We start from the raw sequence: 54,270 nt of genomic DNA on the forward strand, positions 1-54,270 counted from the left end.
AGTCGAGCAGCTCACGACCACACTGCGTGAGGGCCGCGCCCCCAACAAGACGCTCGGGCAGGTCATGCCGCGCTTCACGTCAACGCAGGTCAGCGACCAGGACATCGCCAACCTGCACGCCTACTTCAAGTCCCTGGAATAGGTCCAGTCGGGCCTGCCCTCATGGCTTCGCCGCTTCTCTTGACCACCGCGCCGCTTCCGGCTGGCCCCGACCAGGGCTGGCCGGAGGCGGCGCCCGTTTCTGCGTCAGCCCTCGCCGTGGCGGGCGGTCTGCTCGCGCCTCACGACGGGGGGCCGGCCGCCGACCTGCGGGAGCAGCCGGAACGCTGGGCCCTGCTCCAGGTCATGAGCGGAGCACTACGGCGAGACGTGCCGATGCTGGCCTGGGGCAGCGGGGCCGCGCTGGTAGCCCGGGCACTGGGGGCGCGGGTGCATGCGGGCCGTCCCGACTGGACAGACTGGGCTGAACCACCCACCGGGGCCAGGGTCCACACCTGGGTCAGCCATGCCGGGGACCGCCGTGCCCTGCACTGGGAGGTCGAGCGCGTGACGGCCTGGGCAGGAACCCAGCTCCCGCCCGCGCTGCTGGCAGCCTTCCTGGCACGGCTGGACACCCAGCGCTCGCGCCGCCCAGCCTCACCGCTGGAGGCCGTCGGTGGCGAGGCCGCCCTGCGGGCCGTGCTGTCCGACTTCTACGCCCGCGCGGCACTCGACCCGCTGCTGGGGCCGGTCTTCGCGGCGCATGTGGGCGATTGGCCCGCGCATCTGGACCATGTGACCGCCTTCTGGGTCACGATGCTGGGCGGGACCGGAGCAGACGGCGGTCCAACCTGGCGCGGCAACCTGAACACAGTCCACACCGGGCTGGGCATTCGCGCCGAGCATCTGGCGCGCTGGCTCGTGCTGTTCGGGGAGGCGGCGCACGCGCACCTGCCGACCGAGGCCGCTGAGCTGCTCACGGCCCGCGCCGGGGCGATGGGGGCGCGGCTGGGGGCCGCTGGCCGGCGTTCCTGAAGCCGAACCCGCGCAGGGCGTGCAACCCTCTCCCACCGGGGCGCGTAGTGTGCAGGGTATGGCCCTCAACATTCCCTTCCGCAAGGACGACTCGCTGCCCGGCGGCGTGACCCACCCCACCTGGGTCGTGCTGGACCTGACCGGCGCGTATCCCGAGCGCCAGCCCACGCAGCCCATTCAGGCCCTGCTCAACCGCACCGAGACGGTCGAGGCTCTGGCCGCCCGCGCCGAGAAGCTGCGCCGCGCCGATTGGCTGCACGGCGTCCTCGTGCGCTTCGGCGAGTTCTCGGCCAGCCCGGCGACCGCCCACGCCGTCCGGGGCATCCTGGAGCGGCTCTCGGCCGACAAGCGGGTCGTGGCCTATGTGCCGCAGCTCACCATGACCGCCCTGATCGCGGCGAGCGGCGCGCGTGAGATCGTCGCGCCCGAGTCGGCCGACGTGATGCTCTCAGGCTTCGGGATCGAGCAGACCTTCCTGGGCGCGTTCCTGAAAAAGCACGGCATCGAGTTCGAGAACCTGCGGATCAAGGAATACAAGGCGGCCCTGACCCGGTTTTCGCAGGACCACATGGACGACGCCAACCGCGAGCAGCTTCAGGCCTACGTGGACGGCCTGGAGAGTGCCTGGGCCGCCGACCTCGCCCGCGCGCGCGGCGTGAGCGAGGACGTCGCCCGCGCGTGGCTCGACGACGACCTGACCTCCGCCCAGGCGGCGCTGGAAGCGGGCCTCATCACGAAGGTCGCCTACGAGGACGAGCTCATCGGCCCCGGCACACGGCCGGTCGCGGCGGTGCTCGACCTCCTGATGCCACACAAGCCCGCCAACGCCAAAGCTGGCCGGATTGCCGTCGTCCCGGTAATCGGCAGCATCGTGACCGGCAAGAGCAAGCGCAACCCGCTGCCCCTGCCGCTGGTGGGCGGCCCGATGGCGGGGTCGGACACGGTGGTCGCGTCGCTGCGGCGCGCCAAGGACGACAAGACCACCAAGGCCATCGTCGTGTACGTGAACAGCGGCGGCGGTTCGGCCCTCGCCAGCGACCTGATGTGGCGCGAGATCGCCACGAGCGAGAAGCCGGTGGTCGTCGTGATGGGCGAGTACGCCGCGAGCGGCGGCTACTACCTCGCCACCCACGCACGGCACATCGTGGCCTCGCCGTACACCCTGACCGGCAGTATCGGCGTGGTGACGGGCAAGCCGGTGTTACAGGAATTCAACGCCCGCCAGGGCTTCAAGCCCGAGGGGGTGGGCCGTCCCCGCGCCCTGAAATACAGCGGCGCACGGCCCTTCAGCGCCGAGGAACGTGCCCAGATCGAGCGCGGCATCGAGGAGGTCTACGACCGCTTCACCAGCCGCGTGGCCGAGGGCCGCAAGCTCACTCAGGCGCGCGTGAACGAGATCGGCCGCGGGCGCATCTGGACCGGGCACGACGCCCTGGGTCTGGGTCTGGTCGATGAACTGGGTGACCTGCACACCGGCCTTCAGCGCGCCGCCGAGTTCGCCGGCCTCTCCTACGACGCGCCTGTGTGGAATGCCGCACCCAAAAATAGCGGTCCCTTCCCCGAGTTCGTGCAGGAGGCGGGGCAGGCGGCGTCGCTGGGCGCAGCGCTCGGCGTGTGGCCCTTCGGCCGCGAGCGCGTGCTGACCTGGCTGGACCAGGACATCCGGGTGCGCTGAATTTCTGGGGGCCTGAAGAGAGTCCTTCAGGCCCCCAGCCTCTGCCGTACCGGCAGATACCCTACTGCGCCTCCATCACGGCCACATAGGCGCCGATCTGCCTGCGGATCACGTCCAGGCTGCCCTCCCAGAACTCGGGAGCGTGCAGGTCTATCCCGAAGCGGGCTGCGAGCGTCAAGGGGTCAGCCAGACCGGTCGCCGAGAGCAGGTCGTCGTAGCGGCGCTGGAAGCTGGCCACGTCGCCGGCCTGCCGGGTCTGTTCGTACTGGGCGTACAGCCCCAGCCCGAATAGCAGCCCGAAGGTATAGGGGTAGTTGTAGAAGCCCAGGCTGTAGTAGTGCGGCTTGACGGCCCACATGTAGGGGTGCAGGGTCGCCAGAGCGTCGCCGTAGGTCTCCCGCTGCGCGCCGGTCATGAGGTCACACAGCTCCTGCGGGGTCAGGTCGCGCTCCTCACGCTTCGCGAACACTGCACGCTCGAACAGGAAGCGGCTGTGAATGTCCACGACGACCTGCGCGTGTCCCAGCAGCTGGGTTTCGAGGACGTACAGGCGCTCGGCCCCAGTCGCCGTCTTCAGCGCCGCGTTCTGGATGATCGTCTCGCAGAAGATCGAGGCGGTTTCGGCCAGCGTCATGGGCGTCTCACGTTGCAGGGGCGTGCGCTCCGCCTTGACGAGGTTGTGGTACCCGTGCCCGAGTTCGTGCGCCAGGGTCGAGACGCTGTCGAGGCTGGGGCTATGGTTCATCAGGATACGGCTGGCGTCGCCCGCCCAGCCCATGCAGAACGCCCCGCCCCGCTTGCCGTCGCGCGGCCCGGCATCCACCCAGTCCTCGCGGAAGGCTCGCGCGGCGAAGTCGCCTAGGCGGTCGCTGTAGCCCCGAAACTGCTCCTGCACGAACTCGGCCCCAGCCGCGTAGGTCCATTCGGTCTGCGACTCGCCCAGCGGCGCGAACAGGTCCCACCAGTCGAGCTGCGCCTTGCCCAGCGCCCGCGCCTTGGCTGCGAAGTACCGCCGGAAGTCGGGCAGTGACCGCACGACCGCGCCCTGCATGGCCTCCAGCGTTTCACGGTCGATGCCGTGGGTGACCAGGCTGGGGGCCACCGCGTCGGCGTAGCCCCGGCGGCGGGCCAGGGTGCCCTCCTCGCCCTTGACGCCGTTCAGGGCGGCGGCGCAGACGAGTTCGGCGTCCTGCCACACTCCCAGCTCGGCCTCGTAGGCCCCGCGGCGCACCGCCTCGTCGGGGTCGGTTGCCAGGGCGCGCAGGGCGGTCACGGGCAGCCGCTCGCCCCGGTACTCGCCCGAGAGCTGGCTGGTGTAGTTGCCGTGCAGCTTGCTCCAGCCGCCCGCGCCGCTGGGCCGCAGCCGCGCGGCGAGGTCCTCCTCGGGCGGAGTCATCTGGTGCCGGGCGAGCTCCACACTGCGCCGCAGGAAATACGTGTGGTCGCGGGCCACCGCCGAGGCGGCCAGCAACCGGTCCAGACCCGGGTCGTCCAGGCCGCCCAGCCACGCGGTCAGGCGCGAGCGCAGCGGCCCCAGCGGCAGCGCCAGGGTGGTCAGCTCGCCCATCTTCTGCTGGGCCAGGGCGTCGCGGCTGTCGGTCGAGGTGAAGGCGTTGACATAGACCCGCACTGCCCCCAGCCGCAGCGAGAGGCTGTTCAGACCGTTCAGCACGGTGTCCAGCGCGTCCGGCGTCACCTCGCCGCCCTGGCGTACATTCAGGTGGTCAAAGGCCGCTTCCAGCGCCCCCACGTCCGCACGCAGCCCGGTGAGGTCGGCGGCGAGCTCCGGGGCGTCCAGACCGGAGTACAGATCGTCGGTGCGCCAGCGGGGCATCTCCTGGGCCATAGTCATGCCGGCGAGTGTAGGGCAGGCCCAGGGGGCGGGGGTCAGCAGTTCAGGACGCGGCGGGTTGTCCGGCAGGGCTCAGCGGCTCAGCCAGAAGCCCCACAGCACCGCGCCCAGACTCAGGAGGGCAACCGCGGCGAACAGGGCCGCGACCAAGACCCAGGGCACCTTGCCCTTCACGGCCTCAACTGCGTGTGGCGGGCGCAGCGGGAGCACTGCCCAGCACCAGCACTTCGAGCCGCTCGGCCACGTTCACGAGGTGGTCGCCCAGCCGCTCGAGGTTGCGGGCCATGCGACTGGCGGTCAGGGCGACGTCCACATCCTCCGGGCGCTCGACGAGCCGGGTGAGGCTGGCGCGCTGCATCTGCTCGTACAGGGCGTCCACCTGCTCGAAATCGATGACCATGACCTCGCGGGCCGCCGCCACGTCGCGCTCGGCGAAGGCGTAGGCAAGGCGCTCGACCATTACCGACAGCAGCCGGATCAGGGGGAGCACGTCCTGCAAGGTGGCGCTGCGGGCGCGCGGCGCGAAGGTCTCGAGGTCGCGCGCCACCGAAAAGGCGTAGTCGCCCACCCGCTCCAGGTTGGTCAGGCTCCGGAACACCATGAGGTAGAAGGCGAGGTCGCCGTGCGCGCAGCCGGAAAAGGCCGCCAGGCACGCTTCCTCGATCTCGCGTTCCAGGGCGTCGGTCTCACGCTCCAGCACCTTGGCGCGCGCCCCCAGCCCCGAGAACTCGGCGCGGGCATTGGCGTCACGCACCGCGTCGAGCTGCTCGAGGGTGATGCTCAGCATCCGCAGGAACCGCCCCGTGACAAAGGGGCGGTCGCCCTGCACCTCTGCCGTCGCCAGGTCCGTCATGCCGCTCAATATCTCACCTTCATGTGACGGGGAGGTCAGCGTGGCCTCACCTTAGGATGACCTATGGCTTACAAACTGATCGACTATGGGGGGCAGGGCTTCGTGGTGATGGGCGCGGCCGAATTCCGGCGCTGGCAGGAGCATCTCGAACGCCGCTTCGACGACAGCGGCGACGCCGGGCACGCCCACCTGCACGTGCACGTCGCCGGCGAGGACCGACGCTACCCCGACGTGGACACCTACCTGGCCGAGTTCAAGGTGCGCGACATCACCGAGGCCGACGCGCAGGCTCTCGCCCGGCTGTTTCCGGTCGACCATGACGCCCACGGGGCGTGGTACGGGCAGCACGAGATCTTCCAGCCCTTCGCGGGCAAGTGAACGGCACAGGGTAACGGGCTAAACGCAGGCCGCCCCCGGTCACACGGACCCAGGGGCGGCCTGCGGCTGGAGCTGGGCTCAGCCGAAGCGGCCGGTCACGTACGCTTCGGTGCGCTCGTCACGCGGCGTCTGGAAGATCTGGGCCGTCTGCCCGTGCTCGACGAGGTCGCCGTTCAGGAAAAACGAGGTCGTGTCGCTCACACGCGCGGCCTGGTGCATGTTGTGGGTCACGATGACGATGGTCGTGACCTTCTTCAGGTCGCTCATCAGGTCCTCGATCTTGGCAGTGCTGGCCGGGTCGAGCGCCGAGGTCGGTTCGTCCATGAGCAGGATCTCGGGTTCGACTGCCAGCGCGCGGGCGATGCACAGCCGCTGCTGCTGCCCGCCCGAGAGGCCGGTGGCCGGGGTCTTGAGGCGGTCTTTGACCTCTTCCCACAGGGCGGCCCCGCGCAGCGAGCGCTCGGCGATCTCCATCAGCTTCTTGCCGTCGCGCATCCCCGCGAGCTTGAGACCCGAGACCACGTTGTCGAACACGCTCATGGTCGGAAAGGGATTGGGCTTCTGGAACACCATCCCCACGCGGCGGCGCATGTTCACCGGGTCCACGCCGGGGCTGTAGATGTTCTCGCCGTCGAGCAGGATGGTGCCGGTCACGCGGGCGCCGGGCGTCAGGTCGTGCATCCGGTTGATGGCGCGCAGGAAGGTGGTCTTGCCGCACCCCGAGGGGCCGATCAGGGCATTCACGCTGCCCTGGGTCACGTTGAGGTTAACGTTCTTCACGGCCTGTTTTTCGCCGTAGAAGATGTTTACGTCCTGGGCACTGAGCAGATGGGTCATGGCGTCTCCGTTTATTTGCGGCGCCCGAAGCGCCGGGCGAGCAGGCTGGTGGCGAAGATGAGCAGGATAAGCAGCAGCGCGCCGGCCTTCGCCATGCGCTGGTTCTCGTCGTAGGCGCTCGTGGCGCCGCGGTAGATCTCCAGGGGCAACGCGCTCATGGGCTTGGTCGGGTCCGCGTTCACGAGGTTGTTCCCGAAGGCCGTGAACAGCAGGGGCGCCGCTTCTCCGGCCACACGCGCCAGGGCCAACATGACCCCGGTGATGATGCCCCCGGCGGCGGCGGGCAGCACGATCTTGAGGGTTACGAGCCACTTGGGCAGGCCCAGCGCCAGCCCGGCCTCGCGCACGGTCTGGGGCACGAGCTTGAGGACTTCCTCACTGGTGCGCACCACGATGGGAATCATCAGGAAGCCCAGCGCCAGCGCGCCTGCCAGGCCCGAGAACCCGAAGCGCAGCACGATCAGGCCGTAGGCGACCAGACCCATCACGATGGCCGGAATGCCTGCCAGCACGTCGCTGATCATGCGGATGGAAGGCATCAGGGGGTGGCGTGGGTACTCGGCCAGGAAGATGCCGCCAGCCACGCCCACACCCACGCCGATCACCGAGGCCATCGCCAGCATCTCCAGACTGCCCAGGATGGCGTTCAGGAGCCCGCCGCCCGTCTCGCCTTCGGGAGCCGGCACCTTGGTGAAGAAGTCGAGGTTCATGGCGCCCAGACCTTCCCGCAGCAGGTACGCGAAGATCAGGATGAGGGGCGCGACTACGATCAAGGTGGCGAGCAGGATCAGGCCGCCCATAAACATGTTGCGGGCGCGGCGGGCCGGCGAGAGGCCAACTCTGCGGCTCGCCGTCAGGGTGCTGACCCCCATCACTGGATCCCCTTGGGCGTCAGCCGGGCGATGATCAACCGGGCGACGTAGTTCACGACCACACTCAGGAAGAACAGGGTCAGGCCCAGGGTCACGACGCTGGAGCGGTGCAGCAGTTCCTGCGCGTCCCCGAACTGATTGGCGATGACCGAGGCCATCGTCGAGGCGTTACCCCAGATGCTGCGGATCACGTCCTGGCTGTCGCCGATGACCATCGCCACGGCGAGCGTCTCGCCCAGGGCCCGGCCCAGCGCCAGGATGACGCCGCCCATGATGCCCGCGCGGGCGTAGGGCAAAATCGCGCGCGAGATGACTTCCCACTTCGTCGCCCCCAGGGCGTACATCGCCTCGCGCTGTTCGGCGGGCACCAGCCGGATCACGTCGCGCGCCACGCTGGCGGTGTAGGGGAGGATCATGACGGTCAGGATGATGACGGCCAGCGCCAGGCCGCGTCCCGCGCCGCTGTTGGGCACGAAGAAGCACTGCAGCGTGGTGTGGTTGTCGGCCCACAACGCGGCGCACTTGGTGTAGAGCGCCAGACGCTCGGGGTACTCGGGGCTGAAGAAGGTGGTCTGCCAGCGGGCCAGGACAGGCGCGATGACGAACAGCGCCCACAGGCCGTACACGACGCTGGGCACGGCGGCGAGCAGCTCGATAAGGTAGCCGACCGGATCGGCCAGCCACTTGGGCGCGTACTCCGACACGAACAGGGCGCTGGCGATGGCCAGGGGCACGCTGATCACGAGCGCGACGAGGCTGGTGATCAGCGTGCCGGCGATCATGGCGGCCGCGCCGTACTGCCCGCTCACCGGGTTCCAGGTGCGCTGGGTGAAGAACTCTACCCCAATACGCGACAGGGCCGGCCAGGACTCGCGGCCGAGCTGATAGATGCTCAGCACGAACACGAGGACGATCACGGCGGCGAGCAGCAAGATGACCCACTCGAACGTCCGGTCGCTGCTACTCGACAGGCGGGCGGGGGTGGACGGTCTTCGGACTGGTTCAATCATGGTGTCATGACCCTCCGGGTCGGGTTCCTCACAGTTCACCGGGCGAACGTCAGCACACGGTCAGCCGCGGGGCAGGAGAACGGAAAACGGGCGGCCCCACCTCGGAGGCCGCCCAGTGGACGTTCGGAATTGGTGTGCGCTCAGGTGGGGGGAGGCCGGCAGACGCCTGATTTCGGCGCTGCGGCCTGCCCACACTGCGGAGCCTGGGGGAAGGCTTCCCCCGCGGCCTCAGAGCTTCTTGCCGCCGTAGGTCATCGAGTTGATGATGGTCTTGGCCTTGTTGGCGACCGCCGAGGGCAGCTTGGCGTAGTCGAGGGGCTCGTTGTACCCCTGGCCGGTCGTAACCATCCAGGTCAGCATCTTCTGGAGGGCTTCGCCCTGGGCTTCGGTACGGGTACCGTACTTCTGGTCCTGGTAGAAGATGACGTAGGTAAAGCTGGCGATGGGGTAGGCGTCGGCGTTGGCGCTGTTGGTCAGGCTGACGCGGGTGTCGGCCGGGATGACCACGCCGTTGGCAGCCAGGGCGGCGGGGCCGTTGTCGGCCAGCACGAACTTGCCGGCGCGGTTCTTCACGCTGCCGAAGGGCAGCTTGTTCTGCTTGGCGTACACCAGTTCGACGTAGCCGATGGCGCCGGGGGTGCTCTTGACCACGCCCGCCACGCCGTCGTTGCCCTTGGCGCCGGTGCCGACCGGCCACGACAGGCTGTTGCCCACGCCGACCTTGGTCTTCCACTCGCTGCTGACCTTGCTCAGGTAGTCCGAGAACACGTAGGTCGTGCCCGAGCCGTCGCTGCGGCGCGCCACCGTGATGGGCAGGGGGGGAATGGTCACGCCGGGGTTGAGCTTGGCGATGGCGGCGTCGTTCCAGGTCTTGATCTTGCCGAGGTAGATGTTGGCGAGGGTGGGACCGTCGAACTTCAGGGCCGTGGTCACGCCGGGCAGGTTGTAGGCGGGCACCACGGCGCCGATGGCCGTAGGTACGTGCAGCAGCTTGGCGGGCGCAGCCTTCATCGACTCGTCGCTCATGGGATTATCGCTGCCCGCGAAGTCCACGGTGCGCTCGGTGATCTGCTTCTGGCCAGCGCCGCTGCCCACCGACTGGTAGTTCACGTTGACGCCCTGCGCCGACTTGTACTCGGCGAACATCTTGCTGTACAGCGGGTAGGGGAAGCTCGCACCCGCGCCGGTCAGACTGCTCTGTGCCGAAGCGGTGCCGACCGTCGTGACGAGGGCCAGGCTCAGGAGGAAGCTCTTCTTCATGGCTGACAGAATGGGGGCCGTGTGTCAGCCCGGCGTCACTGCCGTGTCAGGGAATGGTCAGCGCCGGAAGGGCACCTGGGGTGCGGCATACCGGAATTTAGGTCGGCTTAACCTTTCGGGCCGCTTTCCTGGCAACATGGTCAGGTGAACGACCCCCAGACTGCCTCCCCTGGTGCGCCGCCGCCCGCCCTGCGCCTGCGCGCCATCACCAAGCGCTTTCCGGGCGTGGTCGCCAACGACTCGGTGGACCTGACCGTCCACGCGGGCGAGGTGCTGGCCCTGCTGGGCGAGAACGGCGCGGGCAAGAGCACCCTGATCTCGATCCTGTACGGCCTGTACCAGCCCGACGAGGGTACGGTCGAACTCGCGGGCCAGCCGGTCCGCATCGGCAGCCCGGCGCAGGCACGCCAGCTGGGCATCGGGCTGGTGCCGCAGCACCCGCTTCTGGTCTCGCGCCACACCGTCGCCGAGAATCTGGCGCTGGGCGGGGGTGCGGGCCTCTTTCCGGCGCGGGGCGTGGCCGGGCGCATCCGCGAGTTGTCGGCGCGCTACGGGCTGGAGGTGGACCCCGGCGCGCGTGTGGCCGACCTCTCGCCCGGCGAGAAGCAGCGGGTGGAGATCGTGCGGGCACTGCTGGGCGGGGCGCGGGTCCTGATTCTGGACGAGCCGACCTCGGTCCTGACCCCGCAGGAGGCCGAAGGGCTGTTCCGGGTGATGCGCGAACTCAGGGCCGACGGTCGCAGCCTCATCTTCATCTCTCACAAGCTCGGCGAGGTGCTGGCGGTCGCCGACCGCGTGACCGTACTGCGACGGGGCAAGGTGGTGGGCGGCGTCCCCACGGCCAGGGCCACCCGCGAGAGCCTCGCGGAACTCATGGTGGGCCGCAGCGTGGACTTCACGCGTAAGCGCGGCGCGGCGCCCGGCGAGCCGGAGACCCTGCTGAGCGTGCGCGACCTGCGCGCCGGCGGCTCGCGCGGCCTGCCTGCCCTGCGCGGGGTGAGTTTCGAGCTGCGCCGGGGCGAGGTGCTGGGCGTGGCAGGCATCGCGGGCAACGGCCAGAGCGAACTCGTCGAGGTGCTCGCGGGCCTGCATCCGGCAACCGGCGAGGCCGTGCTCGACGGCCAGCCTCTGAGCGGCGGCGCCGACGAGCGCTTTCGCCGGGGCGTGGCGCACATTCCCGAGGACCGCATCCACAGTGGCACGGTCCCGAGCATGACGGTCGCCGACAACCTCGCCCTGCGCGCCTATGACCGCGCGCCCCTCGCCCGCGGGCTGGCCCGCGACCTGGGCGCAGTGGACGCGGCCGCGCGCCGCGACGTGGAGGCCTACAACGTCGCCACGCCCGGCATCCACACCCAGAGCCGGCTGCTGAGCGGCGGCAACATCCAGAAGCTGATCCTAGCGCGCGAACTGGCCGGGTCGCCCAAGCTGATCCTGGCGGTGCACCCGACCTACGGGCTGGACATCGGCGCGACCGACCAGGTCCACCGCGCCCTGCTGGAACGCACCGCCTCGGGCGCGGGCGTGCTGCTCGTCAGCGAGGACCTCGACGAACTGCTCAGCCTGTCCGACCGCGTGGCGGTGATGGTCGGCGGCCTGTTGCAGGGCCCCTTTCCGGTGGCGGAGGTCACGCGCGAGTCGCTGGGCCTGCTGATGGGCGGCGCGCACCCGCACAGCCTGCCGGGCGCGGCACAGGGTGAAGTGGCCACCGGAGGTCTGGCGTGAGGTTCGTGCCGCTTTCCTCTCCCCCACCGGGCCGCGCGGCCCTCGTCACGCTGGCGTCGGTCGCCGTGGCGCTGGCCCTGTGCGCGCTGATCTTCGTGTTCTACGGCGTCTCGCCCGCCGAGGTCTACTCGACCATGCTGCGCGGCACGCTGGCCGACCCCACCGGTCTGGCCGAGGTCGGGCGGCGCACCATTCCGCTGCTGCTGGTCGGGGCGGGGCTGTCGCTGGCCTTCCGGGCACAGTTCTTCAACATCGGCGCCGAGGGCCAGCTACTGCTGGGGGCCGTGTTCGCGGCGGGCACGGCGCTGTTCGTGCCGCTGCCAGGGCCGCTCATGCTGCCGGCCGTGTTCGTGATGGGCTTTCTCGGCGGCGGGCTGTGGGCCTTGATCGCCGCGTGGCTGCGCCGCCTGAACGTCAACGAGATCCTCTCCACCCTGATGCTCAACTACATCGCCGTGGCGGTCGTGACCTACCTGATCGCCGGCCCCTGGAAGGGCAAGGACGTGCGCGGCTACATCTACACCGATACCTTCCCGGGGGCCGCCAACCTGCCGGTACTGGGCGGCACCCAGGTCCACTGGCCCACGCTGGCGCTGGGCGTGGTGCTGGCGCTGGGGCTGCAGTGGCTGCTGTCGCGCTCGACGTTCGGCTACGCGCTGCGTGTGGTCGGTGAGAACCCCGGCGCGGCGCGCTACGCGGGCCTGAGCACGGCGCGGATCGTGACCGTGGTCGCGCTGCTCACCGGCGGGCTGGCCGGCCTGGCCGGCGCGGGCGAGGTGGCGGGCATTCACCACCGCCTGCTCGAAGCGGGCCAGATCAGCCTGGGCTACGGCTTCACGGCCGTGATCGTGGCGTGGCTGGCGCGCGGCAACCCGGCCCTGTGCCTGATCACCGCGCCGGTGATGGCCATCATCCTGGCGGGGGGCGACCTGCTCAAGATCGACCTGAACATGCCCTTCCGGGTGGTGGACGTGTTCTCGGGCGTCATCCTGCTGTGCCTGATCGCCTCGGAGGTCTTCGTGCGCCACCGCGTGCAGTGGAGCCGGGCGTGAGGGACTTTTTCTTTTCGGAGGTCGTGCGTGGATAACGTCTTTGTCGAAGCCCTGGTGCGGGCGCTGGCCGTCGGCACGCCGCTGCTGCTCGCCTGTCTGGGCGCCGTGATCAACGAGCGCGCGGGCATCGTGAATCTGGGTGTCGAGGGCATGATGGCCGTCGGAGCACTGGCCGCCTTCGCAGTCGCCTCGGCCTCGCCAGACGCGAACCTATGGCTGGCCGTGGGCGCGGCGATGCTGGCGGGCGCGGCCCTCTCGGCGCTCCATGCGTTTGCCACGGTCACCCTGCGCGCCAACCAGTTCGTCAGTGGGCTGGCCCTGGCCCTGCTGGGCACCGGGGCGGCGGGCCTGCTCGGCAAGCGCTACGAGGGCCTGCCCCTGTTCAACAAGGTGCCCGACTGGACGCTGGGCGGCCTGACGATCAGCCCGTTCACAGTTCCGGCGCTGCTCCTGGCCCTGGGGCTGGCCTTCTTCCTGAACTCGACCCGGCCGGGCCTGACCCTGCGCTCGGTGGGCGAGAACCCGGCGGCGGCCGACGTGCTGGGCGTGAACGTGGGCCTGATCCGGGTGCTGGCCGTGCTGGCCGGGGGCGCTCTGGCGGGGCTGGCCGGCGCCTTCCTGGCGCTGTCGTACCGCGCGTCCTGGGCCGACAACATGACGGCGGGCCTGGGCTGGATCGCAGTCGCGCTCGTCATCTTCGTGGGCTGGCGGCCACTGCGGGCAGTGTGGGGTTCGCTGTTTTTCGGCGTGCTGTACTACCTCCAGTTCCGGCTTCAGGGCAACAGCCCGGTGCCGCCCGAGGTCTTCAGCGCCATGCCGTTCGTGCTCGTGCTCGTGGTTCTCGCCGTCGCGGGACGGCGCGGGCAGCAGGGTGACGCGCCCGCCGCGCTGGGCATCCCCTACCTGCGCGGCGAGCGTTAGGCGACAGGCGGCGCAAAACAGGGTCTTCCAGGTCGCCAGCACTGGATTTTCCGGCCGATTGTCCAGATTCGGCAGGGCAATCGGCCAAAAATAAAGCTAGACTTGATCCAGAACTCATCTTCACGATCCCGGAGAAGCCATGAAGAAACTGCTGATGAATACGATGTCCCTCTCGCTGGTGCTGCTGAGCACCGCCGTCAGTCCCGCCGCGCAGGCGCAGGGGACGGCCGGCGGCAAGCTCAAGGCCTGTTTCATCTATGTTGGGCCGGTGGGCGACATCGGCTGGAGCTACGCACACGACGTGGCCCGCAAGAACGCCGAGAAGGCGCTGCCCTGGCTGGAGACCAAGTACGTCGAGAGCGTGCCCGAGGGCCAGGCGACCCCGGTCATCGACCGCCTCGTCAAGGACAACTGCCAAGTCATCTTCACGACCTCCTTCGGCTTTATGGACCAGACCCTTGACGCCGCCAAGAAGTACCCCAACGTGATCTTCGCGCACGCCAGCGGCTTCAAGCGGGCGCCCAACATGGCGACCTACATGGCCGACTTCTACCAGCTCTACTACCTCAACGGCATGATGGCCGCCGCGATCAGCAAGACCGGCAAGCTGGGCTATGTGGGCGCCTTCCCGGTGCCCGAGGTCAAGCGCCACATGAGCGCCTTCGCGCTGGGCGCGCGCGCCGTGAACCCCCGCGCCACCGTGAACGTCAAGTGGATCAACGCCTGGGTGGACCCGAACAAGGCCCGCGAGGCCGCCGAGGCCCTCATCGGCGAGGGCGCCGACGCCCTGGCCTTCACCGAGGACACTGCGAGCGTGGTCCAGACGGCCGCCGCACGCAAGATTCCCTCCTTCGCGCACTACTCGTCCATGTACAAGTTCGCCCCCGATTACGTGGTCAGTGGGCAGCTCGTGCACTGGGACAAGATCTACATCGACTTCCTGACCAAGGTCCACACCGGCACCTATACCGCCAAGAACCTTCAGAAGGTGGACTACTGGAACCTGATGCGCGGCGGCGGCGTCGAGCTGGGCAGCCAGGACGGCATAGCGATCAATCCCAAGTGGGTCCCGGCCCTCAAGGCCGCCAAGATGACCGTGAACGGCAAGCAGGTCAGCGTCTACGACCGCGTCATGGCCCTCAAGGCCGACATGGAAAAGGGCGGCAAGTTCGACCCCTTCACCGGCCCCATCAAGGACCGCAACGGCGTGACGCGCGTCCCCAGCGGCAAGGTCATGAGCGTCGGCGACCTGAACAACATGAGCTGGGTCGCGCCCGGCATCGTGGGTCAGGTGGCCGACGAGCCGAAGAAGTAAGCCCAGAGACAAGACCGGGTGACACGAGAGGAGGCCCGCCAGCAATACCAGGCGGGCCTCCCCTCGTGTCGCCCGGTTCTCAGTCGGCCGCGTCTCCCTGGGCGTACTGCAGGCGGTGCAGGCGCGAGTAGTAGCCGCCCTTGGCAAGTAGTTCGGCGTGGCTGCCCTGCTCGACGATGCGGCCCTTGCGCATCACCACGATGCGGTCGCAGCCCTCGATGGTCGAGAGGCGGTGGGCGATGATGATGCTCGTGCGCCCGCGCATGACCTTCTGCAACGCTTCCTGGATGCGCAGCTCGGTCTCGGTGTCCACGTTGGCAGTCGCCTCGTCGAGCACGAGCAGGATGTCCGGGTTCTGGATGAGCGCGCGGGCGAAGGCCAGCAGCTGCTTTTGCCCGGTCGACAGGGTCGCGCCGCGCTCGCGCACCTCGGTCTGGTAGCCCTGCTCCAGCGAGAGGATGTAGTCGTGGACGCCGACGTACTTGCAGGCCTCGACCACCCGGTCGTGCGGAATCTCGGCGTTGTTCAGGGTCAGGTTGCTCTCGATGGTGCCCGCGAACAGGAACACGTCCTGGAGGACCACGCCCACGTGCCGGCGAAGGTCGTCCTGGGCCAGGTCGCGCACGTCGGTGCCGTCCACCCGCACCGCGCCGCGCTGCACGTCGTAGAAGCGGCTCACTAGGGCCGTCACGCTGGTCTTGCCCGCGCCGGTCGCGCCCACGAGGGCCACGCTCTCGCCGGGCTGGATGTGCAGGTCGAACCCGCGCAGGATCCAGCGGTCGTCGGTGTCGGGCGCGCTGCCCTGCACCTCGCCGTTGTAGGCGAACCATACGCCGTCGAAGTCCACCCGGCCCTCGAAGTTCTTCAGCGGCTGCGCGCCGGGCTTGTCGGCGATCTCGACCTCGGTGTCCAGCACCCCGAAGATGCGCTCGCTGGAGGCCATCGCCGCCTGAAGGTTGTTGAACACGTCCGCGAGGTCCTGAATGGGCTGGAACAGCTGCTGCGTCCACTGCACGAAGGCGAACAGGGTGCCCACCGTGACGACGGCCGCCGCGCCTGTACCGACCACGCTCTCGCCGAGCAGCTGCCGCGCGCTGAAAAAGAGCACGAGGGCGATGGCGACCTGACCCAGAATCGCCACGACCGGCTGGAACAGCGAGAACCACGTCACGCTGTTCTCGTTGGCGCGCAGCAGGGCGCGGTTGCTCGAATCGAAGTCCAGCATGCTGCGGCGCTCGCGCCCGAACAGCTGCACCGTGAGCATCCCGGTGATGTTCTCGTTGAGCTTGGTGTTCACGATGGCCTGCTGCGTGCGCGTGCTGCGGAAGGCGTCACGCAGCTTGCCCCGGAAATAGTTGGTGGCGATGAACAGCACCGGCAGCACCGTGAACGAGATGAGCGCCAAGCGCCAGTTCACACTGAGCATCACGCTCATGAACACCAGGATCAGGAAGGTGCTGGTGATCAGGGTGATCAGCCCGCCCGTGATGAACTGGTTGATGGCGTCCACGTCGCTGGTCACGCGGGTGATCAGTCGGCCCACCGGGTTCTGGTCGAAGTACGAGAGTTGCAGGCGCTGCAACTTGGTGAACACGTCGGCGCGGATGTCACGCAGCACGCTCTGGCCCAGGTAGCCCACCGCCAGGGTCGAGGCATAGTTCAGCGCGAACTCCAGCACCTGCAGGGCCACGTAGCCGATCACGATGTAGGTCAGGCCCTGCAGGGCCGCCGCCGTGTCGCCCCGCCCACCCACGAAGGGCACGAGGTAGTGGTCGATGGCGTACCGCTGCAGCAGCGTCGGAAAGGGCTGCACGGCCGCCATCAGGAGGGCCAGCAGCACCCCGCCCACCGCCAGGGCGCGGTAGGGCCGCAGGTATCCCAGCACGCGGCGGGTGAGCTGGGCGTCGAAGCCCTTGGCGTAGGCGTCCTGATCGGGGCGGGTCATTTCATCACCTTCTGTGGCTGGTTCTGGTTGAGCTGGGCCTGATGCCCCGCGCGCTCCGGCACCGGCAGGCCTTCCAATTGGTCGGCGGCCGCGTCGATGTCGGTCACCGGGTCGTCCTCGCGGTCGAGATCGCTGGCGAGGCGCTGCAGACGTTCGAGTTCGGCATAGTGGCCCTTCTGCGCGACCAGGGCGTCGTGGCTGCCCTGCTCGGTCACGCGGCCCTCTTCAAGCACCACGATGTGGTCGGCGTGGCGCAGCGTGCTGATGCGGTGGGCGATGAGGATCACGGTGCGGCCCTGGCTCACCTCGCGCAGCCCGTCCAGAATCCGGCGCTCCGTCTCGGTGTCCACCGCCGAGAGGCTGTCGTCCAGGATCAGGATGCGCGGCTCGCGCACGACGGCGCGGGCAATCGCGGTGCGCTGACGCTGCCCGCCCGACAGGGTCACGCCGCGTTCGCCCAGCATGGTGTCGTAGCCGGCCGGAAAGCCCTCGATGTCTCCGTCCAGCCCGGCCAGGCGCGCCGCCTCACGCACCCGTGCGGGGTCGGGATTCTGCGGCACCTCGGGCGTCGGCGGCAGGCCCACCACGCTCACGCGGGTCGGGACCACCGGCAGGCCGGAGTTGTTCAGCCCGAAACCGATATTGTTGGCGATGGTGTCGCTGAACAAGAAGGGTTCCTGCGGCACCACGCTCACCGCGCCTCGTAGGGTGGTCAGTGGCACGACCCGCAGGTCGTGGCCGTCCATCCTCACCACGCCAGAGGTCGGGTCCATACTGCGGGTGATGAGCTGCGCGAGCACCGTCTTGCCGCTGCCGGTCGGTCCGGTAATGCCCAGGAAGGTCCCGGCCGGCACGTCCAGCGTCACGTCCTGGAGCACCGTCTGGTTGCCGTAGCGCAGTGTCACGTGGTCGAAACTCACCTGGCCGGTCACGTCGAGAATCTGGGCGTCGGTGCGGCCGCGCTCGTCCTGCACCATTGGCCGGGCGTCGAACAGCTCCCGTAGGCGCAGCCACGACGCCAGCCCGCGCTGCGTGACCCCGGTGATCCAGCCAACCATGAGCATCGGGAAGGCGAGGCGGTTGACGTAACCCACGAACTGCACGAACTTGCCTACCGTGAAGTCCGTGTCCGGGGTCAGGATCAGGCGCCCCCCGACGAGCAGGATCAGCCCGAAGGCGATGCCCAGCAGCAGGTTGGTGAACGAGCGCAGCGGCCCGTCCACCTTGATCAGGGCGATGTTGCGCCGCAGCAGTTCCAGGTTCAGGGCGCGGTAGTCCGCGATCTCGCGGTCCTCGATAGCGTAGCCCTTGACCACGCGCGCTCCACTGAAGTTCTCCTGGGCCTTGCCCGCGATGAGCGAGTTCTGCTCCTGCGCGAGCTTGTGCCGCTCGTTGATCAGGCGGGCCATGTACGCCAGCACGCCCACGATGATCGGCAGCACCGCCATCACGATGAGCGAGAGCTGCCAGCTCAGCGCGAACATCACGCTGAACGAGGTCACGAAGCCCGACACGATGTTCACGATCTGCCACGCACCGAAACCCAGCATTTCGCGCACGGCGCTCAGGTCCCCGGTCAGGCGGTTCATGAGGTCGCCCGTGTGCGCGCGGTCGTAGTACGGCTTGTCGAGGGTCTGGAGGTGGGCGAAGATGTCGCGCCGCACCTCGTACTCGGTCTGGCGCGAAGCCACCACGATCATGCGCCGCATCAGGAGCATGAACCCGCCCGCCACCGCCGCCGCCGCCACGATGCCCAGGGCGTACCAACCGGTCTGGGTGAGGGTGATGCCGGGGGTCGTAGGGTCGGTATCGAGCTGCCCGGTGAGGCCGTCGATGGTCAGGCGGATGAAGTACCACGGCAACAGGTTCAGGCTATTGGCGATCACGACCGCTATGAGCCCGATGACGTACTGCCGGCGGTGCATCTTCAGATACGGCCAGAGGGTGCGGAGACTGTCCAAGGGAAACCTCACCAGAAAAGCGCCGCGGCAGAGGCGGCGAGAGAGCGGAAAATGACGGCAGAAAGCCGGAAAAAGCCTCTCTGCAAGGGGGTCAGCATACGCCTCCTGGCGGGGTCGCAAATACGCCGAATGGCGCACGGAGGCTTCCCTTCCAGGAGATGGGCGACTGGTGAAGACCAGGGTGCAGCCGGCCGCTGATCTCCTCTCTCGCTGCAGACTCCACACACTTGTTGACACGTTTGGGGACCGGTGCTACTATTCACAGCCGGAAGTCAGCAGGCAACCGCGAAGCTTCCGCAGCAGGTGCAGGACACGTTTTCCGGCTTTTTCCAAAAGGCAGGTGCCACCCTAGCTCAACTGGTAGAGCACCCGACTTGTAATCGGAAGGTTGGGAGTTCAACTCTCCTGGGTGGCTCCAGGACATATAACGTAAGTTGTATGCTGTGCACGGCCGAGACAATCCGGGTAGGTGGCCGAGTGGTTAAAGGCGACAGACTGTAAATCTGTTCACGTAAGTGTACGGCGGTTCGAATCCGCCCCTGCCCACCACGATCACGCGGGAGTAGCTCAGTTGGTAGAGCGTCAGCTTCCCAAGCTGAATGTCGCGAGTTCGAGTCTCGTTTCCCGCTTTTCACCAAGCTTCTGTAGCTCAGTGGTAGAGCACTCCCTTGGTAAGGGAGAGGTCGTCGGTTCAATCCCGACCAGAAGCTCCATCCGTGCGCGGCCAGCCCTCAGCTGGCCGCGTTCGTCTTTTCAGGGTCTGGACTGGCCGGGCCACTTCAAGTCTGATAGACTCTCAAGGCTTGTCCTGCAGAAGGACAACCCCCATCTCAGGAGGACACACTCATGGCAAAAGGAACGTTTGAGCGCACGAAGCCGCACGTGAACGTGGGCACCATCGGGCACGTCGATCACGGCAAGACCACCCTGACGGCCGCCATCANCGCACCACGCGGCCACATGGCGCTTTTGCGTGCAGGTCCACCTCTTGGAGGGAGTTAGAATCATGGCAAAAGGAACGTTTGAGCGCACGAAGCCGCACGTGAACGTGGGCACCATCGGGCACGTCGATCACGGCAAGACCACCCTGACGGCCGCCATCACCTTCACCGCCGCTTCCGCCGATCCCACCATCGAAAAGCTCGCTTACGATCAGATCGACAAGGCCCCTGAAGAAAAGGCCCGTGGCATCACCATCAACACCGCCCACGTCGAGTACAACACCCAGGCGCGTCACTACTCCCACGTCGACTGCCCCGGCCACGCCGACTACGTCAAGAACATGATCACCGGAGCTGCCCAGATGGACGGCGCCATCCTCGTGGTCTCCAGCGCCGACGGCCCCATGCCCCAGACCCGCGAGCACATCCTGCTCGCCCGTCAGGTCGGCGTGCCCTTCGTCGTCGTGTTCATGAACAAGGTCGACATGGTCGACGACGAAGAGCTCCTCGAGCTCGTCGAAATGGAAGTGCGTGAACTCCTGAGCAAGTACGAGTTCCCCGGTGACGACCTCCCCGTCGTCAAGGGCAGCGCGCTGCAGGCTCTCGAAGCCCTCCAGGCCAACCCCAAGCTCCCCCGCGGTGAAAACCAGTGGGTCGACCGCATCTGGGAACTGCTCGACGCCGTCGACAGCTACATCCCCACCCCCGAGCGCGCCACCGACAAGACCTTCCTGATGCCCGTCGAAGACGTGTTCACCATCACCGGCCGCGGTACTGTCGCCACGGGCCGCGTGGAACGCGGCACGGTCAAGGTGCAGGACGAAGTCGAGATCGTGGGTCTGCGCGACACCAAGAAGACCATCGTCACCGGCATCGAAATGCACCGCAAGCTGCTCGACAGCGGCATGGCGGGCGACAACGTGGGCGTGCTGCTGCGCGGTGTGGCGCGTGACGACGTGGAGCGTGGCCAGGTGCTGGCCAAGCCCGGGTCGATCAAGCCGCACACGAAGTTCGAAGCCAGCGTGTACGTGCTGAGCAAGGACGAAGGCGGGCGTCACTCGGCGTTCTTCGGCGGCTACCGCCCGCAGTTCTACTTYCGCACGACGGACGTGACGGGCGTGGTGGAACTGGCCGAAGGCGTGGAAATGGTGATGCCCGGCGATAACGTGACCTTCGTCGTCGAGCTGATCAAGCCGATCGCCATGGAAGAAGGCCTGCGCTTCGCCATCCGCGANAAGGCGTGGAAATGGTGATGCCCGGCGATAACGTGACCTTCGTCGTCGAGCTGATCAAGCCGATCGCCATGGAAGAAGGCCTGCGCTTCGCCATCCGCGAAGGGGGCCGCACCGTCGGCGCCGGCGTCGTCTCCAAGGTCCTGGAGTAATAGTCATGGTTGCCCCGAAAATCCGTATCAAACTGCGTGGTTTCGACCACAAGGCGCTCGATCAGTCCGCCAGCAAGATCGTGGACACCGTGCGCCGCACCGGCGCGGACGTGAGTGGCCCCGTGCCTCTCCCCACCCGCATCCGCCGCTTCTGCGTGCTGCGCTCGCCCTTCGTCAACAAGGACAGCCGCGAGCACTTCGAGATCCGTACCCATAACCGCCTGGTGGATATCATGAACCCCACCAAGAAGACCATCGACAGCCTGATGACCCTCGACCTGCCCACCGGTGTGGACATCGAGATCAAGACCGTCGGAGGCCGCGCGTGAAGGGCATTCTCGGCACCAAGATCGGCATGACCCAGATCTGGAAGGGCGACCGCGCCGTTCCCGTGACGGTCGTGCTGGCCGGCCCCTGCCCGGTCGTGCAGCGCAAGACCGCGCAGAGCGACGGCTACGAAGCCGTGCAGATCGGCTACATGCCCAAGAGCGAGAAGCGCGTGAACAGCCCCGCAATGGGTCACTTCAAGAAGGCCGGCGTTTCGCCCGTGCGCTTCCTGCGTGAGTTCCGCGGCTTCGCGCCCGAGGGTGACACCGTGAACGTGGACATTTTCGCCGAAGGCGAGAAGATCGACGCGACCGGTACCAGCAAGGGCAAGGGCTTCCAGGGCGTCATGAAGCGCTGGAACTTCAAGGGTGGTCCCGCGAGCCACGGCTCGAAGAAGTGGCACCGCCGCCCCGGTTCGATCGGCCAGCGCAAGACGCCCGGCCGCGTGTACAAGGGCAAGCGCATGGCCGGCCACATGGGCATGGACCGTGTGACCGTCCAGAACCTGGAAGTCGTGGAGATCCGTGCCGGCGAGAATCTGATTCTCGTCAAGGGCGCGATTCCCGGTGCCAACGGCGGACTCGTCGTGCTGCGCCAGGCTGCCAAGGGAGGCAAGTAAGACAATGGCGCAGATCAACGTGATCGGCCAGAACGGTGGTCGTCAAATCGACCTCGAACTGCCCGAAGTGAATGTGGGCGTGCTGCACGACGTCGTGACCTGGCAGCTCGCCAGCCGCCGCCGCGGCACCGCGAGCACCAAGACCCGCGCGCAGGTGGCCCGCACCGGCAAGAAGATGTTCGCTCAGAAGGGCACCGGTAACGCTCGCCACGGCGACCGCACCGTCCCGACCTTCGTGGGCGGCGGTGTGGCCTTCGGCCCCAAGCCCCGCAGCTACGGCTTCACGCTGCCCCGCAAGGTCCGTCAACTCGGCCTCGCGATGGCGCTGGCGGACCGTCAGCAGACCGGTAAGCTCATTGCGGTCGACGGCTTCGGCCTCGACGGCAAGACCAAGGGCTTCGTCGCCTGGGCCGCGCAGAACGGCATGGACGGCACCGAGAAGGTCCTGATCGTCACGGACGACGTGCAGGCCCGCCAGGCCGCACGGAACGTGCCCTGGGTCAGCGTGCTGCCCGTCGCCGGGATCAACGCCTACGACATCCTGCGTCACGACCGTCTGGTGATTGACGCGGCTGCTCTGGAAGTTGCCGACGAGGAAGGGGAGGCGCAAGCATGAGCCACTACGACATCATTCAGGCGCCGGTCATCAGCGAGAAGGCCTACGCCGGTATGGAACGCGGTGTGTACTCGTTCTGGGTGAGCCCTAAGGCCACCAAGACCGAGATCAAGAACGCCGTGCAGAAGGCCTTCGACGTGAAGGTCGTCGGCATCAGCACCATGAATGTGCCCGGCAAGCGCAAGCGCGTGGGCCGCTTCTTCGGCACGCGTGCCGACCGTAAGAAGGCCATCGTCCGCCTCGCCGACGGCCAGACCATCGCTGCCCTTGAAGGCCAGGCCTAAGGAGATCTGAGACATGGCCATCAAGAAATACCGTCCCTATACCCCGTCACGTCGCCAGATGACGACGGCGGATTTCAGCGGACTGACCAAGAAGCGCCCCGAAAAGGCGCTGACCGAAGCCCTGCCCAAGACCGGCGGCCGTAACAACCGTGGCCGCATCACCAGCCGCTTCATCGGCGGCGGGCACAAGCGCCTGTACCGCATCATTGACTTCAAGCGCCGTGACAAGGCGGGCGTGACCGCCAAGGTCGCGGCCATCGAGTACGATCCCAACCGGAGCGCCCGCATCGCCCTGCTGCACTACGCAGACGGCGAGAAGCGTTACATCCTGGCTCCTGAGGGTCTGGTCGTGGGCGCCGTCGTCAACTCCGGCCCCGAAGCCGAGCCCCGTCTAGGCAACGCCCTGCCGCTGCGCTTCGTGCCGGTGGGTGCTGTGGTCCACGCGCTGGAACTCGTTCCCGGGAAGGGCGCGCAGCTCGCCCGCAGCGCCGGCACCAGCGTGCAGGTGCAGGGCAAGGAGAGCGACTACGTGATCGTTCGCCTGCCCAGCGGTGAACTTCGCCGTATCCACAGCGAGTGCTACGCCACCCTGGGTGCCGTGGGCAACGCCGAGCACAAGAACATCGTGATCGGTAAGGCCGGCCGCAGCCGCTGGCTCGGGCAGAAGCCGCATCAGCGCGGTAGTGCCATGAACCCGGTGGATCACCCACACGGCGGCGGTGAAGGCCGCACGAGCGCGGGCCGCACGCCGGTCAGCCCCTGGGGTCAGCCCAGCAAGGGTCTCAAGACCCGCCGTAAGCGGAAGGTCAGCGACCGCTTCATCATCACCCGCCGCGGCGGGAAGTAAGGAGGGGAGACATGCCCCGTAGCCTCAAAAGAGGGCCGTTCGTGGATGACCACCTCCTGAAAAAGGTAGACGCCCAGAACGACACCAAGACCAAGCGCGTCATCAAGACCTGGAGCCGCCGCTCGACCATCGTGCCCGAGATGATCGGTCATACCATTGCGGTTCACAACGGCAAGCAGCACGTGCCCGTGTTCGTGAACGAGCAGATGATCGGTCACAAGCTCGGCGAGTTCTCGCCCACCCGTAGCTACCGTGGCCACGGCTCGGACAAGACCGCCAAGGGGAGCAAGAAGAAATGACCGCTCCTGCCGATACCAACGCCGCGCCCACCTTCCGCAACAAGAAGCAGCGCAAGCAGCAGGTCAAGCTGCGCCGTCCCGGCTATGCCGTGGCGAAGTACGTCCGCATCAGCCCCCGCAAAGTGCGCCTCGTGGTCGACGTGATCCGCGGCAAGTCGGTGCGTGACGCCGAAGACCTGCTGCGCTTCATCCCCCGCGCGGCCAGCGAGCCGGTGGCCAAGGTGCTCAACAGCGCCAAGCACAACGCGCTGCACAACGACGAGATGCTCGAAGACCGCCTCGTCATCACGGCGGCCTACGTGGACGCTGGCCCGACCCTCAAGCGTCTGATTCCTCGGGCGCGCGGCAGCGCGAACATCATCAAGAAGCGCACCAGCCACATCACCATCGTCGTGGGCGAGCGCGAAGCTGGCCGCAAGGGGAGCAAGTAATGGGTAACAAAATCAACCCCAACGGCTTCCGCCTGGGCATTACCCGTGGCTGGAACAGCCGCTGGTACGCCGGCAAGAAGCAGTACGCCGGTCTGCTGAAGGAAGACGAGAAGATCCGCAAGCTCGTCGACAAGAAGCTGTCGGCCGCCGGCATCGCCCGCGTCGAGATCGAGCGCGCTGGTCAGCAGGTCAACGTGATCATCAGCGCGGCCAAGCCGGGCATCGTGATCGGCAAGGGCGGCGAGAGCATCAAGGAACTGCGCAGCGACATCGAGCGTCTCGTGTCGGCCGGAACCGTGGCTGTGAACGTGGCCGAAATCCCCAACCCCAACATCAGCGCGCCCCTCGTGGCCCTGCGTATCGCGGAGCAGATCGAGCGCCGGTTCGCGTTCCGCCGCGCCATGAAGCAGGCTGCGCAGCGTGTGATGGAGTCGGGCGCCCGCGGCGTCAAGGTGATCCTGTCGGGTCGTCTCGGCGGCGCCGAGCAGGCCCGTACCGAGAAGGTCCTCGAAGGCCGCGTGCCCCTGCACACCCTGCGCGCCGACATCGACTACGGCACCGCGCTGGCCCGCACCACCTACGGCATCCTGGGCATCAAAGTCCTGGTATTCAACGGTGAAGTGATTGGGGGCAAGACCGAAACCTTCGCCCGCCCGCAGCGCCGCGACAACGAGCGCCGCCCAGGTGATGGCGACCGCTCCAACCGCCGCCGTCCCACCGCCCGCCGGCGCACCGGAGGTGAATGATGCTTCTCCCGAAGCGCACCAAATTCCGTAAGCAACACCGCGGCCGCATGACCGGCGACGCCAAGGGCGGCGACTACGTGGCCTTCGGCGACTTCGGCCTCATCGCGCTGGAGCCCGCCTGGATCAAGAGCAACCAGATCGAGGCCTGCCGTATCGTCATGAGCCGCCACTTCCGCCGCGGCGGCAAGATCTACATCCGCATCTTCCCCGACAAGCCCGTGACCAAGAAGCCGGCCGAAACCCGAATGGGTAAGGGTAAGGGCGCCGTGGAGTACTGGGTGAGCGTCGTAAAGCCGGGCCGCGTGATGTTCGAGGTCTCCGGCGTGACCGAGGAGCAGGCCAAGGAAGCCTTCCGCCTCGCCGGTCACAAGCTGCCCATCCAGACCAAGATGGTCAAGCGCGAGGTCTACGATGAAGCCCAGTGAAATGCGTAACCTGCCGCTCGGCGATTTCGACAAGGAAATCGAGAGCCGCAAGAAGGAACTGATGGAGCTGCGCTTCCAGGCCGCCATGGGCAACCTAGCTCAGCCGCACCGCGTCCGGCAGCTCCGCCGTGAAGTGGCTCAGCTCAATACCGTCCGCACCCAGTTGAGCGGAACCGAGCTGGGCAAGGGAGAGCAGGCATGAAGAAGACCTTTACGGGCGTCGTGGTGAGCGACAAGGCCGACAAGACGGTCAGCGTCAAGGTCGAGCGCCGCTTCGCTCACCCCCTGTACGGCAAGGTCGTGACCCGCAGCCACAAGTACGCGGCCCACGACGAGAAGAACGAATACAAGATCGGTGACCGTGTCGAGATTATCGCCGTGCGTCCCATCAGCAAGACCAAGACCTGGAAGGTAACCAAGCTGATTGAGCGCCCGCGCGGCATCGAAACCACTGCCGTCGAGACGGAACTGGCCGGAGGCGAAGCATGATCATGCCCCAATCCCGCCTGGACGTGGCGGACAACAGCGGCGCCCGCGAGATCATGTGCATCCGCGTGCTGAACAGCGGTATCGGCGGCAAGGGTCTGACCACCGGGGGCGGCGGCAACAAGCGCTACGCTCACGTGGGTGACATCATCGTCGCCAGCGTCAAGGACGCCGCTCCCCGCGGCGCCGTCAAGGCCGGCGACGTCGTCAAGGCCGTGGTCGTGCGCACCAGCCACGCCATCAAGCGTGCCGACGGCAGCACCATCCGCTTCGACAAGAATGCCGCCGTCATCATCAATAACCAGGGCGAGCCCCGCGGCACCCGCGTCTTCGGGCCGGTCGCCCGCGAGCTGCGCGACCGCCGCTTCATGAAGATCGTGTCGCTGGCCCCGGAGGTGCTGTAATGCCCCGTCCCAGCGCAGGTAGCCATCACAACGACAAGCTGCACGTCAAGAAGGGTGACAACGTCATCGTTCTGAGCGGCAAGCACAAGGGCCAGACCGGCAAGGTGCTGCTCGCCCTCCCGCGTGACCAGAAGGTCGTTGTAGAAGGCGTGAACGTCATCACCAAGAACGTCAAGCCCAGCCCCGCCAACCCCCAGGGTGGACAGGAGCGGCGCGAGCTGGCCCTGCACGCCAGCAAGGTCGCCATCGTCGACCCCGAGACGGGTAAGGCCACCCGCATCCGCAAGCAGATCGTTGACGGCAAGAAGGTTCGCGTCGCGGTCGGTAGCGGAAAGGTCATCGACTGAATTCAGGGTCACGCTCCGCGCGTGGCCTGGGCGACCCGTCCGCCCGAAACGAGGCAACATGCAGCAGCTCAAGCAGAAGTACAACGAGCAGGTTCGTCCGGCCCTGATGCAACAGTTCGGCTACTCCAGTGTGATGGCCGTGCCCCGCATCGAAAAGATCGTCGTGAACGAGGGTCTGGGCAGCAGCAAGGAAGACAGCAAGGCCATCGACAAGGCGGCCAAGGAACTGGGCCTGATCACCCTTCAGAAGCCCATCATCACCAAGGCCAAGAAGAGCATCAGCAACTTCAAGCTGCGTCAGGGCATGCCGGTCGGCATTAAGGTCACGCTGCGCAACGATCGCATGTACGTGTTCCTCGAAAAGCTGATCAACATTGGCCTGCCCCGCATCCGCGATTTCCGCGGGATCAACCCCAACGCGTTTGACGGCCGTGGCAACTACAACCTCGGCATCCGCGAGCAGCTGATCTTCCCGGAAATTACCTATGATATGGTGGACAAGGTGCGCGGGATGGACATTACCATCGTGACCACCGCGAAGACCGACGAAGAAGCCCGCGCGCTGCTCCAGGCGATGGGTCTTCCCTTCCGCAAGTAAGGACGAGTGCTATGGCGAACACCTCGAAAGTTGTCAAGGCGGAGCGCGGCCATAAGTTTGCCGTGCAGAACTACAACCGCTGCTCGCGCTGTGGCCGCGCCCGTGGCTACTACCGTTTCTTCGGCATGTGCCGCATCTGCATTCGCGAGATGGCACACAAGGGCGAACTGCCCGGCGTGAAGAAGAGCAGCTGGTAAGATGACCTCCCTGCCGCCCCCGGTTGCGGCAGGACTCGTGCAGGCCCCCCGGATACGAACTGCTCTGTTTGATCAGTGATCGTCCGGTGTGTGGAACAAGCCCAACAGAAGAAGCGTCCCAGTGGGACCCACATTCAAGGGAAGAAGCGTGCCTGGTTTCCAGCTTTGTCTGGGGCCGGGCCACCCGCCGGGGCAGCCCCTGCTCCGCCAACATGCCCATGGAGGCAACATGCTGAGTGATCCCATCGCGGACATGCTCACGCGCATTCGCAACGCGACGCGCACCCACAAGGAGACCGTCAACATCCCGGCCTCCAAATTCAAAGAGCAACTCGCCAAACTGCTCGTGCAGGAAGGCTACGTCCAGAGCGTCGAGCGCCTGCGCCCCGAAGGCGAGAAGTTCGACGTGCTGCGCGTTACCCTGAAGTACGGGGCCAAGCGTGAGCAGGTCATCAAGCACATTGAGCGCATCTCGCGCCCTGGCCGCCGCGCCTATGTGAGCGCCGACAGCCTACCCCGCGTCCAGCGTGGCCTGGGTCTGGCCGTCGTGTCGACGAGCCGTGGCCTGCTTCCCGACCGCGAAGCCCGCAAGCAGGGTGTAGGCGGCGAAGTCATCTGCGTCCTCTGGTAATCCAGAGTTCTGACCAAGGAGGACATTATGTCCCGTATCGGTAGACAACCTATTGCCGTTCCCAGCGGCGTGACCGCGAGCGCCCAGTCCGGTGTGTTCAAGGTCAAGGGCCCCAAGGGCGAACTGACGGTGCCCTACAACACTGAACTGACTGTGCGCCAGGACGGCGAGCAGCTGCTCGTCGAGCGTCCCAGCGACGCCCAGCGCCACCGTGCTCTGCACGGCCTGACCCGTACCCTGGTCGCCAACGCGGTCAAGGGCGTGTCGGACGGCTTCACCATCAACCTCGAACTGCGTGGCGTGGGTTACCGCGCGCGCCTCGCAGGCAAGAACCTTGAGATGACCATCGGCTACAGCCACCCGGTCGTTATCGAGCCGCCTGCCGGCGTGAGCTTCACCGTGCCCGAGCCGACGCGCATTGACGTGAGCGGTATCGACAAGCAGCTCGTCGGCCAGGTTGCGGCAAATGTCCGTAAGGTGCGCAAGCCCGACGCCTACCACGGCAAAGGTGTGCGCTTCGTTGGCGAGCAGATCGCCCTCAAGGCTGGTAAGGCCGGTGCCACCGGCGGGAAAGGGAAGAAATAATGTCCTCACAGACGACCGTCCGCCGCAAGCTGCGCACCCGCCGCAAGGTCCGTGTGGCCGCCGCCGAGCGCCTGCGCCTGAGCGTGTTCCGCTCGAGCAAGCACATCTACGCCCAGATTATCGACGACAGCAAGGGCGTGACCCTGGCCTCGGCCAGCAGCGCCGCCGTCAAGACGGGCAGCAAGACCGATACCGCCGCAGCCGTGGGCAAAGCCCTGGCCGAGGCCGCCACCGCCAAGGGTGTCACGAAGGTCGTTTTTGACCGTGGTGCGTACCGTTACCACGGACGCGTGAAGGCGCTCGCAGACGCGGCGCGGGAGGGTGGCCTTGACTTTTAATCGTCGTAACGACCGCAACGCGGAGCGTGAAAGCAGCGAATTCGAAGAGAAGATGCTGTTCGTCAACCGCACCTCCAAGACCTACCAGGGCGGACGCCGCTTCCGCTTCGCCGCACTCGTGATCCTGGGTGACCGCAACGGTCGCGTGGGCATGGGGATCGGTAAGGCCAAGGAAGTGCCGGTCGCCATCGAGAAGGCCAAGGCGATCGCCCGCAAGAACATGATCCACGTGCCGGTCGAAAACGGGACGATTCCTCACGACATCGTGGGGGTCAACAGCACCAGCCGCGTGCTGCTGAAGCCCGCGGGTCCCGGTACCGGCGTGATCGCAGGCACCGTTCCCCGTTCCATTGCCGAACTCGCGGGCATCACCAACATGCTCTCGAAGGAACTCGGCAGCCGTAACAAGGTGAACGTGGCGTACGCCGTGTTCGACGGCTTCAAGAACCTGCGCACCGCCAAGCAGGTCCGCGCTCTTCGCGGAACCGAGGCGCCGGCGCAGACCGCAGGAGGCGCGCAGTGAAGATTACCCTCAAGCGCAGCGTCATCGGCCGCCCTGGCTATCAGGTGAACACGGTCAAGGCGCTGGGCCTCAAGAAGATCGGCGACAGCCGCGAAATCAATGACTCGCCCGCCCTGCGCGGGATGGTCAAGACTGTTCAGCATCTGCTGGAGGTGCAGGAATGAAACTCCATGAGCTTAAGCCGCACGCCGGCAGCCGCAAGAACCGCAAGCGCGTGGGCCGTGGCCCCGGCGGCACCGACAAGACCGCCGGCCGTGGTCACAAGGGCCAGAAGGCCCGCAGCGGCGCTGGCAAGGGTGCCTTCTTCGAAGGGGGCCGCAGCCGCCTGATCGCCCGCCTGCCCAAGCGCGGCTTTAACAAGGTCGGTACCACCTTCGAGATCGTCAAGCTCTCCCAGCTGGACGTCTTGCAGGGTGACACCTTCGACCGCGCTGCGCTGGAACTGGCCGGTCTGGTGCGCCGCAAGAACAACCCCGTCAAGCTGCTGGCGACTGGTGAACTGACCCGCGCCGTGACGGTGCACGTTGACGCCGCGAGCGCGGCCGCCATTCAGGCCGTGGAAGCGGCCGGCGGCCGGGTCGTACTGCCCGAAGCTACCAGCGAGACTGCCGAGAAGGCGGAGTAAATGCTCCGCGCCTTCCGCGACGCGTTCCGGATTCCGGACCTGAGGCGGAAGATTGTCTTCACCCTGCTGCTGCTCGCCGTATACCGCCTGGGAAGTGCTATTCCCACGCCCGGCGTCAACACCGCAGCCCTCAGCCAGGCCACCTCGGGTGGCCTCTTTGGTTTGATCAGCCTGATCTCGGGGGGCAATCTTTCGCAGTTCTCGATCTTCGCGCTAGGAGTGCTGCCGTATATCACGGCCAGCATCGTGATCCAGCTGCTCACGACCACCGTGCCGGCTTTGGAGAAGCTCTCCAAGGAAGGCGAGGAGGGTCGGAAGAAGATCAACCAATATACCCGCTACGCGGCCATCGCTCTGGGGGCGGCGCAGGCGATCTTCTTTTCGCTGTACATCACCAGCAATCCGCAGTACGTGGCCGTGGGCTGGGATCCAGGGTTCTTTACTGTGCTCGTCATGGTGCTGACCCAGGTAGCCGGTATCGCGCTGACGATGTGGATCGGTGAACGCATTACCGAAGTGGGCGTCGGCAACGGCATCAGTCTGATCATCACCTCCGGGATCATCGCAGCCTACCCGCGTGAGATCGCAGCGACCGGTCAGCTTCTGCAGACCGAGCAGACGAGCATCCTGCGAATCCTGATCTTCATCGGCGTCATCCTGATCACCATCGCCGGCATCGTGTACGTGTATCAGGCCGAACGCCGGGTCCCCGTGACCTACGCGCGTGCCCGTGGCGGCGCGGCCGGTCAGGCCCGTGGGGCCGGTCAGGCGACCTGGCTGCCTATCAAGGTGAACCAGGCAGGCGTCATTCCGGTGATCTTCGCCTCGGCCATGTTGATCATTCCCAACGTGATCGCCAGTGCCACGGCCGCCCGTGCGCCGGGCGTGAATGCCTGGATCAGCACCAATCTGGTGTTCGGCACACCGCTGTACATCATTCTGGAAGCTGCCCTGATCTTCGGCTTCACGTACCTGTACAACAGCGTGCAGTTCGATCCCAAGCGGATCGCGGAGCAGCTGCGCGAGGCTGGCGGCTTCATTCCGGGGGTCCGTCCGGGCACGGCCACGGCCGAGTTCCTGGGAAGCATCAGCGGCCGCCTGAGCCTCTGGGGCGCCGTCTTCCTGGTCGTGCTGACGGTCTTTCCGCAGATCGTGCAGCGCGGCACCGGAATCACGACCTTCCAGTTCTCGGGGACGGGTCTGCTGATCATCGTGGGGGTGGCGCTCGAAACCCTGAAACAGCTCGAAGCTCAACTCACGGTGCGCCGTTACGACGGCTTCATCAGCAAGGGCCGTATCCGCGGCCGTCTGAACAACTAAGCCGCGTTGCCAGATCACTGACCGCCTTCCTCCGGGAGGGCGGTTTTACTTTGTCGGCCCCGCCTTTTCGCCCCACGTTACTGATGGGGGAACTGCGCCATGCGCACGTTCCGGCAGACTCAGCCTCTATGCTAGGGCCCAGATGGAGGAATGAAGTGACGCAAAACAAAACCAAGGTCGTGATTTTTCTCGGGCCTCCCGGCGCGGGCAAGGGAACCCAGGCCGAGCGCCTGGCCGCCGAGCAGGACCTCGTCAAGATCAGCACCGGCGATATTCTGCGCGACCACGTGACGCGCGGTACCGAGCTGGGCCAGGCGATACAGCCGATCCTGACTGCTGGGCAGCTCGTCCCCGACGATATTCTCATCGCTCTGATCCGCGACCGGCTGGCGGGAATGGAGCAGGTCCGGGTCATCTTCGACGGTTTTCCGCGGACCCCGGCTCAGGCCCAGGCACTTGACCTGTTGCTTGAGGAACTCGGCGCTCCCGTGACTGCCGTGCCGCTGCTCGAAGTTCCTGACGAGGTTCTTGTGGGCCGGATCGTCGAGAGGGGCCGCCAGGCAGCGGCGCGCAATGAGCCGGTGCGCAGTGACGACACCGAAGAGGTCGCCCGTAAGCGGCAGCAGGTCTACCGTGAGCAGACTCAGCCGCTCATTGAGCACTACGAGGGGCGCGGTCATCTGTACCACGTAGACGGCGTGGGCAGTACGGATGAGGTCTACAGCCGTATCCTGAGCGGAATGCACTGAGCGGTTCAGACAGGGTGTCCGAATAGAATGGACGAGAAGATGAACCCAGAATGGAGCCGCTCCGAGGCTTTACGGCCTTTGCTCTCTTGTGGTACTCTCGTTTTTGGCTTGCATCAAGCCTGGAGGTTGCGTGGCGAGACGAAGAATGCCGGAACAGCGGGAAAAACGTAAGAAGGAAGAGTCCGATACCGTGCGGGCCGAAGGGGTCGTGGAAGAGGCGCTGCCGAACACCACGTTCCGTGTGAAGCTCGACACTGGACATGACCTGCTGGCGTACATCAGCGGCAAGATGAGGATTCACTACATCCGTATCCTGCCGGGGGACCGTGTGGTTCTGGAGATTAGCCCCTACGACACCACGCGTGGGCGCATCGTCTACCGCAAGTAAGCACCCAGGCGAGTGGTGACCACAGATTCCCTGCACGCGCGCCAGCGTGCGCTGGGCGGGGGGTCGAGCGCTGCCGGAGAATTCAGGCGGCGCGAGGAGGAAGCATGAAAGTTCGCAGCAGTGTCAAGAAAATGTGCGACAACTGCAAGGTGATCCGCCGCCACGGGCGCGTTCTGGTCATCTGCACCAATGTCAAGCACAAGCAGAGGCAGGGTTAAGCATGGCACGTATTGCCGGCGTTGACCTGCCCCGCGAGAAGCGCGTCGAAATCGCGCTGACCTACATCTACGGTATCGGCCTGACCCGCGCCAAGGAAGTCCTGGCGCAGACGGGCGTGAACCCCGACACCCGCGTCAAGAACCTCTCGGAGGCCGAGCAGAGCACCCTGCGCGAAGCCATCGAGAAGACCTACAAGGTCGAAGGCGACCTGCGCAGTGAAGTTGGCCAGAACATCAAGCGTCTGATGGACATCGGCGCTTACCGTGGCCTGCGTCACCGCCGCGGTCTGCCCGTGCGCGGCCAGCGCACCAAGACGAATGCGCGCACCCGCAAGGGACCGCGCAAGACCGTCGCCGGTAAGAAAAAGGCCACGAGGAAGTAAGCCATGGCGAAGAGCACCAAGGGTAAGACCCCCCGCCGCGCCCGGCGCAACATCAGCGCTGGCCGCGCCTACGTGAACGCGAGCTACAACAACACCATCGTCACGATCACCGATCTCGAAGGCAACAGCGTGGCCTGGTCGTCGGGCGGCACCATCGGGTACAAGGGCAGCAAGAAGGGCACGCCCTACGCGGCCCAGCTGGCCGCCGCCGACGCCGTCAAGAAGGCCCAGCAGACCTTCGGCATGAATATCGTCGACGTGATCGTGCGTGGCTCGGGCTCCGGCCGTGAGCAGGCTATCCGCGCCATCCAGGCGTCGGGTATCGAAGTGAAGTCCATCATGGACGACACCCCCGTGCCCCACAACGGCTGCCGCCCCAAGAAGAAGTTCCGCGCCTAAAGCGCACGCGCGCGCCCACCTGTCCCGGTTTCGCTGTTCTCTAGGCCCCGCGCCCAGGAACGAAAGCTGCACCCACCAGCGAGAAGCCGGGCCCACAGAGGGCCGCAGACCCGCCCGAGCCGCATTGGCCGGGCGCATAAGGAGAGCAAGACATGGGTCGTTTCCGTGGTTCCATTACCAAGCAGAGCCGCCGCGAAGGCATCAACCTCGCGGAGACCGAAAAGGTCCAGAAGTACCTGGACAAGCGTCCCTACGGCCCCGGCCAGCACGGCCAGCGCCGCAAGGGCCGCCCCAGCGACTACAGCGTGCGTCTGCGTGAAAAGCAGAAGCTTGCCCGCCTCTACGGCGTCGGCGAAAAGCAGTTCCGCAACCTGTTTGAGGAAGCCGCCAATGTGCCCGGCGTGACTGGTACGGTGTTCCTGCAGCTGCTCGAACGTCGTCTGGACAATGTCGTGTTCCGCATGGGCTTTGCCAGCACCCGCCGCCAGGCGCGTCAGTTTGTCGGTCACGGGCATATTTTCGTGAACGGCAAGAAAGTGGACGTGGCCAGCTACCGCGTCAAGATCGGCGACGAGATCAGCGTGGCCGAAGGCAGCCGCCAGATGGGCTTCGTCCAGGAAAACATGGAAGCGCAGAAGCGCCGCCGCGTCAGCCCCTGGGTCGAAATGAACCCTGAAAACTTTATTGGCACCTTCTCGCGCCTCCCCGCGCGCGAAGACCTCGCGCTGCCGATCAACGAGAACCTCATCATCGAGTACTACTCGCGTTAAATACGGAGGCCCCAGTGGATCAAAAGCGCCCTCAACTCAAGGCCCGCGTGGACGGCAACTACGGCGAGTTCGTCCTCGAGCCGCTCACGCGCGGGTACGGCGTCACCATCGGGAACCCTGTCCGGCGCATCCTGATGTCCTCGATTCCCGGCACGGCGGTGACCAGTGTCTACATCGAGGATGTCCTGCACGAGTTTTCCACCATTCCGGGCGTCAAGGAAGACGTCATCGGGCTGATTCTCAACCTCAAGGAACTTGTCGTGAAGTTTCATGCCGGCGGCCCCAAGACCCTGACCCTGCGTGCGCAGGGTGAAGGGGTCGTCAAGGCGAGCGCCTTCGAGGTGCCCAGTGACGCCGAGATCGTGAACCCGGACCTGACCATCGCCACCCTCGCCGAAGACGGCAAGCTGGTGATGGAGGTGCGTGTGGAAGAAGGCGAAGGCTACGTGCCCGCCGACAAGCACGCCACCAAGGACCGCATCAACTCGATCCCGGTGGACGCCGTGTTCTCGCCGGTGCGCCGCGTGGCCTACCACGTGGAAAACACCCGCGTGGGCCAGCAGACCGATCTTGACCGCCTGATCCTGCGCGTCTGGACCGATGGCAGCACCGGTCCGCAGGACGCGCTCGACAAGGCCGTGGAGATTCTGCGCTCGGAGCTGACGGTGTTCGGCAATGTGGAGAATCTGCCGATGACCATCGACACCGAGATCAGCCAGCCGGTCTACACCCCGGCCATGACGACTCCGGTGCCGACCGGTACGGGGATCTACGATCTGCCGCCGCGCCAGCCCGAGCTGAGCATCAATCCTCAGCCCTTCCCGACCGACCTGGACACGCCCCGCGTGACCCTCGAAGGCCTGGGTCTCACCACCCGTGTGCTGCATTCCCTCAAGGAAGAAGGCATCGACAGTGTGGACGCCCTGTGCGCCTTGTCCGACCGCGACCTGAAGAAGGTTCCCGGAATCGGCGAGCGCAGCCTCGACGAGATCAAGCAGCAGCTCGCTCAGTTCGGCCTCGCCCTCAGAGACTGACCCTCTTTCGGTGGGCGGCCCCGCGCCGCTCCCCGTCCCCCAAGGAGAACAACCATGCGTCACGGTAAAGCCGGTCGCAAGCTCAACCGCAACAGCAGCGCCCGTACCGCCCTGGCCCGCGCCCAGGCGACGGCGCTGCTGCGCGAGGGCCGCATCCAGACGACCCTCACGAAGGCCAAGGAGCTGCGTCCTTACGTCGAGAAACTAATCACCACCGCCAAGGGCGGCGATCTGCACGCCCGTCGCCTCGTTTCTCAGGACATCCACGACAAGGAAGTCGTGCGCAAGGTCATGGACGAAGTGGCGCCCAAGTACGCCGAGCGTCCCGGTGGCTACACCCGCATCCTGCGCGTGGGCACCCGCCGCGGTGACGGCGTCACGATGGCCCTGATCGAACTGGTCTGAAGACCCCTTCGGACCCTGGCCCCCACCCGTTGCGGTGGGGGCTTTCCTGTGGGCCTGAAATCCTGATTTTTTGTGACCTGGGCGGCTTTCCCGGCCCATCCGTTTCCCATCTCGGGGGCGCACACTGGGGCATGAAGCCTGCGCCCCGCCGGTCCGCCGCCCGCGCCCCCCGTTTCCGTTTCTCCGGCACCCGGTTGCTGGGCGCCGCGCTGCTGGGCACCGCTCTCCTCGCCGCTCCGGCGGCCACCGCCAAGACGGCCGCGACCGCGCCGGCCCAGGTCTTGTTCGACCGGGTCAACCAGCTCGTGCAGGACCGGTACGGCGGCCTCTCGACAGTCGACCGTGCCGCGCTGCGCAGCGAGTATCAGCTGCGCCTCGACGCGGTTTGTGCTCCCGAGCCTCAGACCTGCGCCTCGGCCAAGGCGTACCCGGTGGTCCAGGCCGAGATCACGGCGCTGGGCGACGAGCACAGCTTCTTTCAGACACCGGACGATTTTGGAGATTTTGTTGCGAGCGCGACCGGGGGCAACCGCAAGCAGTTTGGGGTCAAGCTCGCGCGGCTTGACGGAGAGAACCGGGTGGTGCTGGAGGTGGTGCCTGATAGTGCCGCTGCTGAAGCCGGCCTGAGCCGGGGCGACGTTCTCCAGACCATCGGGGGACAGGCCTACACCTACGAGCGCCTGCGGACCGCCCGCCTGGGGGATCAGGCCACGTCGCTGGGAGTGGACCGCCAGGGTCGGCGCCTGGAACTGACGATTACGCCCCGCGAGAGCAGCACCCGTGATCTGCCGCGCCTGACCTATGCCGGGCCACAGGGCAAGGTGGCGGTGCTGCGCATCCCGACCTTCCTGACCGGGGGCGGCGTGGCCCAGACGGTGCACAACCTCGTGGGACAGGCACAGACACGCGGCGCCACCGGAATGATCGTGGACCTACGCGGCAACGGCGGCGGCAGTCTCAGTGAGTGCGACAGCGCCGTGAGCGCCTTTGTACCGGACTTCGTGCGGGTGGCGCGCACGAGCGACGGTGACGTGCAGACTCGCGTGAGCCGCGGCCTGCGCCTCGAAGACGGACAGGCCCAGGGCGGCGTGCGCAACCCCAAACTGTGGACCGGCCCGCTGGCGGTACTGGTGGACAAGTCCAGTGCCTCGTGCAGCGAGTTCTTCGCCTATGAGATCCAGTACGCCGGGCGCGGCCCGGTCATCGGGGAGGACACGGCTGGGGTGGGCAACACGGCCACCCGCGTCTTCCCTCTGCCCGAGGACGCAGCGCTGCAGCTGACCATCACCAACTACGTCAAGGCCAACGGCGCGCCCTACCCAGTGCGCGTCACGCCCGACCAGCCAGTCACCCAGACCGAGGAGACCATCCGGCGGCTGACGCAGGGCGTGGACCAACTGCTCGACAGCGGCGTGCGTGCCCTGAGCGCCGCGCCCACCCTGTCCAGCGACCGCGCGCGCAACTGAACTCCGGAGGCGGGTAAAGAGAGCGGCCGGCGCCTCTGGGAGGCCAGCCGCTCTCTTGATGTTTTTGCCCTCAATCGGCAGCAGCCTGGGCCTGCTCACGGGTGGGCATGTCCCGCAGGGCCCAGCGCAGTCCCACGGCCGTGAGCAGCCCGATGGCGAGCAGCGTGAGCCAGGGCAGCAGGGTAAAGTCGAGGCGGCTCCCGGCGTCGATCAGGAGACCGCCCAGAAAGTTACCCAGTGCTCCCCCCACTCCCAGACTGATGGCCGAGAAGCCGAAGTAGCTGCCCGTGAGTCCCTCAGGCGCGAGGCGGGCTGTGAGGGTCTGCTGCATGGGGTACACGAGCATGGTGCCCAGGCTGTAGAGGGCCACACAGGCCAGCAGTTGCCCGAAGGTGACCGCCAAGCCCATGAGGCCCAGCGAGACGGCCACGCTGAGGACCGCAGCGACCAGGACCACCCGTGCCCGCAGATGTCGCTCGACGAGCCGCAGCAGCGGGTATTGCAGCGCCACGGCCAGCCCCGCCGAGAGACCGTAGAGGGGTCCCGTGGCGCCGGGACCGGCCAGGTCGACTGCCTTGAGAGTCACCGCCACGTTGAGCTGCGTGCTGAGCAGAAAGTACCCGCACAGCACGAACGTGAAACGCCGGAAGGCCCGGTCGTGCAGGGCCACTCCCAGTCCGGCCAGGGCGCGGTCGCCCGCGCGCGGGGTGGGGCGCACGTGCGGCAGGGTGATTGCCAGGACCACCAGCGCGAAGATGTAGGCGCTGCTGGCGATCAGGGCGGCGCGCTGGAAGCCCAGGGTGATGAGCCAGGCGCCCAGCAGCGGCCCCGTGACCATGCCGAGGTTGCCGGCGATGCTGATGAGGCCGAACATCCGCGCGCGGAACTCCGGCGGGGTGACGGCCGTGATGGCTGCGCTCTTGGGAGCGTCGAACAGGCCGCCGCCGATGCCGGCCAGCAGCGAGGCCGCCAGCAGCTCAGGCAGCGTGCCGGAGAAGGCCATCCACGCGAAACCCAGCGTGCGGATCAGGCACCCGGCCAGGATGAGCGGCTTGGGGCCGAGGCGGTCGGCCCAGGCCCCTCCGAAGACGGTCAGCCCCTGCTGCGTGAGCTGACGCAGGCCCAGCACCAGCCCCACGCTGGCTGCGGCCCAGGCCAGGCCGTCCACAAAATGCACCGTGATGAGGGGGATGACGAGAAAAAAACCTCCCCACATCAGGAAGGTGACGCCGATCAGGCCCAGCTGGGCGGGGGACAGGCGCAAGCGGGCGGCGGCGGGAGCAGACACGTTGCCGAGGCTACACCCGCGCCTCCGGGGGGTGGCCGGCTGGACCGGACTGCTTGGACCTCCCGAACGGCGTCTAGGCTGACGCCGAGGTGAGAAGAATGGGCCGCCCGCCTGAAGTCGGGCGCCATCCGCGCGCGCCGCCCTGCTGCCAGCATGAGGCTCATGAAACAGATTGCCCAGCGGAGCCGCCCGGCTCCCCGTTTCGCCCTCGGCGCCGCGCTGACCGGTGCCGCCCTGCTGCTGGCCTCCTGCGGCGGCACCATGGCCGGGCCCGGCACCGAGGACACTCAGCCCATCATCTTGCCTGGGGAACAGCTCGGACGGATTCCGGGGCAGATCACGCCCTTCACGGTGGGCCAGGCCGCGTCCGTGAAGCCAGAGGAACTGAATGAGAGCGCTCCAGTCTCGGCGACGGGCAGTTTTGACCTGGGTCTTCCTACCGTGACGAGTATGACGGCGAAGTACAGCGACTTGCTGTTCAACGCTACTGATGTATTTGGAGCCTGTTCGAATGTCACCACCACTGCGCCGGATAGCCTGAGGCTGTACCCCATCGCCACCCTGAAGACCGACACCGGTCAGCCCCTGACCGCCAACGCATCGGGCAGCACGACGGCCAAGAACTGGTGGTTCGCCAGCCAGGACGCTTCCTACACCTTTCAGGGCGAGTGCATTGGGCTGGGAACCGTGAACGCCACGTTCAATCTCAAACTCGGCTGGAATGTCTTGGACGTCAACTATGGTGGGACGGTCACCAGCTACACCCAGGTTGACGCCCCGACAGCCCCGGTCGAGTGGCGGACCGGCGGTCTGGGCTCGCAGCGCCTCAACAACGCACTGGAACCCTGGAAGAACTCGGCCGCCTACCGCGCGCGTCAGTAGGGAACGATAAGCGAACACCCCCACAGGAGTGTGGGGGTGTTGCTGGTCTGGCTCGGGAGGTAGGGGTCGAACCTACGACCATTCGATTAACAGTCGAACGCTCTACCACTGAGCTACTCCCGAATACAGGTGGTATGCGGCCGTTTCCGGCGCGAGAGGGATAGTAGCATGGTGTTCCGAAGTCTTGCAAGTCCTGACCGCGTGAGGTCTGGCCGGCCCGCTCAGGCCTCGGCGCCGCCGGGCATGATGGCGCCGGGCGTCACACCCAGGCGGCGCAGCGCCTCGGCCCAGCGGTCTTCGGCGGGCACGTCCCACAGCAGTTCCGGCGTGTCCTGCTCCACCCAGACCCAGGCTCCGGCCCGGGCTTCTTCGGTCAGTTGGCCGGCGCGCCAGCCCGCGTAGCCCAGCACGAGCATGTAGCGCTGGCCGCTCGCCATTACGGCGCGCAGGACGTCGAGGCTGCTCGTGACGTTCAGGCCGTCCAGCAGCCGCATCTCACCGTCCAGGCCCAGGGGGTCGGGATAGAGGCACCAGCCCAGCGAGGGGTCCACCGGGCCGCCCATCCAGGCCGGAATGTCCTGTCCCGGGGCGTCCGGCATGAGTTCGCTGACGGTCTGCGGGGCCGGCGCGTTGACGATCAATCCCATCGCACCTCCCAGATCGTGCTCCAGCAAGAGAATGACCGTCCCCCCGAACACGGCTCCGTGCAGGTGGGGACTGGCGACCAGAAACGTCAGCGCGCGGCCCATCAGGTCTCAGCCTAGCGGGCCGGGCGGCGCGGGAGTAGAGGCCGTGGCCTTCATGCGGCGCCCGGTGTCCATCCGCATGAGATCAGGCGCCACCGGACGCTGGCCCTGAAGCACCACAGAAAAACCCCCACCGCAGGGGTGGGGGCAGGAAAGGGAAGAAGGACTCAGGCGCTCGCGCCGGTCCGGCGGCCGCCCCGGCGCTTGGGCGCCTCGGTGTCGGGGGCGGGCACCACTGGGGCGCTGCTGCCGCGGGGGGTTTCTAGCGCCTTCAGGCCGCCGACCAGGGCGACGTCCAGCACCTGATCGACCGTCTCGCAGGGATGGAAGCTCATCGAGGCGCGCAGGTGGGCCGGGATGTCGCGCAGATCGGCCTCGTTGGCCTTGGGCATGATGATGTGCTTGATGCCCGCACGCCGCGCGCCCAGCACCTTCTCCTTCAGGCCGCCGATGGGGAGGTAACGCCCCGTCAGGGTCATCTCGCCGGTCATCGCCACATCGTGACGCGCCGGGATGCCCGTGAGGGCCGAGATCAGGCTGGTTGCCATCGCGCCCCCGGCACTCGGGCCTTCCTTGGGGATGGCGCCGGCCGGCACATGCACATGCATCTCGCTGTTGTCGAGGCGGTCCTTATCGATGTGGAAGCGCTCGGCGTTGCTCTTGGCGTAGGTCAGGGCCGCGCGGGCCGATTCCTTCATCACGTCGCCCAGCTGTCCGGTGAGGACCAGGCCCTTGCCGGGCATGATGCTCGTCTCGACGAACAGGATGTCGCCGCCCACGGGCGTGTAGAACATGCCGGTGCTCACGCCGACCATGTCTTCCTTGTTCTCGCTCTCGGGGGTGTGGCGGGCCTGCCCCAGGTAGCGGTCGAGTTCTTTGTCGGTCACCTTCACGCGCTTGGCGTCCCCGGTGGCGATGCGGCGGGCGACTTTGCGGGCCACCGTCCCGATCTCGCGCTCCAGGTTGCGCACGCCGGCCTCACGGGTGTAGTTGGAAATCAGCTTCTCCAGCGAGGCGTCGGTGAACGTGATCTGGTTGGGCTTCAGGCCGTTTTGCGTGAGCTGGCGGGGCATGAGGTAGCGCTTGGCGATCTCCAGCTTCTCCTGCTCGATGTAGCTGGAAAAGTCGATGACCTCCATGCGGTCCATCAGGGCGGCCGGAATCTGCTCGGGGTAGTTGGCCGTGGCGATGAACATCACTTCGCTCAGGTCGAAGGCGACGCCCAGGTAATGGTCGGTGAAGTGCTGGTTCTGCGAGGGGTCCAGCACCTCGAGCAGCGCCGAGCTCGGATCGCCCTGGTAGCTGCTGCCCAGCTTGTCGATCTCGTCGAGCAGCACGACCGGGTTCTTGGTGCCGGCGGTCCGGATACCCTGGATCAGGCGGCCGGGCATGGCGCCGATGTAGGTGCGGCGGTGTCCGCGGATGTCCGACTCGTCCCGGGCGCCGCCCAGGGCGATGCGCACGTACTTGCGGCCCAGCGCCTTGGCGATGCTCTGCGCGATGCTCGTCTTGCCGACGCCGGGAGGGCCGGTGAAGACCAGGATGGGGCCCTTGTTGACCTCGTCGGCGCTGATCTCGCCGCGCTCGGCGCGTTCCTTGCGCAGGCGGCGCACGGCCAGGAACTCCAGTACGCGGTCCTTGACCTTCTCCAGGCCGTAGTGGTCCTCGTCGAGCACCTGCGCGGCCTCGCCGACGTCCAGACGGTCCTCGCTGCGCACGTTCCAGGGCAGTTCGGTGACCCATGTCAGGTAGGTGCGGATGACCGAAGCCTCGGCGGCGTCGGGGTGCATGCGCGAGAGGCGGTTGACCTCGCGGTCGATGTCCTTTTTGACCTCGGGCTTGAGCTCCAGCGCGTCGATCTTGGTCCGGAAGGCCTCGGCCTCGTCGCCGTCGTCGTCCTCGCCGTTGAGCTCCTTCTGGATGACCTTCATCTGCTCGCGCAGGTAGTACTCGCGCTGGTTTTTGTCGATCTCTTCCTTGACCTGGGCGCGGATCTTGGCCTGCACGGCCTGCACTTCCTGCTCGGTGTCGAGCAGCGTCAAGATCTTGCGCAGGCGGCCCTCGACGGTGTCGATTTCCAGCAGCGCCTGCTTGTCCTCGAGCTTGAAGTCGAGGTTGAAGGCGATGTGGTCGGCCATCTCGCCGGGGTCTTCCTTGCCCTGGATGGTCTGCACGCTCTCGGTGTTCAGGCGGCCGCCGCTGGCGACGGTCTCGAACTTCTCGCGCAGCTCGCGGGCCAGGGCCTGAAGCTCCACGCCGCCGCTCTTGCCTTCGGGCAGGGCTTCGATGTCGGCGCGCAGGTAGTCGCCGCGGGTGTAGGCCGTCACCTTGACGCGCGCCACGGCCGACACGAGCATCTGCACGGTGCCGTCGGGGTTCTTGCGCACGCGCAGCACGTTACAGGCGGTGCCCACGTCGTACAGGTCGCTGCCCTTGGGGTCGTCAACGTCCTTGTCGCGCTGCGAGACGATCAGGATGACCTTCTCACCGCTCATGGCGGCCTCGATGGCGCCGATGGACAGGGCGCGGCTGGCGTCGATGTGCTGGACCATGGTCGGGTAGATCACGCTGCCGCGGACGGGGCAGACGGGGATGTTCTTGGGAAGGCTGGGGTGTTCGGTGGGCATGCGGTACTCCTTGTGGCCCTGACCCTGTGAAGCTGCCGGGTGGGAGAGAACGTCTGACCCTGGCGAATACTTCTACCAGGAAACTTGAGTGTAACTATATCAAGTTTCGGCAGTTCGCGCAAGCCGTGCGGCCTGTACGTCCTGCCCCGAAAATGCGTCTGTCACGCTAAAATTCTACTGCCGCCGTCTGATACGACCCTCACGGAAAGCTGATGTGGAGTTAACTCTTCGGCAGGAAGACGAGGGGGTTGCCGGTCGGCTGGAGCATGGCTGGCGGCCCGGACCCACAGGCCGGGTTTCGTACCTGCGCCGGGTGGGCACGACAGAAAGACAGGACCGCCGTGGAGACGGCGGTCCTGCGCTGGAATGACTTCTGGGACTCAGGCGCGCAGCAGATCGGCCGCGATGATGACCTTCTGGATTTCGCTCGTGCCCTCGTAGATGCGCAGCAGCCGCTGGTCGCGGTAGAAGCGTTCGACCGGCGAGTCTTTCATGTAGCCCATGCCGCCGGCCACCTGCACGGCCTTGTCGGCCACCTGCGAGAGCGCCTCGGTGGCGTGGTACTTGGCGACGCTCGCCATGCGGCGCACGTCCTGGCCCTCGTCCACCATCCAGGCGACTTTCTGCCACAGCACGCGGCTTGTCTGCACGGCGATCTCCATCTCGGCGAGCATGAACTGCACCGCCTGGAACTCGGCAATGGGTTTGCCGAACTGCTCGCGGGCCTGCGCGTGCGCCACCGACAGGTCCAGCAGGCGCTGCATGGCCCCTGTGGAGCGCGCGGCGATGCCCACCCGGCCGTTCGTCAGGATGCCCAGCGCCTCGCGGTAGCCCAGGTCGAGCGGCCCCAGGAGGTTCGCGGCCGGAATGGCGGCGTCCTCGAAAATCACCTCGGCCGAGAGCGATCCTTTCTGGCCCATCTTCTCGTCAATCTTGCCGATGCTCACGCCGGGGGTGTTCTGCGGCTCGACCAGAAAAGCGCTCATGCCGCGCGTGCCCTTGGCGGGGTCGGTGATGGCGATGACGGTCAGCAGCCCGGCAATGGGCGCGTTCGAGATGTAGTGCTTGGTGCCGTTCAGGACGTACTCGTCTCCGCGTTTCTCGGCCCGCGTGCGGATGTTGGCGGCGTCGGAGCCGCTGCTCGGCTCGGTGATGGCGAAGCCCGCCACGCACTCGCCCGTCGCCATGCGGGGCAGAAAGCGGCGTTTTTGCTCCTCGGTGCCCAGCCGGACCAGCCCGCTCGTGCCGATGGACGCGTGGGCCGAGATCATGCCCCCGAACCCCATGTGCCCCTGGCCGAGTGCCTCGTACACGGCGCAGCGGCCCAGCGCGCCCAGGCCCACGCCCCCATACTCCTCGGGAATGCTCAGCCCGAACAGACCCAGGTCGGCGGCCCCCCGCAGCAGCTCGGGCGGAATGCGGTTGGTGTCCTCGATCTCGTGCGCGCGCGCCTCGACGCGGGTCAGCCCGAAATCACGGATGATCGCCTGCATGTCGCGCAGGTCGCCCGGCAAGTCGAAATTCATGTTGGGGTTCAGCCTACACCCGGCTGGCGCCCGCGCAGCGCCTCCGGCAGCGTGCTGGGTGGGGGATATTGACACCCGGCACGCTGCCGCCTACACTGCTTAGGCCTGCAAAGGCTGTGATGGTGGCTTTAGCTCAGTTGGTTAGAGCGCCGCTCTGTGGAAGCGGAGGCCGGGGGTTCAAATCCCCTAAGCCACCCCAGAAGTTCCCCGGCTCATATGCCCTTGGGCCTGCGCCGGGGCTTTTTTTTACCAGTAGGGCAGGCGTGCGGGGATGGCGGAACTGGTAGACGCACCAGACTTAGGATCTGGTTCCCATAGGGAGTGAGGGTTCAAGTCCCTTTTCTCGCACCAACACTCGGGGAGCAGTCGGGCATGTGCCGGGCTGCTCCCCAGCTCTTTTGCTCCGGACAGCCGACACCCGGCGGACAAAAAGCACTATGATGCTCGGCGGCATGTCGCGCGCCCTCGCCGGGAACCGCTCCGGCCCGGACCTCCGGGCCGCCCGGTTCCGGGCGGCGCAGGCGGCGTCACAAGCACACAACCAGGGCCACGCGCAGGCGCACGGCGCGGCGCGGAGGCCAGACGGGAGACGTATGGCAGAGCTGATCAGCAGGGAAGGCAACAAGGTGGAGTTCAAGGTCTCGGTGCCCGCCGCCGAGGTGAACCGCATGTACGACCAGGTGTGGGCAGGCCTCGCGCGCGACGTGCGCGTGCCCGGGTTCCGGCCCGGCAAGGCGCCGCGCAAGGTCATCGAGGGCCGCGTGGGTAAGGGCTACGTCGAGCAGGAAGTGCGCGACCGTCTACTCCAGACCCACTACCCCCAGGGCGCGCGCGACCTGAAGCTCAACCTCGTGGACGCCACCATCGACCCGCAGGACCTCGCGAGCGGCCGGAGCTTCGACTTCACGGTGCGCGGCGAGACCTACCCCGAGGTCAAGCTGGGGGACTGGCGCGGCGCCAGCGTGACGGCCGCCGCCCCCGAAATCACCGACGAAGTACTGGGCCGCACTCTCGCCGATCTCCAGGAGCGCAACGCCACGTTCGAGAGCGTGGAGCGTCCCATCGAGGCCAGCGACCAGGTGACGATCCAGGAGCAGGGCGAAGACGGCGGTACCTACCCCATCTACCTCGATGTGGCCGAAGAGCACGTGCGCGCCGCCCTGCTGGGCAAGCAGAAGGGCGACACCGTCGAGATCACCGTGCCGGCCCACCAGCACGGCGACCACGAGCACGCCGAGCACACCGTCACCGTGACCGTGCAGGACGTGAAGACCAAGCAGCTTCAGGAGCTGAACGACGACTTCGCCAAGTCGCTGAACTTCGACGACATCGAGCGCCTGCGCACTGACCTGAAGGGTGAACTCGAGCGCCGCGCGCAGCAGGAGGGCGACAACGCCCGCCGCGAGGAGTTTGTCACCAGCCTGGTCGACGGCATGACGGTGGACATTCCTCAGGCGCTGCTCGACCGCCGCCGCGAGGCGATGCTCGAGGAGATCAAGGAAGACCTGGGCCGCCAGGGCGTGCAGTGGGGCGAGTACGAGGCCTTCATGCAGGAGCAGGGCAAGCTCGACGAATTCATGGCCGATCTGGCCAAGAACGCCGAGACCCGCGTCCGGCGCGACCTGGCCCTCGAGCAGCTTGCCGAGGACCTGAACGTGCAGGTGTCCGACCTCGAGTTCAACCAGACCATGAGCGCGCTGGCCCAGGCCAATAACCTGACCCCCGAGCAGCTCTCCTCGCAGCTCGGCCCCAACGGCCTGAACTCGTACTACATCAGCCTGATGCGCGAGAAGGGCCTCCAGCAGGCCATCTCCTCGCTCGGCGGCGAGCAGGCCACCGAGAAGCAGCCCGAGCAGAAGGACGAGCAGACCGAAGGTGAAAGTGAAGCTCCTGCCGAAGAGCAGAGCACCGCGCACCCCGAAAACCAGCCGGCCGGCGAGTAAGACCGCCGCTCCGGGGGCCTGACCCCCGTACCCAGGGACACGCTGACGCGGCGTGTCCCTGTTTTGTGGCTTGGTCCTCTCTATTGCACCGGGTTCAGACCGCCGTAAATTGTTTGAACGGGCGTTCAAAGAATGCTACGGTCTGGAGCGTGACTGCGCCCGGCCCCGCCCCCGTTTCCTCCGCGCCCGCTGTGGGCATCCTGGCCGTTGGGGGGTACGCCCCCGCGCAGGTGGTCCCGAACGCCCACTACGCCGCGCGGCTGGAGACCACCGACGAGTGGATCCGTAGCCGCAGCGGCATCCGCGAGCGCCGCCACGCCGCGCCCGAAGAGACGGCGAGTGTGCTGGGCGGCCGGGCTGTGGGGGACCTCCTGACCCGCTTTCCCGGCGCGCTGGAAGGCGTGGACCTCGTGATCTGCGCGACGAGCAGTCCCGATGCCATGTTTCCCTCGACGGCCGCATTGATCGCGGGCGCGGCGGGCCTGCGGGGCGCGGCGGCCTTCGACGTGAGCGTGGCGTGCAGCGGGTTCGTGTACGCCCTGAGCGTGGCGCACGCCATGGTCGTGGCCGGCACCGCCCGGCGCGCGCTGGTGGTCGGTGCCGAGGTCATGAGCCGCGTGGTGGACCAGGACGACCGCAGCACCGCGATCCTGTTCGGGGACGGTGCGGGGGCGGTCGTGGTCGGACCGGTACCGGTGGGCTACGGCGTGCAGGCCTTCGCGCTGGGGGCCGACAGCAACGGCGGCCCCAGCCTGTTCCTGCGCGGCGCGGCCGACACCTTGCCGGGCGGCACGGCGATGGGGCCGCACCTCACCCAGAACGGCCGGGAGGTCTTCAAGTTCGCGGTGAGGATCATGGGCGACATGACCGAAGAGGTGACCCGCCGCGCGGGCCTGGCGGTGAGCGACATCGACGTGTTCGTGCCGCACCAGGCCAACGTGCGCATCATCGAATCGGCGCTGGAGCGCTTCGGGCTGCCGCTGGAGCGCGCAGTAGTCAATCTCGACCGCTACGGCAACACGAGCGCGGCGAGCATTCCCCTCGCGCTGGCCGAGGCGCAGGCGCAGGGCCGGATGAAGGACGGGGCCCAGGTGGTCCTCGCGGGGTTCGGCGGGGGGCTGAGCTGGGGCGCGGCGGCGCTGCGCTGGTGGGACGGCGGGCGGCGTGGGGGCCACACCGGGGAGTGAGCGCTGGTTCGCGCTTTTGCGCGTTTCGTCGCCCGCGTCCCCGTTTCTCTGAACAGCCGTTCGGAGAATGGTAGCCTGCGAACCGTGAAAGCAATTGGCATCGTGGCCATGGGAATATACGTGCCGCCGAAGGTCGTCACCAACGCCGACTTCGAGGCCCGCATGGACACCAACGCCGAGTGGATCGAGTCGCGCACCGGCATCCGGGAGCGGCGGCACGCCGAGCCGGGGGTCTATACCTCGGACATCGGGGTGGGGGCCGTGCGCGACCTGCTGCGCCGCGACCCCGACGCTCTCAAGGACGTGGATACGGTCATCTGCGCGACTGCGACCCCAGACGCCCTGTTTCCCAGCACGGCGGCGCTCGTCGCCGGTCAGGTGGGGCTGACGGGCGCGGGGGCCTTCGACCTCCTCGCGGCGTGCAGCGGCTTCGTGTACGGTCTGAGCATGGCGCAGGGCCTGATCCTGGCCGGCACCGCGCGGCGGGTGCTGGTCATCGGGGCGGAGGTGCTGACCACCATCGTGGATCAGGAGGACCGCAACACCGCGATCCTGTTCGGCGACGGCGGCGGCTGCGCGGTCGTGGGCGAGGTGCCGGACGGGTACGGTTTCCAGGATTTCGTGCTGGGCGCCGACAGCGCGGGCGGGCCCGCCCTGTACCAGCGCTGCATCGCGCCCACGCTGCCGGGCGGCGCGCCGATGGGCGAGAAGGCGGGCATGAACGGCCGCGAGGTCTTCAAGTTCGCGGTGCGGGTGCTGGGCGACAGCGGCAACCAGGTCTTGAAGAAGTCGGGACTGACCCCCGCCGACGTGGACTGGGTCATTCCGCATCAGGCGAACCTGCGGATCATCGAGGCGGCCGTGCAGCGCTTCGGCATTCCCATGAGCAAGACGGTCGTGAACCTGCACCGCTACGGCAACACGTCGAGCGCCACCGTGGCCCTCGCGCTGCGCGAGGCGGTAGACGACGGCCGCGTGCAGGACGGCCAGCAGCTGCTGCTCGTCGCGTTCGGCGGCGGCCTGAGCTGGGTCGCGGCCACGATGAAATGGTGGGGTGGGGGCCGCTCGCTCGGCGCGCTCGCGGCCCCGCAGGAGGCACACGCATGAAGATCGCCGCTCTTTTTCCGGGCCAGGGGTCGCACGCCGTGGGCATGGGCGTGGACCTCGCCGCCGCCTTTCCCGAAGCCGCCGCCGTCTACACGCAGGCCGAGACCACACTGCCGGGCCTGCGCGCCCTGATCGAGTCCGGCCCGCTGGAGGACCTGACCCTCACAACCAACCAGCAGCCCGCATTGGTCGCGGCGTCGGTGGCGGCCTACCGCGCGTGGCAGGCGCAGACCGGTCTGAAGCCCGACTACGCCGCCGGGCACTCGCTGGGCGAGTATTCGGCCCTGGTGGCGGCGAGCGTCCTGGACCTGTCGGCGGCCCTGCGGCTCACGCGCCTGCGCGGCGAGCTCATGCAGGCGGCCGTGCCGGTGGGCACCGGGGCCATGAGCGCCGTGATGGGCGACCCGGAGACCGTGCGCGAGGTCTGCGCGGCCCTGGAGGGTGTACAGCCCGCCAACTTCAACGCGCCGACCCAGACCGTCATCTCGGGTGAGAAGGCGGCGGTCGAGGTGGCGGGCGCCGAGCTGAAGGCGCGCGGGCTCAAGATCATTCCGCTGAAGGTCAGCGCGCCCTTCCACTGCGCCCTGATGGAGCGCGCGGCCGAGGGCCTGACCCCCGCGCTGGAAGCCGCGCCCTACGGCCCCTATGCTTTCCCGGTCGTGGCGAACGTGACGGCGGAGGCGGGGGCCGACCCTGCGCGGACGGCCGAACTGCTGCGCGCCCAGATCACCGGCAGCGTGCGCTGGGTCGAGTCGGTGCAGGCCCTGGCCGCGCTCGGCGTGGACACCTTCGTCGAGTTCGGCCCTGCCGCGGTCCTGACCGGCCTCGTCAAGCGCATCCTGCCGGACGCCCGCACCCTGAACGTGGGCACGGCCCAGCAGGTGCGCGACTTCACGCTGTAATTCCGGGGCCTTTCCCCCTTCTTTCCGAGGACTTCATGACCGATTCGCAGATTGCCGCTTCCCAGAATTCCAGCACCCCCGACGCCCCCCCCCGCAAGGTCGCCCTCGTGACCGGCAGCAGCCGTGGCCTGGGGCGGGCCACGCTGCTGCGCCTCGCCCAGGACGGCTTCGACGTGGCGGTCCACTACGGCCGCAACGCCGACGAGGCCGGGCGCGTGGCCGACGAAGCCCGCCGCCACGGGGTGCGCGCCGAGGTGTTCGGCGCCGACCTCTCGGTGCCCGCGAACGCCGGCAAACTGGTCGAGGACGTGCTGGCCGCCTTCGGGCGCCTTGACGTGCTGGTGAACAACGCCGGCGTGACCCGCGACGGCCTCGCCGTGCGGATGAAGGACGAGGACTGGGACCTAGTCATCCAGACCAACCTGTCGAGCGCCTTCGCCGCCTGCCGCGCGGCCCTCAAGCACATGATGCGGGCGCGGACCGGGCGCATCGTCAACGTGGCCTCGGTGGTGGGGCTCACCGGCAATCCGGGGCAGGCCAACTACGTCGCCAGCAAGGCCGGCCTCATCGGCCTGACCAAGGCGCTCGCCAAGGAGTACGGTGGCCGGGGCGTCACCGTGAACGCGGTCGCGCCGGGCTTCATCGAGTCCGACATGACAGCCACCCTCCCGGAGGGCGTGCAGAAGGGCTACCTAGCGAATATCCCGCTGGCGCGCTTCGGGCAGCCCGAGGAGGTCGCGGCGGTCGTGGCCTTTCTGGCGAGCGAGGGCGCGGCCTACGTGACCGGCCAGACCATCGGCGTGGACGGCGGCCTCAACCCCCACTGAGGCCCCCTGGCCGGACGGCTGGGCTTGGACCCCGTTCAGGCAAAGGGGAGAAGCGGCGCCGGCGCGTGTAGACTGGCGCAGAATTCAGGTTCTAGAAGGAGGAACTGACATGGCAACTTTTGACGACGTGAAAGATGTGATTGTGGAAAAGCTGGGTGTGGACGCGGACAAGGTGGTCCCCGAGGCCCGTTTCGTCGAGGATCTGGGCGCGGATAGCCTGGAGACCGTCGAGCTGATCATGGGTCTGGAAGACAAGTTCGGCGTGACCATTCCCGACGAGGAAGCCGAGAGCATCCGCACCGTGCAGGCCGCCATCGACTACATCGAAAGCAAGCAGTAAGCCGGCTGCGCCGCTGAGCGGGAACCGCGTGTTCCGGCCGGCGGCGGACCGGGCAGGGCAGGGGGGCGAGGGAGGCGCGGCGCGACAGAGGCCCGCCCTTCGCCCCATTTCCCATTTTCCTTGGGCGCTGGCCGGTGGGGGCTGGCGGCCCGGACCCCAGGAGGCAAGGCACATGGCAATTACAGGACTCAAGCGGGTGGTGATCACGGGCCTCGGTCCGGTCACGCCCATCGGTCTGGGCGCGGCGACCTACGCCGAGGCGCAGCGCGCGGGCAAGAGCGGCATCACCCCCATCACCCGGTTCGACCCCGCCGACGTGGCGAGCAAGATCGCGGGTGAGGTCAGTGAGAGCCTCGACCCCTACGTGAATCCGCGCGAGGCCCGCAAGCTCGACCGCTACGTGCAGCTCGCGCTGACGGCGGCGGCGCTGGCGGTCGCCGACAGCGGCCTCTCGGAAGAGGAACTACGCGGCGAGCGCACCGGCACCGTGCTGGGCAGCGGCATCGGCGGGGTCCAGACCTTCGAGGAACAGTCGCTGGTGCTGCACACGCGCGGCGCCGGGCGCATCTCGCCCATGTTCGTGCCCATGCAGATCGCCAACATGAGCACCGGCCACGTCGCCATGCGCTACGGCGCGACCGGTCCCAGCAGCACGGTCGTGACCGCCTGCGCGACCGGCACCGGGGCCATCGGCGACGCGGCGCGGTACATCCAGCTCGGCCTGGCCGACGTGATGCTCGCCGGGGGCAGCGAGGCCTCGATCACGCCCATCGCCATCGGGGGTTTCTCGAACATGAAGGCCCTCTCGACCCGTAACGACGACCCCCAACACGCCAGCCGGCCCTTCGCGGCCAGCCGTGACGGCTTCGTGCTGGGCGAGGGCGCGGGCGTGGTCGTGCTCGAGGAATACGAGAAGGCCAGGGCGCGCGGCGCGACCATCTACGCCGAGATCGTGGGCTACGGCACGAGTGCCGACGCGCACCACATCACCATGCCGGCGCCCGAGGGCCGGGGCGCGCAGGTCGCCATGCGTATGGCGCTCGGCACGGCGGGCGTGAACCCCGACGAGGTCGGGTACATCAACGCACACGGCACGAGCACGCACTTCAACGACCTGCACGAGACCCAGGGCATCAAGCACGTGTTCGGGGACCACGCCTACAAGCTCGCCATCAGCAGCACGAAGTCCATGACCGGGCACCTGCTGGGCGCGGCCGGGGCCATCGAGGCGATTGCGGTCGCACAGGCTCTGAGGGACGGTATTCTTCCCCCGACCATCAACCTCACCGACCCCGACCCCGAACTGGACCTCGACTACATTCCCGAGGGCGCGCGCGAGAAGCAAGTCGAGTACGCGCTGAGCAACTCGTTCGCGTTCGGCGGCCAGAACGCCGCGCTGCTGTTCAAGCGGGTCTGATCCGGTCGGCGGCCGGGGAGAGGAGCGCCGCTGTGGCCTCTTCCCCCGGCCGCCGTCAGATCGGTCAGGTCGCGCCGGCCGTGATCCGTACTAGCCTGGGAGCTGACGTTCCCCTTACCGCCCCGAGGTTTTCTGTCAAGGAGTGACTACCGTGCCTGCCGAAGTGTCCGACCTGTCCGCCACGCCCGAAGCGCCCGCCACGAAAAAGGCGGTTCGCCGCACGTCCCGCAAGGCCCGGAAGGCGGCCGTGCCGGGCGACCGGCTGCGGACCCTGAGCACCGTCGCCAACGCCGAGAGCCGTTATCTCAACCGCGAGCTGTCGTGGCTGGCGTTCAACGAGCGGGTGCTGGCCGAGGCCCGCGACACGCGCAACCCGCCGCTGGAGCGCCTGAAGTACGCGGCCATCTGCGGCAGCAACCTCGACGAGTTCTTCATGGTGCGCGTCGCCGGCGTTCACCGCCAGATCGCCGCTGGGGTCATGGTGCCCGGCCCCGACGGCCTGAAGCCGCGCGAGACGCTGACCCTGGTCCGTGAGCGGACCCATGACATGCTGCGCGAGATCGAGAAGGCGGCCCGGCACGCCCTGCGTGAGCTGCAGGAGGCGGGCGTGCGCATGACGCGTGTCGCGGATCTGGGCAAGCGGGCGCGGGCGCAGCTGCGCGAGCATTACTTCGCCGAGATTCAGCCGGTGCTGACGCCGCTGGTCGTGGACCCCAGCCATCCCTTTCCTTACCTCAGCAACCTCAGCCTGAACCTGGGTGTGCTGCTCGGGTCGGACGAGGGCGAGGAACCCGATTTCGCGCGGGTCAAGATTCCGGTCGGCGTGCTGCCGCGCGTGGTGGCGGTGGGCGACCAGCTCCTGATGCTCGAAGACGTGATCGCCGCGCATATCGGCGAGCTGTTCAAGGGGCGCCGGGTGCTGCGCGCGCACCTGTTCCGCGTGACGCGCAACACCGATTACGAGTTCGAGGAAGAGGAGGCCGAGGACCTGCTCGCCACCATTGAGGACGGGCTGCGCCGGCGCCGCTTCGGCTCGGCGGTGCGCTTGGAGGTCATCCGCGACACGCCGCAGGACATCCTGGACTTCCTGCGCGAGAAGCTGCGCCTCGCCGCCGAGGACCTGTTCCTGCTCGAAGGCCCGCTGGGCACCGCCGACCTGATGGGCCTGCCCATCAACCGCCCTGACCTCGCCTTCCCCGACTTCACGCCGGCCGTGGCCGACCTCGACGGCGACGAGGAGGACGGCATCTTCGACACGCTGGGGCGCGGCGACGTGATCCTGCACCACCCCTACGACTCGTTCGTGAACGTCCTGAACTTTCTGGAGGAGGCGGCGCGCGACCCGCAGGTGCTGGCGATCAAGCAGACGCTCTACCGCACCGGGGACGACCCCAAGCTGCTCGGCGCGCTGCGCATGGCGGCCGAGAACGGCAAGCAGGTCGTCGCCATGATCGAACTCAAGGCCCGCTTCGACGAGCAGCGCAACATCTCCTGGGCGCGCAAGCTGGAGCGTGCCGGGGCGCACGTGGTGTACGGCGTGGCCGGCCTCAAGACCCATGCCAAGGTCTCGATGGTGGTGCGGCGCGAACCCGGCGGCCTGCGGCGCTACGTGCACATCGGCACCGGCAACTACAACGCCAAGACCGCGCGGCTCTACACTGACCTGAGCCTGCTCTCGGCCGATACCGACCTGGGCGCCGACGTGGCCGAGCTGTTCAACCACCTCACCGGCTATGCCGAGGCCGAGTACACCCACCTGCTCGTGGCTCCCGAGACGGCCCGCACCGGGTTCGAGGCGCTGCTGGAGCGCGAGGCCGAGCACGCCCGCGCCGGGCGCGAGGCCTGGGCGCGCATCAAGGTCAACCAGCTCACCGATCCCGGCATGGTCGAGGCGCTGTACCGCGCGTCCGAGGCGGGCGTGAAGATCGAGATGATCATCCGCGGCGTGTGCTGCCTGCGCCCCGGGATGCCGGGCCTTTCGCAGACCATCCGCGTCCGCAGCCTGTTGGGGCGCTACCTGGAA

The 54,270-nt window shown here is 67.4% G+C and carries 62 protein-coding genes, 7 tRNA genes and 1 pseudogene (2 of these 70 cut by a window edge); 57 read left to right on the plus strand and 13 right to left on the minus strand.

The genetic code is table 11. The features are described 5' to 3' along the window. The 3 genes in view from ASF71_RS03285 to ASF71_RS03295 are tightly spaced (at most 58 nt apart) and all read left to right on the plus strand, a layout consistent with a single transcriptional unit that may run on beyond the window. Positions 1-142 carry the final stretch of a cytochrome c gene (locus ASF71_RS03285; RefSeq protein ID WP_056294696.1) on the plus strand. 557 nt of this gene lie to the left of the window's left edge, so the window shows 142 of its 699 coding nt (coding positions 558-699); its start codon lies off the left edge, out of view; it ends in the stop codon at positions 140-142. A gap of 20 nt (positions 143-162) precedes the next feature. Then, complete coding sequence (locus tag ASF71_RS03290) at positions 163-1,014, plus strand: group III truncated hemoglobin (protein WP_056294699.1); 852 nt, start codon at positions 163-165, stop codon at positions 1,012-1,014. A 58-nt stretch (positions 1,015-1,072) separates the two neighbouring features. Continuing rightward, positions 1,073-2,689, plus strand: coding sequence for a S49 family peptidase (locus ASF71_RS03295; protein ID WP_056294700.1), 1,617 nt, complete (start codon positions 1,073-1,075; stop codon positions 2,687-2,689). Between the two features lie 61 nt (positions 2,690-2,750). On the opposite strand, the gene ASF71_RS03300 is transcribed toward ASF71_RS03295, so the two are convergent. Continuing rightward, a complete protein-coding gene (locus tag ASF71_RS03300) occupies positions 2,751-4,541 on the minus strand; it encodes a M3 family oligoendopeptidase (RefSeq protein WP_056294702.1) in 1,791 nt (596 codons plus the stop codon). Positions 4,542-4,719: 178 nt separating this feature from the next. Beyond that, entirely contained in the window at positions 4,720-5,394 is a 675-nt protein-coding gene (locus tag ASF71_RS03305; protein WP_056294707.1) for a phosphate uptake regulator PhoU, read from the minus strand. Between the two features lie 63 nt (positions 5,395-5,457). On the opposite strand from ASF71_RS03305, the gene ASF71_RS03310 reads away from it, so the two are divergent. Further along, positions 5,458-5,772, plus strand: a complete 315-nt coding sequence (locus tag ASF71_RS03310; protein ID WP_056294709.1) for a hypothetical protein — start codon at positions 5,458-5,460, stop codon at positions 5,770-5,772. A gap of 78 nt (positions 5,773-5,850) precedes the next feature. Here the strand turns inward: ASF71_RS03310 and pstB are convergent, their stop codons facing one another. The 4 genes from pstB to pstS all read right to left on the minus strand — a co-directional run bounded on the left by pstB (position 5,851) and on the right by pstS (position 9,751). Further along, the gene (gene pstB, locus ASF71_RS03315; protein WP_056294712.1) at positions 5,851-6,609 is read right to left on the minus strand and encodes a phosphate ABC transporter ATP-binding protein PstB; all 759 of its coding nucleotides are present in this window, start codon (positions 6,607-6,609) and stop codon (positions 5,851-5,853) included. Between the two features lie 11 nt (positions 6,610-6,620). Then, positions 6,621-7,481: a phosphate ABC transporter permease PstA gene (pstA, locus tag ASF71_RS03320; RefSeq protein ID WP_056294715.1), complete on the minus strand. Its 861-nt coding sequence runs from the start codon at positions 7,479-7,481 to the stop codon at positions 6,621-6,623. Continuing rightward, the gene (gene pstC, locus ASF71_RS03325; protein ID WP_056294719.1) at positions 7,481-8,491 is read right to left on the minus strand and encodes a phosphate ABC transporter permease subunit PstC; all 1,011 of its coding nucleotides are present in this window, start codon (positions 8,489-8,491) and stop codon (positions 7,481-7,483) included. The genes pstA and pstC overlap by 1 nt, the downstream gene beginning before the upstream one ends. Positions 8,492-8,719: 228 nt before the next feature. Continuing rightward, a complete protein-coding gene (pstS, locus tag ASF71_RS03330) occupies positions 8,720-9,751 on the minus strand; it encodes a phosphate ABC transporter substrate-binding protein PstS (RefSeq protein WP_056294722.1) in 1,032 nt (343 codons plus the stop codon). A 144-nt stretch (positions 9,752-9,895) separates the two neighbouring features. Here pstS and ASF71_RS03335 point away from each other — a divergent pair, with 144 nt between their 5' ends. The 4 genes from ASF71_RS03335 to ASF71_RS03350 all read left to right on the plus strand — a co-directional run bounded on the left by ASF71_RS03335 (position 9,896) and on the right by ASF71_RS03350 (position 14,764). Continuing rightward, positions 9,896-11,476, plus strand: coding sequence for an ABC transporter ATP-binding protein (locus ASF71_RS03335; RefSeq protein WP_235514104.1), 1,581 nt, complete (start codon positions 9,896-9,898; stop codon positions 11,474-11,476). Next, positions 11,473-12,528, plus strand: a complete 1,056-nt coding sequence (locus ASF71_RS03340; protein ID WP_056294725.1) for an ABC transporter permease — start codon at positions 11,473-11,475, stop codon at positions 12,526-12,528. The genes ASF71_RS03335 and ASF71_RS03340 overlap by 4 nt, the downstream gene beginning before the upstream one ends. A gap of 27 nt (positions 12,529-12,555) precedes the next feature. Next, positions 12,556-13,449, plus strand: a complete 894-nt coding sequence (locus tag ASF71_RS03345; protein ID WP_056294728.1) for an ABC transporter permease — start codon at positions 12,556-12,558, stop codon at positions 13,447-13,449. A 139-nt stretch (positions 13,450-13,588) separates the two neighbouring features. Beyond that, positions 13,589-14,764 carry a BMP family ABC transporter substrate-binding protein gene (locus ASF71_RS03350; RefSeq protein ID WP_156372564.1) on the plus strand — a complete coding sequence of 392 codons (1,176 nt, stop codon included), beginning with the start codon at positions 13,589-13,591 and terminating at the stop codon, positions 14,762-14,764. A 79-nt stretch (positions 14,765-14,843) separates the two neighbouring features. Here the strand turns inward: ASF71_RS03350 and ASF71_RS03355 are convergent, their stop codons facing one another. Both ASF71_RS03355 and ASF71_RS03360 read right to left on the minus strand, forming a co-directional pair. Beyond that, positions 14,844-16,709, minus strand: coding sequence for an ABC transporter ATP-binding protein (locus tag ASF71_RS03355; RefSeq protein WP_056294731.1), 1,866 nt, complete (start codon positions 16,707-16,709; stop codon positions 14,844-14,846). Continuing rightward, positions 16,706-18,634: an ABC transporter ATP-binding protein gene (locus ASF71_RS03360; RefSeq protein WP_056295237.1), complete on the minus strand. Its 1,929-nt coding sequence runs from the start codon at positions 18,632-18,634 to the stop codon at positions 16,706-16,708. Before ASF71_RS03360 ends, ASF71_RS03355 begins: the two co-directional genes overlap by 4 nt. A 378-nt stretch (positions 18,635-19,012) precedes the next feature. Between ASF71_RS03360 and ASF71_RS03365 the strand changes: the two genes are divergently transcribed. The 38 genes and pseudogenes from ASF71_RS03365 (at position 19,013) to ASF71_RS03540 (ending at position 37,455) form a co-directional block, all read left to right on the plus strand. Further along, positions 19,013-19,088: transfer RNA gene (locus ASF71_RS03365), tRNA-Thr, on the plus strand. Positions 19,089-19,133: 45 nt separating this feature from the next. Further along, positions 19,134-19,219 (plus strand) — tRNA-Tyr (locus tag ASF71_RS03370). A gap of 7 nt (positions 19,220-19,226) precedes the next feature. Next, positions 19,227-19,299: transfer RNA gene (locus tag ASF71_RS03375), tRNA-Gly, on the plus strand. Positions 19,300-19,308: 9 nt separating this feature from the next. Beyond that, positions 19,309-19,383 (plus strand) — tRNA-Thr (locus tag ASF71_RS03380). A gap of 133 nt (positions 19,384-19,516) precedes the next feature. After that, on the plus strand, positions 19,517-19,613 hold a 97-nt coding region (locus ASF71_RS25635; protein WP_200939688.1), incomplete at its 3' end, for a GTP-binding protein. Between the two features lie 63 nt (positions 19,614-19,676). Continuing rightward, a partial coding sequence (tuf, locus tag ASF71_RS03385; protein ID WP_235514106.1) for an elongation factor Tu occupies positions 19,677-20,845 on the plus strand: 1,169 nt, incomplete at its 3' end. A 1-nt stretch (position 20,846) separates the two neighbouring features. Next, positions 20,847-20,995 (plus strand): annotated as a pseudogene (gene tuf, locus ASF71_RS24870) (elongation factor Tu); the annotation flags it as partial. A gap of 5 nt (positions 20,996-21,000) precedes the next feature. Then, positions 21,001-21,324 carry a 30S ribosomal protein S10 gene (rpsJ, locus tag ASF71_RS03390; RefSeq protein ID WP_014685998.1) on the plus strand — a complete coding sequence of 108 codons (324 nt, stop codon included), beginning with the start codon at positions 21,001-21,003 and terminating at the stop codon, positions 21,322-21,324. Next, positions 21,321-21,941, plus strand: coding sequence for a 50S ribosomal protein L3 (rplC, locus tag ASF71_RS03395; RefSeq protein WP_056294734.1), 621 nt, complete (start codon positions 21,321-21,323; stop codon positions 21,939-21,941). Before rpsJ ends, rplC begins: the two co-directional genes overlap by 4 nt. 4 nt (positions 21,942-21,945) lie before the next feature. Continuing rightward, the gene (rplD, locus tag ASF71_RS03400; RefSeq protein WP_056294736.1) at positions 21,946-22,557 is read left to right on the plus strand and encodes a 50S ribosomal protein L4; all 612 of its coding nucleotides are present in this window, start codon (positions 21,946-21,948) and stop codon (positions 22,555-22,557) included. Then, entirely contained in the window at positions 22,554-22,841 is a 288-nt protein-coding gene (locus ASF71_RS03405; RefSeq protein ID WP_056294739.1) for a 50S ribosomal protein L23, read from the plus strand. The genes rplD and ASF71_RS03405 overlap by 4 nt, the downstream gene beginning before the upstream one ends. 13 nt (positions 22,842-22,854) lie before the next feature. Further along, complete coding sequence (gene rplB, locus ASF71_RS03410) at positions 22,855-23,688, plus strand: 50S ribosomal protein L2 (protein ID WP_056294742.1); 834 nt, start codon at positions 22,855-22,857, stop codon at positions 23,686-23,688. An 11-nt stretch (positions 23,689-23,699) separates the two neighbouring features. Next, positions 23,700-23,987 carry a 30S ribosomal protein S19 gene (rpsS, locus tag ASF71_RS03415; protein WP_056294745.1) on the plus strand — a complete coding sequence of 96 codons (288 nt, stop codon included), beginning with the start codon at positions 23,700-23,702 and terminating at the stop codon, positions 23,985-23,987. Beyond that, complete coding sequence (gene rplV, locus ASF71_RS03420; RefSeq protein WP_082505340.1) at positions 23,984-24,418, plus strand: 50S ribosomal protein L22; 435 nt, start codon at positions 23,984-23,986, stop codon at positions 24,416-24,418. Before rpsS ends, rplV begins: the two co-directional genes overlap by 4 nt. After that, complete coding sequence (gene rpsC / locus ASF71_RS03425; protein ID WP_056294748.1) at positions 24,418-25,164, plus strand: 30S ribosomal protein S3; 747 nt, start codon at positions 24,418-24,420, stop codon at positions 25,162-25,164. The genes rplV and rpsC overlap by 1 nt, the downstream gene beginning before the upstream one ends. Continuing rightward, the gene (rplP, locus tag ASF71_RS03430) at positions 25,164-25,589 is read left to right on the plus strand and encodes a 50S ribosomal protein L16 (protein ID WP_046843208.1); all 426 of its coding nucleotides are present in this window, start codon (positions 25,164-25,166) and stop codon (positions 25,587-25,589) included. The genes rpsC and rplP overlap by 1 nt, the downstream gene beginning before the upstream one ends. Further along, positions 25,576-25,791: a 50S ribosomal protein L29 gene (gene rpmC / locus ASF71_RS03435; protein WP_056294751.1), complete on the plus strand. Its 216-nt coding sequence runs from the start codon at positions 25,576-25,578 to the stop codon at positions 25,789-25,791. Before rplP ends, rpmC begins: the two co-directional genes overlap by 14 nt. Then, a complete protein-coding gene (gene rpsQ / locus ASF71_RS03440; protein WP_056294752.1) occupies positions 25,788-26,078 on the plus strand; it encodes a 30S ribosomal protein S17 in 291 nt (96 codons plus the stop codon). Before rpmC ends, rpsQ begins: the two co-directional genes overlap by 4 nt. Next, the gene (gene rplN / locus ASF71_RS03445) at positions 26,075-26,479 is read left to right on the plus strand and encodes a 50S ribosomal protein L14 (RefSeq protein WP_012693995.1); all 405 of its coding nucleotides are present in this window, start codon (positions 26,075-26,077) and stop codon (positions 26,477-26,479) included. Before rpsQ ends, rplN begins: the two co-directional genes overlap by 4 nt. Then, positions 26,479-26,826, plus strand: a complete 348-nt coding sequence (gene rplX, locus ASF71_RS03450; protein WP_056294755.1) for a 50S ribosomal protein L24 — start codon at positions 26,479-26,481, stop codon at positions 26,824-26,826. The genes rplN and rplX overlap by 1 nt, the downstream gene beginning before the upstream one ends. A 58-nt stretch (positions 26,827-26,884) precedes the next feature. Beyond that, positions 26,885-27,424: a 50S ribosomal protein L5 gene (gene rplE / locus ASF71_RS03455; protein ID WP_056294759.1), complete on the plus strand. Its 540-nt coding sequence runs from the start codon at positions 26,885-26,887 to the stop codon at positions 27,422-27,424. 11 nt (positions 27,425-27,435) lie between these two features. After that, on the plus strand, positions 27,436-27,621 hold the full coding sequence (locus ASF71_RS03460) for a type Z 30S ribosomal protein S14 (protein ID WP_014685985.1): 186 nt from the start codon (positions 27,436-27,438) through the stop codon (positions 27,619-27,621). Positions 27,622-27,850: 229 nt separating this feature from the next. Then, entirely contained in the window at positions 27,851-28,252 is a 402-nt protein-coding gene (gene rpsH / locus ASF71_RS03465; RefSeq protein WP_056294762.1) for a 30S ribosomal protein S8, read from the plus strand. Between the two features lie 27 nt (positions 28,253-28,279). Then, on the plus strand, positions 28,280-28,837 hold the full coding sequence (gene rplF / locus ASF71_RS03470) for a 50S ribosomal protein L6 (RefSeq protein ID WP_056294765.1): 558 nt from the start codon (positions 28,280-28,282) through the stop codon (positions 28,835-28,837). Then, on the plus strand, positions 28,837-29,175 hold the full coding sequence (rplR, locus tag ASF71_RS03475) for a 50S ribosomal protein L18 (RefSeq protein ID WP_056294768.1): 339 nt from the start codon (positions 28,837-28,839) through the stop codon (positions 29,173-29,175). Before rplF ends, rplR begins: the two co-directional genes overlap by 1 nt. After that, a complete protein-coding gene (gene rpsE / locus ASF71_RS03480; protein ID WP_082505480.1) occupies positions 29,165-29,698 on the plus strand; it encodes a 30S ribosomal protein S5 in 534 nt (177 codons plus the stop codon). Before rplR ends, rpsE begins: the two co-directional genes overlap by 11 nt. After that, positions 29,695-29,862, plus strand: coding sequence for a 50S ribosomal protein L30 (rpmD, locus tag ASF71_RS03485; protein WP_056294774.1), 168 nt, complete (start codon positions 29,695-29,697; stop codon positions 29,860-29,862). The genes rpsE and rpmD overlap by 4 nt, the downstream gene beginning before the upstream one ends. Further along, positions 29,859-30,323 (plus strand): 50S ribosomal protein L15, encoded by a 465-nt coding sequence (gene rplO, locus ASF71_RS03490; RefSeq protein ID WP_056294777.1) that lies wholly within the window; start codon positions 29,859-29,861, stop codon positions 30,321-30,323. Before rpmD ends, rplO begins: the two co-directional genes overlap by 4 nt. Further along, entirely contained in the window at positions 30,324-31,643 is a 1,320-nt protein-coding gene (secY, locus tag ASF71_RS03495; RefSeq protein ID WP_056294780.1) for a preprotein translocase subunit SecY, read from the plus strand. 155 nt (positions 31,644-31,798) lie between these two features. Next, positions 31,799-32,392, plus strand: coding sequence for an adenylate kinase (locus ASF71_RS03500; RefSeq protein WP_056294783.1), 594 nt, complete (start codon positions 31,799-31,801; stop codon positions 32,390-32,392). Positions 32,393-32,537: 145 nt separating this feature from the next. Then, positions 32,538-32,780, plus strand: coding sequence for a translation initiation factor IF-1 (gene infA / locus ASF71_RS03505; protein WP_014685976.1), 243 nt, complete (start codon positions 32,538-32,540; stop codon positions 32,778-32,780). 104 nt (positions 32,781-32,884) lie between these two features. Beyond that, a complete protein-coding gene (rpmJ, locus tag ASF71_RS03510) occupies positions 32,885-32,998 on the plus strand; it encodes a 50S ribosomal protein L36 (RefSeq protein WP_019012075.1) in 114 nt (37 codons plus the stop codon). 2 nt (positions 32,999-33,000) lie between these two features. Continuing rightward, entirely contained in the window at positions 33,001-33,381 is a 381-nt protein-coding gene (gene rpsM, locus ASF71_RS03515) for a 30S ribosomal protein S13 (RefSeq protein WP_056294786.1), read from the plus strand. A gap of 3 nt (positions 33,382-33,384) precedes the next feature. Further along, entirely contained in the window at positions 33,385-33,780 is a 396-nt protein-coding gene (gene rpsK / locus ASF71_RS03520) for a 30S ribosomal protein S11 (RefSeq protein WP_014685974.1), read from the plus strand. Positions 33,781-33,932: 152 nt separating this feature from the next. Then, positions 33,933-34,550, plus strand: coding sequence for a 30S ribosomal protein S4 (rpsD, locus tag ASF71_RS03525; RefSeq protein ID WP_056294789.1), 618 nt, complete (start codon positions 33,933-33,935; stop codon positions 34,548-34,550). 14 nt (positions 34,551-34,564) lie between these two features. After that, positions 34,565-35,584, plus strand: coding sequence for a DNA-directed RNA polymerase subunit alpha (locus tag ASF71_RS03530; RefSeq protein ID WP_056294792.1), 1,020 nt, complete (start codon positions 34,565-34,567; stop codon positions 35,582-35,584). 54 nt (positions 35,585-35,638) lie between these two features. Then, positions 35,639-35,989, plus strand: coding sequence for a 50S ribosomal protein L17 (gene rplQ, locus ASF71_RS03535; RefSeq protein WP_056294795.1), 351 nt, complete (start codon positions 35,639-35,641; stop codon positions 35,987-35,989). A gap of 131 nt (positions 35,990-36,120) precedes the next feature. Continuing rightward, entirely contained in the window at positions 36,121-37,455 is a 1,335-nt protein-coding gene (locus ASF71_RS03540) for a S41 family peptidase (protein WP_056294797.1), read from the plus strand. Positions 37,456-37,525: 70 nt separating this feature from the next. Here the strand turns inward: ASF71_RS03540 and ASF71_RS03545 are convergent, their stop codons facing one another. Continuing rightward, entirely contained in the window at positions 37,526-38,743 is a 1,218-nt protein-coding gene (locus tag ASF71_RS03545) for an MFS transporter (RefSeq protein WP_056294799.1), read from the minus strand. A gap of 162 nt (positions 38,744-38,905) precedes the next feature. On the opposite strand from ASF71_RS03545, the gene ASF71_RS03550 reads away from it, so the two are divergent. Next, the gene (locus ASF71_RS03550) at positions 38,906-39,625 is read left to right on the plus strand and encodes a hypothetical protein (RefSeq protein ID WP_056294803.1); all 720 of its coding nucleotides are present in this window, start codon (positions 38,906-38,908) and stop codon (positions 39,623-39,625) included. A 48-nt stretch (positions 39,626-39,673) separates the two neighbouring features. Here the strand turns inward: ASF71_RS03550 and ASF71_RS03555 are convergent. From ASF71_RS03555 to ASF71_RS03570, 4 genes are all read right to left on the minus strand, one after another. Then, positions 39,674-39,748 (minus strand) — tRNA-Asn (locus ASF71_RS03555). A 98-nt stretch (positions 39,749-39,846) separates the two neighbouring features. Next, entirely contained in the window at positions 39,847-40,374 is a 528-nt protein-coding gene (locus tag ASF71_RS03560) for a YqgE/AlgH family protein (protein WP_056294806.1), read from the minus strand. A gap of 164 nt (positions 40,375-40,538) precedes the next feature. After that, the gene (lon, locus tag ASF71_RS03565; RefSeq protein WP_056294812.1) at positions 40,539-42,998 is read right to left on the minus strand and encodes an endopeptidase La; all 2,460 of its coding nucleotides are present in this window, start codon (positions 42,996-42,998) and stop codon (positions 40,539-40,541) included. 380 nt (positions 42,999-43,378) lie between these two features. After that, on the minus strand, positions 43,379-44,524 hold the full coding sequence (locus ASF71_RS03570) for an acyl-CoA dehydrogenase family protein (RefSeq protein WP_056294816.1): 1,146 nt from the start codon (positions 44,522-44,524) through the stop codon (positions 43,379-43,381). A 122-nt stretch (positions 44,525-44,646) separates the two neighbouring features. Here ASF71_RS03570 and ASF71_RS03575 point away from each other — a divergent pair. The 10 genes from ASF71_RS03575 to ppk1 form a co-directional block, all read left to right on the plus strand. Next, a tRNA-His gene (locus ASF71_RS03575) sits at positions 44,647-44,723 on the plus strand. 66 nt (positions 44,724-44,789) lie between these two features. Further along, a tRNA-Leu gene (locus ASF71_RS03580) sits at positions 44,790-44,875 on the plus strand. Between the two features lie 242 nt (positions 44,876-45,117). Further along, entirely contained in the window at positions 45,118-46,467 is a 1,350-nt protein-coding gene (gene tig / locus ASF71_RS03585) for a trigger factor (RefSeq protein ID WP_056294819.1), read from the plus strand. Between the two features lie 149 nt (positions 46,468-46,616). Continuing rightward, positions 46,617-47,654 (plus strand): beta-ketoacyl-ACP synthase III, encoded by a 1,038-nt coding sequence (locus ASF71_RS03590; protein ID WP_056294824.1) that lies wholly within the window; start codon positions 46,617-46,619, stop codon positions 47,652-47,654. Positions 47,655-47,738: 84 nt separating this feature from the next. Beyond that, the gene (locus tag ASF71_RS03595) at positions 47,739-48,761 is read left to right on the plus strand and encodes a beta-ketoacyl-ACP synthase III (RefSeq protein WP_200939650.1); all 1,023 of its coding nucleotides are present in this window, start codon (positions 47,739-47,741) and stop codon (positions 48,759-48,761) included. Further along, on the plus strand, positions 48,758-49,663 hold the full coding sequence (gene fabD / locus ASF71_RS03600; RefSeq protein WP_056294832.1) for an ACP S-malonyltransferase: 906 nt from the start codon (positions 48,758-48,760) through the stop codon (positions 49,661-49,663). The genes ASF71_RS03595 and fabD overlap by 4 nt, the downstream gene beginning before the upstream one ends. Positions 49,664-49,698: 35 nt before the next feature. Then, positions 49,699-50,490, plus strand: a complete 792-nt coding sequence (gene fabG / locus ASF71_RS03605; RefSeq protein WP_056294835.1) for a 3-oxoacyl-[acyl-carrier-protein] reductase — start codon at positions 49,699-49,701, stop codon at positions 50,488-50,490. A gap of 109 nt (positions 50,491-50,599) precedes the next feature. Beyond that, positions 50,600-50,830: an acyl carrier protein gene (acpP, locus tag ASF71_RS03610; protein ID WP_056294838.1), complete on the plus strand. Its 231-nt coding sequence runs from the start codon at positions 50,600-50,602 to the stop codon at positions 50,828-50,830. A 172-nt stretch (positions 50,831-51,002) separates the two neighbouring features. Continuing rightward, the gene (gene fabF, locus ASF71_RS03615; protein ID WP_056294841.1) at positions 51,003-52,247 is read left to right on the plus strand and encodes a beta-ketoacyl-ACP synthase II; all 1,245 of its coding nucleotides are present in this window, start codon (positions 51,003-51,005) and stop codon (positions 52,245-52,247) included. A 142-nt stretch (positions 52,248-52,389) separates the two neighbouring features. Beyond that, positions 52,390-54,270, plus strand: partial view of a polyphosphate kinase 1 gene (ppk1, locus tag ASF71_RS03620; protein ID WP_056294844.1) — the 5' portion only. 270 nt of this gene lie beyond the right edge of the window; 1,881 of the gene's 2,151 nt are visible here — the first part of the coding sequence; its start codon is at positions 52,390-52,392; its stop codon lies off the right edge, out of view.

This window comes from Deinococcus sp. Leaf326, assembly GCF_001424185.1.
Taxonomy (GTDB): Bacteria; Deinococcota; Deinococci; order Deinococcales; family Deinococcaceae; genus Deinococcus.

Bases quoted from the DNA above. Each gene is read 5' to 3' on its own strand.
- ASF71_RS03290 (WP_056294699.1), top strand. From the start codon at position 163: ATGGCTTCGCCGCTTCTCTTGACCACCGCGCCGCTTCCGGCTGGCCCC.
- ASF71_RS03295 (WP_056294700.1), top strand. From the start codon at position 1,073: ATGGCCCTCAACATTCCCTTCCGCAAGGACGACTCGCTGCCCGGCGGC.
- ASF71_RS03300 (WP_056294702.1), bottom strand. From the start codon at position 4,541: ATGACTATGGCCCAGGAGATGCCCCGCTGGCGCACCGACGATCTGTAC.
- ASF71_RS03305 (WP_056294707.1), bottom strand. From the start codon at position 5,394: ATGACGGACCTGGCGACGGCAGAGGTGCAGGGCGACCGCCCCTTTGTC.
- ASF71_RS03310 (WP_056294709.1), top strand. From the start codon at position 5,458: ATGGCTTACAAACTGATCGACTATGGGGGGCAGGGCTTCGTGGTGATG.
- pstB (WP_056294712.1), bottom strand. From the start codon at position 6,609: ATGACCCATCTGCTCAGTGCCCAGGACGTAAACATCTTCTACGGCGAA.
- pstA (WP_056294715.1), bottom strand. From the start codon at position 7,481: ATGGGGGTCAGCACCCTGACGGCGAGCCGCAGAGTTGGCCTCTCGCCG.
- pstC (WP_056294719.1), bottom strand. From the start codon at position 8,491: ATGATTGAACCAGTCCGAAGACCGTCCACCCCCGCCCGCCTGTCGAGT.
- pstS (WP_056294722.1), bottom strand. From the start codon at position 9,751: ATGAAGAAGAGCTTCCTCCTGAGCCTGGCCCTCGTCACGACGGTCGGC.
- ASF71_RS03350 (WP_156372564.1), top strand. From the start codon at position 13,589: ATGAAGAAACTGCTGATGAATACGATGTCCCTCTCGCTGGTGCTGCTG.
- ASF71_RS03355 (WP_056294731.1), bottom strand. From the start codon at position 16,709: ATGACCCGCCCCGATCAGGACGCCTACGCCAAGGGCTTCGACGCCCAG.
- ASF71_RS03360 (WP_056295237.1), bottom strand. From the start codon at position 18,634: ATGCACCGCCGGCAGTACGTCATCGGGCTCATAGCGGTCGTGATCGCC.
- rpsJ (WP_014685998.1), top strand. From the start codon at position 21,001: ATGGTTGCCCCGAAAATCCGTATCAAACTGCGTGGTTTCGACCACAAG.
- rplD (WP_056294736.1), top strand. From the start codon at position 21,946: ATGGCGCAGATCAACGTGATCGGCCAGAACGGTGGTCGTCAAATCGAC.
- ASF71_RS03405 (WP_056294739.1), top strand. From the start codon at position 22,554: ATGAGCCACTACGACATCATTCAGGCGCCGGTCATCAGCGAGAAGGCC.
- rplB (WP_056294742.1), top strand. From the start codon at position 22,855: ATGGCCATCAAGAAATACCGTCCCTATACCCCGTCACGTCGCCAGATG.
- rpsS (WP_056294745.1), top strand. From the start codon at position 23,700: ATGCCCCGTAGCCTCAAAAGAGGGCCGTTCGTGGATGACCACCTCCTG.
- rplV (WP_082505340.1), top strand. From the start codon at position 23,984: ATGACCGCTCCTGCCGATACCAACGCCGCGCCCACCTTCCGCAACAAG.
- rpsC (WP_056294748.1), top strand. From the start codon at position 24,418: ATGGGTAACAAAATCAACCCCAACGGCTTCCGCCTGGGCATTACCCGT.
- rplP (WP_046843208.1), top strand. From the start codon at position 25,164: ATGCTTCTCCCGAAGCGCACCAAATTCCGTAAGCAACACCGCGGCCGC.
- rpmC (WP_056294751.1), top strand. From the start codon at position 25,576: ATGAAGCCCAGTGAAATGCGTAACCTGCCGCTCGGCGATTTCGACAAG.
- rpsQ (WP_056294752.1), top strand. From the start codon at position 25,788: ATGAAGAAGACCTTTACGGGCGTCGTGGTGAGCGACAAGGCCGACAAG.
- rplN (WP_012693995.1), top strand. From the start codon at position 26,075: ATGATCATGCCCCAATCCCGCCTGGACGTGGCGGACAACAGCGGCGCC.
- rplX (WP_056294755.1), top strand. From the start codon at position 26,479: ATGCCCCGTCCCAGCGCAGGTAGCCATCACAACGACAAGCTGCACGTC.
- rplE (WP_056294759.1), top strand. From the start codon at position 26,885: ATGCAGCAGCTCAAGCAGAAGTACAACGAGCAGGTTCGTCCGGCCCTG.
- ASF71_RS03460 (WP_014685985.1), top strand. From the start codon at position 27,436: ATGGCGAACACCTCGAAAGTTGTCAAGGCGGAGCGCGGCCATAAGTTT.
- rpsH (WP_056294762.1), top strand. From the start codon at position 27,851: ATGCTGAGTGATCCCATCGCGGACATGCTCACGCGCATTCGCAACGCG.
- rplF (WP_056294765.1), top strand. From the start codon at position 28,280: ATGTCCCGTATCGGTAGACAACCTATTGCCGTTCCCAGCGGCGTGACC.
- rplR (WP_056294768.1), top strand. From the start codon at position 28,837: ATGTCCTCACAGACGACCGTCCGCCGCAAGCTGCGCACCCGCCGCAAG.
- rplO (WP_056294777.1), top strand. From the start codon at position 29,859: ATGAAACTCCATGAGCTTAAGCCGCACGCCGGCAGCCGCAAGAACCGC.
- secY (WP_056294780.1), top strand. From the start codon at position 30,324: ATGCTCCGCGCCTTCCGCGACGCGTTCCGGATTCCGGACCTGAGGCGG.
- infA (WP_014685976.1), top strand. From the start codon at position 32,538: ATGCCGGAACAGCGGGAAAAACGTAAGAAGGAAGAGTCCGATACCGTG.
- rpmJ (WP_019012075.1), top strand. From the start codon at position 32,885: ATGAAAGTTCGCAGCAGTGTCAAGAAAATGTGCGACAACTGCAAGGTG.
- rpsM (WP_056294786.1), top strand. From the start codon at position 33,001: ATGGCACGTATTGCCGGCGTTGACCTGCCCCGCGAGAAGCGCGTCGAA.
- rpsK (WP_014685974.1), top strand. From the start codon at position 33,385: ATGGCGAAGAGCACCAAGGGTAAGACCCCCCGCCGCGCCCGGCGCAAC.
- rpsD (WP_056294789.1), top strand. From the start codon at position 33,933: ATGGGTCGTTTCCGTGGTTCCATTACCAAGCAGAGCCGCCGCGAAGGC.
- rplQ (WP_056294795.1), top strand. From the start codon at position 35,639: ATGCGTCACGGTAAAGCCGGTCGCAAGCTCAACCGCAACAGCAGCGCC.
- ASF71_RS03540 (WP_056294797.1), top strand. From the start codon at position 36,121: ATGAAGCCTGCGCCCCGCCGGTCCGCCGCCCGCGCCCCCCGTTTCCGT.
- ASF71_RS03550 (WP_056294803.1), top strand. From the start codon at position 38,906: ATGAAACAGATTGCCCAGCGGAGCCGCCCGGCTCCCCGTTTCGCCCTC.
- ASF71_RS03560 (WP_056294806.1), bottom strand. From the start codon at position 40,374: ATGGGCCGCGCGCTGACGTTTCTGGTCGCCAGTCCCCACCTGCACGGA.
- lon (WP_056294812.1), bottom strand. From the start codon at position 42,998: ATGCCCACCGAACACCCCAGCCTTCCCAAGAACATCCCCGTCTGCCCC.
- ASF71_RS03570 (WP_056294816.1), bottom strand. From the start codon at position 44,524: ATGAATTTCGACTTGCCGGGCGACCTGCGCGACATGCAGGCGATCATC.
- tig (WP_056294819.1), top strand. From the start codon at position 45,118: ATGGCAGAGCTGATCAGCAGGGAAGGCAACAAGGTGGAGTTCAAGGTC.
- fabD (WP_056294832.1), top strand. From the start codon at position 48,758: ATGAAGATCGCCGCTCTTTTTCCGGGCCAGGGGTCGCACGCCGTGGGC.
- fabG (WP_056294835.1), top strand. From the start codon at position 49,699: ATGACCGATTCGCAGATTGCCGCTTCCCAGAATTCCAGCACCCCCGAC.
- acpP (WP_056294838.1), top strand. From the start codon at position 50,600: ATGGCAACTTTTGACGACGTGAAAGATGTGATTGTGGAAAAGCTGGGT.
- fabF (WP_056294841.1), top strand. From the start codon at position 51,003: ATGGCAATTACAGGACTCAAGCGGGTGGTGATCACGGGCCTCGGTCCG.